The organism is Clostridium saudiense, from assembly GCF_000577815.1.
GTDB lineage: Bacteria > Bacillota > Clostridia > Clostridiales > Clostridiaceae > Clostridium > Clostridium saudiense.
Window position 1 is genome coordinate 115,343 of sequence record NZ_CBYM010000003.1, and the last position, 57,671, is coordinate 173,013.

The 57,671-nt window shown below is 27.4% G+C and carries 59 protein-coding genes and 1 pseudogene (2 of these 60 running past the window's edge); 19 read left to right on the plus strand and 41 right to left on the minus strand.

Features of this window, described 5'->3' with window-relative positions; all coding sequences use genetic code 11:
- From TY07_RS02825 to gltS, 5 genes are all read right to left on the minus strand, one after another.
- Positions 1-47, minus strand: partial view of an ArsR/SmtB family transcription factor gene (locus tag TY07_RS02825; protein WP_042395022.1) — the 5' end (the start) only. Its footprint begins 337 nt before the window's first position; the window shows 47 of its 384 coding nt (coding positions 1-47); its start codon is at positions 45-47; its stop codon lies off the left edge, out of view.
- 269 nt (positions 48-316) lie between these two features.
- Positions 317-814, minus strand: a complete 498-nt coding sequence (locus tag TY07_RS02830) for a DNA topology modulation protein (RefSeq protein ID WP_042395025.1) — start codon at positions 812-814, stop codon at positions 317-319.
- A 166-nt stretch (positions 815-980) separates the two neighbouring features.
- The gene (pepT, locus tag TY07_RS02835) at positions 981-2,195 is read right to left on the minus strand and encodes a peptidase T (protein ID WP_042395028.1); all 1,215 of its coding nucleotides are present in this window, start codon (positions 2,193-2,195) and stop codon (positions 981-983) included.
- A 31-nt stretch (positions 2,196-2,226) separates the two neighbouring features.
- Positions 2,227-3,630, minus strand: coding sequence for a dipeptidase PepV (gene pepV, locus TY07_RS02840; protein ID WP_078061280.1), 1,404 nt, complete (start codon positions 3,628-3,630; stop codon positions 2,227-2,229).
- Positions 3,631-3,708: 78 nt separating this feature from the next.
- Entirely contained in the window at positions 3,709-4,905 is a 1,197-nt protein-coding gene (gltS, locus tag TY07_RS02845; protein WP_042395033.1) for a sodium/glutamate symporter, read from the minus strand.
- A gap of 246 nt (positions 4,906-5,151) precedes the next feature.
- On the opposite strand from gltS, the gene TY07_RS18275 reads away from it, so the two are divergent.
- From TY07_RS18275 to TY07_RS02860, 4 genes are all read left to right on the plus strand, one after another.
- Positions 5,152-5,307 (plus strand): hypothetical protein, encoded by a 156-nt coding sequence (locus TY07_RS18275; protein ID WP_172676182.1) that lies wholly within the window; start codon positions 5,152-5,154, stop codon positions 5,305-5,307.
- Between the two features lie 79 nt (positions 5,308-5,386).
- Positions 5,387-5,665, plus strand: a complete 279-nt coding sequence (locus TY07_RS17780; protein WP_042395037.1) for a spore coat associated protein CotJA — start codon at positions 5,387-5,389, stop codon at positions 5,663-5,665.
- The gene (locus TY07_RS02855) at positions 5,658-5,921 is read left to right on the plus strand and encodes a spore coat protein CotJB (protein ID WP_042395039.1); all 264 of its coding nucleotides are present in this window, start codon (positions 5,658-5,660) and stop codon (positions 5,919-5,921) included. Before TY07_RS17780 ends, TY07_RS02855 begins: the two co-directional genes overlap by 8 nt.
- Before the next feature lie 4 nt (positions 5,922-5,925).
- Positions 5,926-6,504 carry a manganese catalase family protein gene (locus TY07_RS02860; protein ID WP_042395041.1) on the plus strand — a complete coding sequence of 193 codons (579 nt, stop codon included), beginning with the start codon at positions 5,926-5,928 and terminating at the stop codon, positions 6,502-6,504.
- Between the two features lie 63 nt (positions 6,505-6,567).
- Here the strand turns inward: TY07_RS02860 and TY07_RS02865 are convergent, their stop codons facing one another.
- Both TY07_RS02865 and TY07_RS02870 read right to left on the minus strand, forming a co-directional pair.
- Positions 6,568-7,350: an HAD family hydrolase gene (locus tag TY07_RS02865; RefSeq protein ID WP_042395044.1), complete on the minus strand. Its 783-nt coding sequence runs from the start codon at positions 7,348-7,350 to the stop codon at positions 6,568-6,570.
- A gap of 24 nt (positions 7,351-7,374) precedes the next feature.
- Complete coding sequence (locus TY07_RS02870; protein WP_242833223.1) at positions 7,375-8,133, minus strand: DeoR/GlpR family DNA-binding transcription regulator; 759 nt, start codon at positions 8,131-8,133, stop codon at positions 7,375-7,377.
- A gap of 205 nt (positions 8,134-8,338) precedes the next feature.
- Here TY07_RS02870 and TY07_RS02875 point away from each other — a divergent pair, with 205 nt between their 5' ends.
- From TY07_RS02875 to TY07_RS02885, 3 genes are read left to right on the plus strand one after another with little or no spacing between them, the layout of a single operon-like run.
- Positions 8,339-8,683: a PadR family transcriptional regulator gene (locus TY07_RS02875; protein WP_042395048.1), complete on the plus strand. Its 345-nt coding sequence runs from the start codon at positions 8,339-8,341 to the stop codon at positions 8,681-8,683.
- Complete coding sequence (locus TY07_RS02880) at positions 8,671-9,975, plus strand: FtsW/RodA/SpoVE family cell cycle protein (protein ID WP_042395051.1); 1,305 nt, start codon at positions 8,671-8,673, stop codon at positions 9,973-9,975. Before TY07_RS02875 ends, TY07_RS02880 begins: the two co-directional genes overlap by 13 nt.
- Positions 9,976-10,018: 43 nt before the next feature.
- Positions 10,019-11,164: a VanZ family protein gene (locus TY07_RS02885; RefSeq protein ID WP_042395054.1), complete on the plus strand. Its 1,146-nt coding sequence runs from the start codon at positions 10,019-10,021 to the stop codon at positions 11,162-11,164.
- A 202-nt stretch (positions 11,165-11,366) separates the two neighbouring features.
- On the opposite strand, the gene TY07_RS02890 is transcribed toward TY07_RS02885, so the two are convergent.
- Together TY07_RS02890 and TY07_RS02895 are read right to left on the minus strand one after the other, a co-directional pair.
- Entirely contained in the window at positions 11,367-11,843 is a 477-nt protein-coding gene (locus TY07_RS02890) for a DMT family transporter (RefSeq protein WP_042395055.1), read from the minus strand.
- A 15-nt stretch (positions 11,844-11,858) separates the two neighbouring features.
- Positions 11,859-12,281, minus strand: coding sequence for a DMT family transporter (locus tag TY07_RS02895; protein ID WP_042395061.1), 423 nt, complete (start codon positions 12,279-12,281; stop codon positions 11,859-11,861).
- 154 nt (positions 12,282-12,435) lie between these two features.
- Between TY07_RS02895 and TY07_RS02900 the strand changes: the two genes are divergently transcribed.
- The 3 genes from TY07_RS02900 to TY07_RS02910 all read left to right on the plus strand — a co-directional run bounded on the left by TY07_RS02900 (position 12,436) and on the right by TY07_RS02910 (position 14,282).
- Entirely contained in the window at positions 12,436-13,128 is a 693-nt protein-coding gene (locus TY07_RS02900) for a Crp/Fnr family transcriptional regulator (RefSeq protein ID WP_042395063.1), read from the plus strand.
- Between the two features lie 150 nt (positions 13,129-13,278).
- Positions 13,279-14,016, plus strand: coding sequence for a tRNA 2-thiocytidine biosynthesis TtcA family protein (locus TY07_RS02905; protein WP_042395217.1), 738 nt, complete (start codon positions 13,279-13,281; stop codon positions 14,014-14,016).
- Positions 14,017-14,072: 56 nt separating this feature from the next.
- Complete coding sequence (locus TY07_RS02910; RefSeq protein ID WP_042395066.1) at positions 14,073-14,282, plus strand: cold-shock protein; 210 nt, start codon at positions 14,073-14,075, stop codon at positions 14,280-14,282.
- 39 nt (positions 14,283-14,321) lie between these two features.
- On the opposite strand, the gene TY07_RS02915 is transcribed toward TY07_RS02910, so the two are convergent.
- The gene (locus tag TY07_RS02915; protein ID WP_042395069.1) at positions 14,322-15,011 is read right to left on the minus strand and encodes a DUF4956 domain-containing protein; all 690 of its coding nucleotides are present in this window, start codon (positions 15,009-15,011) and stop codon (positions 14,322-14,324) included.
- Complete coding sequence (locus TY07_RS02920; protein WP_042395071.1) at positions 15,005-15,757, minus strand: polyphosphate polymerase domain-containing protein; 753 nt, start codon at positions 15,755-15,757, stop codon at positions 15,005-15,007. Before TY07_RS02920 ends, TY07_RS02915 begins: the two co-directional genes overlap by 7 nt.
- A 365-nt stretch (positions 15,758-16,122) precedes the next feature.
- Here TY07_RS02920 and TY07_RS02925 point away from each other — a divergent pair, with 365 nt between their 5' ends.
- On the plus strand, positions 16,123-18,003 hold the full coding sequence (locus TY07_RS02925; RefSeq protein ID WP_042395073.1) for a carbohydrate-binding domain-containing protein: 1,881 nt from the start codon (positions 16,123-16,125) through the stop codon (positions 18,001-18,003).
- 110 nt (positions 18,004-18,113) lie between these two features.
- Here the strand turns inward: TY07_RS02925 and TY07_RS18280 are convergent, their stop codons facing one another.
- The 8 genes from TY07_RS18280 to TY07_RS02965 all read right to left on the minus strand — a co-directional run bounded on the left by TY07_RS18280 (position 18,114) and on the right by TY07_RS02965 (position 26,253).
- Positions 18,114-18,533, minus strand: coding sequence for a TM2 domain-containing protein (locus TY07_RS18280; protein WP_042395077.1), 420 nt, complete (start codon positions 18,531-18,533; stop codon positions 18,114-18,116).
- A 142-nt stretch (positions 18,534-18,675) separates the two neighbouring features.
- Complete coding sequence (locus TY07_RS17145; RefSeq protein WP_052330588.1) at positions 18,676-19,692, minus strand: D-alanyl-D-alanine carboxypeptidase family protein; 1,017 nt, start codon at positions 19,690-19,692, stop codon at positions 18,676-18,678.
- Positions 19,693-19,827: 135 nt separating this feature from the next.
- Entirely contained in the window at positions 19,828-21,171 is a 1,344-nt protein-coding gene (gene gabT, locus TY07_RS02940; protein WP_042395079.1) for a 4-aminobutyrate--2-oxoglutarate transaminase, read from the minus strand.
- A 68-nt stretch (positions 21,172-21,239) separates the two neighbouring features.
- Entirely contained in the window at positions 21,240-22,670 is a 1,431-nt protein-coding gene (locus TY07_RS02945; RefSeq protein ID WP_042395083.1) for an APC family permease, read from the minus strand.
- Positions 22,671-22,948: 278 nt separating this feature from the next.
- Complete coding sequence (locus TY07_RS02950; RefSeq protein WP_042395086.1) at positions 22,949-24,181, minus strand: PucR family transcriptional regulator; 1,233 nt, start codon at positions 24,179-24,181, stop codon at positions 22,949-22,951.
- A 69-nt stretch (positions 24,182-24,250) separates the two neighbouring features.
- Positions 24,251-24,523: a TIGR04076 family protein gene (locus TY07_RS02955; RefSeq protein WP_042395089.1), complete on the minus strand. Its 273-nt coding sequence runs from the start codon at positions 24,521-24,523 to the stop codon at positions 24,251-24,253.
- Positions 24,524-24,574: 51 nt separating this feature from the next.
- Positions 24,575-25,705, minus strand: a complete 1,131-nt coding sequence (locus tag TY07_RS02960) for an iron-containing alcohol dehydrogenase (protein ID WP_042395092.1) — start codon at positions 25,703-25,705, stop codon at positions 24,575-24,577.
- A 167-nt stretch (positions 25,706-25,872) separates the two neighbouring features.
- Positions 25,873-26,253 carry a zinc-ribbon domain-containing protein gene (locus TY07_RS02965; RefSeq protein WP_042395094.1) on the minus strand — a complete coding sequence of 127 codons (381 nt, stop codon included), beginning with the start codon at positions 26,251-26,253 and terminating at the stop codon, positions 25,873-25,875.
- A gap of 192 nt (positions 26,254-26,445) precedes the next feature.
- Here TY07_RS02965 and TY07_RS02970 point away from each other — a divergent pair, with 192 nt between their 5' ends.
- A complete protein-coding gene (locus tag TY07_RS02970) occupies positions 26,446-27,282 on the plus strand; it encodes a patatin-like phospholipase family protein (RefSeq protein WP_042395099.1) in 837 nt (278 codons plus the stop codon).
- Between the two features lie 58 nt (positions 27,283-27,340).
- Here TY07_RS02970 and TY07_RS02975 read toward each other — a convergent pair whose 3' ends face one another.
- From TY07_RS02975 to TY07_RS03000, 6 genes are all read right to left on the minus strand, one after another.
- On the minus strand, positions 27,341-28,972 hold the full coding sequence (locus TY07_RS02975; protein WP_042395101.1) for a Na/Pi cotransporter family protein: 1,632 nt from the start codon (positions 28,970-28,972) through the stop codon (positions 27,341-27,343).
- Positions 28,973-29,154: 182 nt separating this feature from the next.
- A complete protein-coding gene (locus tag TY07_RS02980; protein WP_042395104.1) occupies positions 29,155-30,237 on the minus strand; it encodes an ABC transporter ATP-binding protein in 1,083 nt (360 codons plus the stop codon).
- A 17-nt stretch (positions 30,238-30,254) separates the two neighbouring features.
- The gene (locus tag TY07_RS02985; RefSeq protein ID WP_198133966.1) at positions 30,255-31,151 is read right to left on the minus strand and encodes a sugar ABC transporter permease; all 897 of its coding nucleotides are present in this window, start codon (positions 31,149-31,151) and stop codon (positions 30,255-30,257) included.
- A 5-nt stretch (positions 31,152-31,156) separates the two neighbouring features.
- Positions 31,157-33,244 carry an ABC transporter permease subunit gene (locus TY07_RS02990; protein ID WP_042395107.1) on the minus strand — a complete coding sequence of 696 codons (2,088 nt, stop codon included), beginning with the start codon at positions 33,242-33,244 and terminating at the stop codon, positions 31,157-31,159.
- Between the two features lie 40 nt (positions 33,245-33,284).
- Positions 33,285-33,746 (minus strand): hypothetical protein, encoded by a 462-nt coding sequence (locus tag TY07_RS02995; protein WP_042395110.1) that lies wholly within the window; start codon positions 33,744-33,746, stop codon positions 33,285-33,287.
- Between the two features lie 208 nt (positions 33,747-33,954).
- Entirely contained in the window at positions 33,955-35,274 is a 1,320-nt protein-coding gene (locus tag TY07_RS03000; protein WP_042395113.1) for a sugar ABC transporter substrate-binding protein, read from the minus strand.
- A gap of 594 nt (positions 35,275-35,868) precedes the next feature.
- Here TY07_RS03000 and TY07_RS03005 point away from each other — a divergent pair.
- Complete coding sequence (locus TY07_RS03005; RefSeq protein WP_042395116.1) at positions 35,869-37,095, plus strand: helix-turn-helix transcriptional regulator; 1,227 nt, start codon at positions 35,869-35,871, stop codon at positions 37,093-37,095.
- 129 nt (positions 37,096-37,224) lie between these two features.
- Complete coding sequence (locus TY07_RS03010) at positions 37,225-37,656, plus strand: hypothetical protein (protein ID WP_042395119.1); 432 nt, start codon at positions 37,225-37,227, stop codon at positions 37,654-37,656.
- Positions 37,657-37,731: 75 nt separating this feature from the next.
- On the opposite strand, the gene TY07_RS03015 is transcribed toward TY07_RS03010, so the two are convergent.
- Positions 37,732-39,012 (minus strand): HAD hydrolase family protein, encoded by a 1,281-nt coding sequence (locus TY07_RS03015; RefSeq protein ID WP_042395122.1) that lies wholly within the window; start codon positions 39,010-39,012, stop codon positions 37,732-37,734.
- Positions 39,013-39,121: 109 nt separating this feature from the next.
- Here TY07_RS03015 and TY07_RS03020 point away from each other — a divergent pair, with 109 nt between their 5' ends.
- Positions 39,122-40,339, plus strand: a complete 1,218-nt coding sequence (locus tag TY07_RS03020) for a glycosyltransferase family 2 protein (protein ID WP_052330589.1) — start codon at positions 39,122-39,124, stop codon at positions 40,337-40,339.
- 199 nt (positions 40,340-40,538) lie between these two features.
- On the opposite strand, the gene TY07_RS03025 is transcribed toward TY07_RS03020, so the two are convergent.
- A complete protein-coding gene (locus TY07_RS03025; RefSeq protein ID WP_042395126.1) occupies positions 40,539-41,495 on the minus strand; it encodes a glycosyltransferase in 957 nt (318 codons plus the stop codon).
- Positions 41,496-41,717: 222 nt separating this feature from the next.
- Here TY07_RS03025 and TY07_RS17150 point away from each other — a divergent pair, with 222 nt between their 5' ends.
- Positions 41,718-43,598 (plus strand): glycosyltransferase, encoded by a 1,881-nt coding sequence (locus tag TY07_RS17150; RefSeq protein ID WP_052330590.1) that lies wholly within the window; start codon positions 41,718-41,720, stop codon positions 43,596-43,598.
- A 90-nt stretch (positions 43,599-43,688) separates the two neighbouring features.
- On the opposite strand, the gene TY07_RS03035 is transcribed toward TY07_RS17150, so the two are convergent.
- The 3 genes from TY07_RS03035 to TY07_RS03045 form a co-directional block, all read right to left on the minus strand.
- Complete coding sequence (locus TY07_RS03035) at positions 43,689-44,525, minus strand: alpha-1,2-fucosyltransferase (RefSeq protein WP_042395129.1); 837 nt, start codon at positions 44,523-44,525, stop codon at positions 43,689-43,691.
- Between the two features lie 179 nt (positions 44,526-44,704).
- The gene (galU, locus tag TY07_RS03040) at positions 44,705-45,568 is read right to left on the minus strand and encodes a UTP--glucose-1-phosphate uridylyltransferase GalU (protein WP_042395132.1); all 864 of its coding nucleotides are present in this window, start codon (positions 45,566-45,568) and stop codon (positions 44,705-44,707) included.
- A gap of 286 nt (positions 45,569-45,854) precedes the next feature.
- Positions 45,855-46,496, minus strand: coding sequence for a zinc-ribbon domain containing protein (locus TY07_RS03045; protein WP_042395137.1), 642 nt, complete (start codon positions 46,494-46,496; stop codon positions 45,855-45,857).
- Positions 46,497-46,752: 256 nt separating this feature from the next.
- Here TY07_RS03045 and TY07_RS03050 point away from each other — a divergent pair, with 256 nt between their 5' ends.
- A complete protein-coding gene (locus tag TY07_RS03050) occupies positions 46,753-47,247 on the plus strand; it encodes an HdeD family acid-resistance protein (protein WP_042395140.1) in 495 nt (164 codons plus the stop codon).
- Between the two features lie 162 nt (positions 47,248-47,409).
- Here TY07_RS03050 and TY07_RS03055 read toward each other — a convergent pair whose 3' ends face one another.
- From TY07_RS03055 to TY07_RS03080, 6 genes and pseudogenes are all read right to left on the minus strand, one after another.
- The gene (locus TY07_RS03055; protein ID WP_042395144.1) at positions 47,410-48,030 is read right to left on the minus strand and encodes a superoxide dismutase; all 621 of its coding nucleotides are present in this window, start codon (positions 48,028-48,030) and stop codon (positions 47,410-47,412) included.
- Between the two features lie 27 nt (positions 48,031-48,057).
- A pseudogene (locus tag TY07_RS03060) lies at positions 48,058-48,363 on the minus strand (alpha/beta fold hydrolase); the annotation flags it as partial.
- A gap of 105 nt (positions 48,364-48,468) precedes the next feature.
- Positions 48,469-50,025 (minus strand): ABC-F family ATP-binding cassette domain-containing protein, encoded by a 1,557-nt coding sequence (locus TY07_RS03065; RefSeq protein ID WP_042395146.1) that lies wholly within the window; start codon positions 50,023-50,025, stop codon positions 48,469-48,471.
- A 243-nt stretch (positions 50,026-50,268) separates the two neighbouring features.
- Complete coding sequence (locus TY07_RS03070; protein ID WP_042395150.1) at positions 50,269-50,826, minus strand: DUF3867 domain-containing protein; 558 nt, start codon at positions 50,824-50,826, stop codon at positions 50,269-50,271.
- A 96-nt stretch (positions 50,827-50,922) separates the two neighbouring features.
- Positions 50,923-51,975, minus strand: a complete 1,053-nt coding sequence (locus TY07_RS03075) for an ABC transporter substrate-binding protein (protein WP_042395153.1) — start codon at positions 51,973-51,975, stop codon at positions 50,923-50,925.
- A gap of 188 nt (positions 51,976-52,163) precedes the next feature.
- Positions 52,164-52,541: a RidA family protein gene (locus TY07_RS03080; protein ID WP_042395155.1), complete on the minus strand. Its 378-nt coding sequence runs from the start codon at positions 52,539-52,541 to the stop codon at positions 52,164-52,166.
- Positions 52,542-52,873: 332 nt separating this feature from the next.
- Between TY07_RS03080 and TY07_RS03085 the strand changes: the two genes are divergently transcribed.
- Together TY07_RS03085 and TY07_RS03090 are read left to right on the plus strand one after the other, a co-directional pair.
- Positions 52,874-53,899, plus strand: coding sequence for a branched-chain amino acid aminotransferase (locus TY07_RS03085; RefSeq protein ID WP_042395157.1), 1,026 nt, complete (start codon positions 52,874-52,876; stop codon positions 53,897-53,899).
- A 116-nt stretch (positions 53,900-54,015) separates the two neighbouring features.
- Positions 54,016-54,951, plus strand: a complete 936-nt coding sequence (locus TY07_RS03090; protein ID WP_042395159.1) for a DMT family transporter — start codon at positions 54,016-54,018, stop codon at positions 54,949-54,951.
- Between the two features lie 123 nt (positions 54,952-55,074).
- On the opposite strand, the gene TY07_RS03095 is transcribed toward TY07_RS03090, so the two are convergent.
- From TY07_RS03095 to hemL, 5 genes are all read right to left on the minus strand, one after another.
- Positions 55,075-55,248 (minus strand): (2Fe-2S)-binding protein, encoded by a 174-nt coding sequence (locus TY07_RS03095; protein WP_042395161.1) that lies wholly within the window; start codon positions 55,246-55,248, stop codon positions 55,075-55,077.
- A gap of 49 nt (positions 55,249-55,297) precedes the next feature.
- Positions 55,298-55,486 (minus strand): ferredoxin, encoded by a 189-nt coding sequence (locus TY07_RS03100; RefSeq protein WP_042395164.1) that lies wholly within the window; start codon positions 55,484-55,486, stop codon positions 55,298-55,300.
- 158 nt (positions 55,487-55,644) lie between these two features.
- Positions 55,645-56,430, minus strand: a complete 786-nt coding sequence (locus TY07_RS03105) for a formate/nitrite transporter family protein (RefSeq protein ID WP_042395167.1) — start codon at positions 56,428-56,430, stop codon at positions 55,645-55,647.
- Between the two features lie 291 nt (positions 56,431-56,721).
- Positions 56,722-57,504: a sirohydrochlorin cobaltochelatase gene (locus TY07_RS03110; RefSeq protein ID WP_042395170.1), complete on the minus strand. Its 783-nt coding sequence runs from the start codon at positions 57,502-57,504 to the stop codon at positions 56,722-56,724.
- Between the two features lie 148 nt (positions 57,505-57,652).
- Positions 57,653-57,671: the 3' portion of a glutamate-1-semialdehyde 2,1-aminomutase gene (gene hemL, locus TY07_RS03115; protein ID WP_042395171.1), read on the minus strand. It continues 1,256 nt past the right edge of the window; the window shows 19 of its 1,275 coding nt (coding positions 1,257-1,275); its start codon lies off the right edge, out of view; it ends in the stop codon at positions 57,653-57,655.

Below are 57,671 nucleotides of genomic sequence, written 5' to 3' on the forward strand. Positions count from 1 at the left end.
CTTGTTTCATCGCCTATAGCTTTAAATATCTTAATCTTCTCGTTCATAAGCACCTCTAATTTAATTAAGTAATTACTTAATTAAATATTAATACTCTTAATTAGTTTTCTCAAACGCTAAATTTACTTGTTTTTCCTTAAAACTTATTAAATTTTATTATTTAGTTTAATTGCCTCTCAAATTCTATCTTTTCCTTCTGCCTTTAAATCCTTTTTTATCCAAATAATTATAGAACATTATTTATTCCCTTCTATTCATAAACTAATTTAATCTCTCTGGTATTAAGTTTTAAAAAAATATATTATAAACAAAGTACTTATCCTTCTAAAAATTTTTTTACTTCTTTTCTCCCATTTAAAACTACAATATTTTTTTCTTTATATAAACTTAATTTTTTAAGTATTTCTGGTCTAATTTTTTTGTTATAACTCAATACCCATTTAAAAAATTCTATATCAATTCCCTCTGGACAACCATCAGCCATATCTGGTCTGCTTTTTCCTCTATACATAAATCGTCTCTTGAAAATTCTATAAAGACAAATATACGTTGGCATATTAATAAATATTATAGTATCTGCATCTTTTGCCCTTATGTCAATTGTTTTAATATAATTACCATCTATTATCCATTTATCTTTGCTTATTACTTCTTTAATTTTTTTATTAAATTCTTTCTGCGGAGTTTCAATCCAGCCTTTATTCCAAAACAACTTATCTAAATTATATACTGGTATATCTAATTTATTAGATAATTTCCTGGAAAATGTTGATTTCCCTGCTCCACCACATCCTATCACAATAATTTTATCCACACTCTCCACCCCTATTTCTCAAAAATAAATTTCCTTCTAATAAAATAAATACTTTTTATATTTTAAAGTTTTAATTCATATTTTTTGAAATATATATGCATAATATTAAAAAATAAGCAGAGTCATGATATTCACTCTGCTTATCTAATGTAAGTTTTATATAAAATTATTGTGCATACTTCTTTAATATTTCAATTATTATATTAGTTGCAATTTCCATACCCTCTACAGTAATATGCTCATATTCACCATGGAATGCATATCCACCAGTTCCTAGATTAGGACAAGGTAATCCCATATAGCTAAGAGTTGCTCCATCAGTTCCTCCTCTTATAGGTTCAATTACAGGAGTAACATTTAAACTCTTCATTGCAGCTATTGCATTATCAATTAAATGCATACAAGGCTTAACATGTTCAGCCATATTCTTATATTGATCAGTAATTGTCAATTTAACAGTGCCTTCTCCATATTTTTCATTTAATAGCTTTTCAACTAACTTTAATGTAGCTTTCTTAGATTCAAGCTTACAAGCATCATGATCTCTTAATATATATCCTAATACAGCATGATCTGTATTTCCTCTAAAGCTTTCTAAATAATAGAATCCTTCATACCCTTCAGTATGTTCTGGCTTTTCACCTTGAGGTAACATTCTATCAAACTCAATACCTACATTTGTTGCGTTAATCATTGTATTCTTTGCTGATCCTGGATGAACTGAAACCCCATGTATTTCTACTGTAGCTGCTGATGCATTAAAGTTTTCATAAGAAATTTCACCTTCAACTCCACCATCCATTGTATAAGCAAATTGCGCTCCAAAATTCTTTACATCAAATTTATTAGCTCCTCTTCCTATTTCTTCATCTGGTGTAAAGCCAATACATATCTTTCCATGTGGAATATTTTCTTTTATTATTCTTTCACAAGCTGTTAATATTTCTGCTATACCCGCCTTATCATCAGCCCCTAGAAGAGTGTTACCATCTGTTGTAATTAAAGTTCTTCCTTTTAAATTCTTCAAATGCGGAAATTTTTCTACTGATAAAACAGTTCCATTTAAAAGAGTTAAATCTTCTCCATTATAATTTTCAACTAATTGTGGATTTACATTTTCTCCTGGTGCTGCTGGTGCAGTATCCATATGAGCTATTAATCCTATACTATATTTATCTTCATAGCCTTTAGTTGCAGGAATAATTCCATAAACATAACAATTTTCATCTACTCTAACTTCTTGAATTCCTATTTCCTTCATTTCTTCAACTAAAATATTAGCTAAATCAAATTGTCTTTTAGTTGATGGTGTAGTTTCTGATTTAGGATCAGACGTTGTATATATTTTTGCGTATTTTATTAATCTTTCATAGGCTTGCATATTTTTATCTCCCTCTATATAAATTATTATATTATTTACATAATTCTATTATTGCTTGTGTAAATATTTTAGCGCTAAGTATAAGCTCATCTATAACTGCAAATTCATCATTTCCATGCATATTATTATCAGTTCCAGGCATTGTGCATCCAAATGCAACACCATTTTTTATGTGATGGACATAAGTCCCCCCACCAATTGCTATACATTCACCTTTTTTCCCACTATACATTTCGTAACATCTTAATAATGTTTGAACAAAATCAGAGTTTTCATCTACATAATGTCCTTCAAATACATTGCATGGTTCCAAAATTACTCCAATATTATTTAAATTTTTAGCAACTACATCTCTTAGATTTTCATCATTTGCACATAGAGGTGCTCTACAATCAAAAGTTCCTTTTAATCCTGTAGTAGTATACTCAAAAATAGTAAATGATAAAGTTAATTCTCCTGAAACTTCATCAGCCATCTTTACTCCAATAGCTTCACCTTTATAGTCACCATGTGGTAATAATTTATTAATTCCACATAATTTTTCAAATCCTTCACTATCAGCAAATGGCATTGAAGATAATAATGTTAAAATTCCAGTTAACGCATTGTTACCACCTTCTGGATAAGCTGCATGGGCCCCTTTTCCTTTTGCTTCAATGATACATTTATTATTTTCTTCATTAACAGTAAATTTTACTCCAATTTTATTTGTTACTGTATCACAATATTTCTCTACTTCATTCTTCTCTATTCCTTCAATTACTGCTATTGCCTTATCTGGAATAACATTTACCTTAACCCCTGAATTTACTGATATAATTCTAGGAAGTGTTCTATCTTCCTTAAAATCAGCGATAAAGTTAGCTTTTAATCCACCTTTTTCAACATTAATAACTGGAAAGTCAGCATCTGGTGAAAAAGTCATAGGTGCTTCTTTTTCTATTTTATAATAATACTCGATATCAGAACTTCCGCATTCTTCATCAGTTCCTAATATAAGTCTAACATTTTTATTTAATGGTATATTTAAATCTTTAACTGCCTTTAATGCATATAATGCTACTATTGCTGGCCCCTTATCATCTGCAGAACCTCTTCCATACAATTTTCCATCTTTTATAATAGGTTCATAAGGCTCTGTAACTGTCCATTCATCTCCAGCTGGAACTACATCAAGATGTGCTAAAATATCTAATGCCTTTTCTTTATCATTAAAATCTACTGTTCCAACATAATTATCATAATTATTAGTTGCAAATCCCATGTTACTTGCAATATCTAATGCTTCCTTTAAAACCTTTACTACACCTTCACCAAAAGGCACTCCTTCTTTCGGCTCTTGTCTATCACTTTTTATTCTTATTATCTTGCATATATCTTCTAGCATTTCGTCTTTATGCAAGTTAAAATATTCTTCTATTTGTTTTTTATACATCATAGTCACCTACTTTTCAATTATGTTATTACTATATTATAACAATACATGCTACAACTGACAAAGACTAATTTATTACTAGCTAAGTATATTTACAAACAACGTTATTACTGCTGAATTAACAAAGTCTACAAACAATGCACCTACTATAGGTACAACGAAATATGGTGTTGGTGCAAATCCAAACTTTGTACTTAATGCATCCATATTAGCCACTGCATTAGGAGTTGCTCCCATTCCAAATCCACAGCTTGCTGATGCAAATACTGCAGCATCATAATCCCTACCCATTATCTTAAATGTAATGAAATATGCAAATACAGCCATAAGTACAGATTGAGCTATTAACATTACTACCAATGGTAATGCTAAATCAAATAATTCCCATAACTTTAATCCCATTAAAGCTATACATAAAAAATATCCTAAACTTATATTTCCTATTACTTCTATTTCTTTTTCTTCTATTTCTATTTTTCTTATATCACAGAAGTTTCTTATTACGGCAGCTGCAATCATAGCTCCTATATAAGAAGGAAATGTTAACCCTGTATCTTGAATAAATCCTGAAATCACAGAACCAATTCCCATTGATAGAAAAAGAAATGCAGATCCCTTCATAAGTCTTTTTTGACAAAGAACTGCCTGATTATCTTCATGAAAATCACTTAATGGAATAGATTTATCATGTGATTCTTTTGGTGTCTTTAATTTGTAGTTATCAATTAACCCTTTAGCTACAAATCCTCCAATAAAACTCCCCATAACTAATCCAAATGTTGCTGAAGCAAATGAAACTGTAGTAGCACCACTTACTCCCATTTCCTCTAACAAAGGTCCAAATGATCCTGCAGTCCCATGCCCACCAATCATAGATATTGAACCTGTACATAATCCTAAAAGTGGATTCAAATCAAATAATTTTGCAAGGCTTGCCCCTACTATATCTTGAGAAATTACTAAAAGTATTGCTAATCCTAAAAACATAGCTACCTTAATTCCACCACTTTTTAAAACTTTAAAGCTTGCTGTAAAACCAACGCTAGCAAAAAAAGCCGTCATAAATAAATTTTGTAATGTTGTATCTAACATTATAGTTGCAATATTAGTTAGCTTTAATATTAGCATTACTATTGCAAAAACAAGTCCTCCAACAACAGGAGCTGGTATACAATACTTTGATAGAAACTTTATTTTAGTTCTTAGAAATTTTCCTAAATAATATACTACTGTTACTAGTGCCATAGTTTCAAAGATATTAAATTTAAGCTCCATTTTATCCCTCATTTCTTATTAAATTTTATCGTTTGTTAATTACTTCCCATTGTATTTTTCTATTTTACACCTTTTTTATTTTTTTGCAAATAAAGTAATGTTTTGTTAAATTATATACTTTTTTATCTACTTTTTATATTTTATTCTTTATTCTTGAATATTATAAATAGTTGTATGATAATTAAAGGAAACTCATCTTCATATGAAATCAGATGAGTACACTACTTTGTATAAGGAGTAAGATTTATGAAAAAAAATATTTCAAATAAAAAATTAACACTTATTTGCCCTGTTTGTGGTGAATCCATGCATGAATATGAATACGCTTATGATAATAAGGTTCATGGAAAGATTTATTTTAAGTGTGATTATTGTGGCCATAAAGAAAGTAAAATAATTTAATTCGACAATTTGTCCTCACATTTTTTTTGTTTATACATAAAGTGTATTGTAGATAATTTTTACGAAGGGATACACTATTATGTACTATCAAAGAATAGATAAATGTATAAACTGCAATGATTGCATAAACAATACATCTGATGTTGCTTGTAACATTGCTTGTGCTGATACCAAAAAAAACTGCTATGAATCATTTAAAGTTTTTTCTCCTATGACTTATGCTAAAGCATGCATTGTTCTACAACCCTATCAAAACTTATTTGATTTAAACTCAGCTTTTGATGCTGGAACAATATTTAAGGATCTTTATAGTCCTTATTGTGCAATTAAGTATTCTAAGGAGGAAGGACATGAATAAACATGAATGTTTAAACGCAATTAGAAAGCTACAATTTTTTGCATTAGATTTAAATCTATATTTAGATAACTTTCCTAATTGTAAAAATGCAACTGATGATTATAAAGTAATTTCCTCTAAGCTAAGAAAATTAATTTGGGATTATGAACAAGATTATGGTCCTTTAACTAACTTTGGCTCCTCTTATATTCAAAACCCTGATGCATGGATTGACAGTCCTTGGCCTTGGGAAAAAGAAAGTAATAAGGAGGAGTAAGTTTATGTGGTACTATGTAAAAACATTAGAATATCCTGTTAATTTAAAATGTTCTGATTTAAATATGGCAAAACTTTTAATAACTCAATATGGTGGTCCTGATGGAGAATTAGGAGCTGCACTTAGATATTTGAACCAAAGATATACAATGCCAACAAACAAATCAAAAGGTCTATTAACTGACATAGGAACAGAAGAAATGGCCCATGTAGAAATACTTGGAACCATGGTATATCAACTAATGAGCAATGCATCAATAGATGAAATTAAAGCTGCTGGTTTAGCAGGTCACTATGCTGACCACGGTAAAGCTCTTTTTTATACTGATGCTACCGGTAACCCTTGGACTGCAACTTATATTCAAGCCAAAGGTGATGTAATTGCTGATTTACATGAAGATATGGCTGCTGAACAAAAAGCTAGAGCAACTTATGAATGGCTATTAAACTTAACAGATGATGCTGAAATTAAAAAGATTTTAGGATTCTTAAGAGAAAGAGAAGTAGTCCATTATCAAAGATTTGGTGAAGCATTAAGAAACGTACAAGATAACGTTAAACCTAGTAATTTGAATTGTAAATAATAAAATAAAGCAGAGTTTTTTTTGAATTATCATTAATCAAAATAACTCTGCTTTTACTATATATTAATTTAATATTTCTTTTATAGCATGTACAACTCCACTTTCATCATTACTTTTTGCTCTAAATCTTGCTACCTTTTTTAAATCATCATGAGCATTTTCCATTGCATAACTATGATAAGCACTACTCATCATTTCTAAATCATTTAAGTAATCACCAAATACCATTGTTTCTTCATGCTTTATATTTAATAAGTCTTGAACTTCTTCTATTGCAACCCCCTTATTAATACCTTTTGCAGTTATATCAAGCCATATTTCCCCTGATACTGCAATTTGAGCTTTATCCCTAAAATCATCATAATACTTATTACTATTATTTTCTGAGCCTGCAAAATCACAAATAGTAACCTTTAATATATCATCTTCAATTTTAGTTAAATCTGATACTATTTCATATCTTTCATAATATTTTTCTGTTTGCTCAATTAATCTTTTATCATCACTTTCAATATAAGCTGATTTTTTACCACAAAGTATTACATATGAATCTTTTATATTTCTCCCTACTTTGATTAGTTCTCTTGCAAGATTTAAATCTAATGCATTAACTACAAGTTCTTTTCCTTTATAAACCACAAATGTACCATTTTCAGCTATAAACATCATTTTATCTTCAATACCTTCAAATCTTTTTAAAAGATTATAGTATTGTCTTCCACTTGCAGCTGCAAATATTATTCCCTTTTCTTCTAATTTATTAAAAACTTCATAAAATCCATCTTGTATTTCATTTTTAGAATTTAACAATGTTCCATCCATATCTGTTGCTATTAATTTAATCATAACTACTCTCCCCATATTACTTATTTAATATATTACTTTTACATCATATTTGTCTAATTCTACTTTTACTGTATCATCTGGAGCTTTATCTGTAATTATATAATCTACATCTTCTAATGTTCCAAATTTGTGAGCTCCATCTTTATAAAATTTTTCATCATCCATAACAATATAATTTTTCTTACTATTTTTTAATATTTCCTTTTTAACAATTGATTCATCAAAATTAAAGTTACTTAAAAAGTTCTCTTCAATATTAACTCCACCAGCACCTACAAAAGCTTTATCTATATTAAAATGTTTTATTTGCTCCACAGTATAAGCTCCTACTGTTCCCCCTAACCTTTTATTAAACGTTCCTCCAACTGAAATAACTTCAATATTAGGTGAATAATCAAACTCCATTAAGATTCTATTCATATTTGTTATTACTGTTATATTTTTAGTTGTATTTCTTATCATTGATGCAATTGTTAAATTAGTACTTGATATATCTAAGAATATTACATCCTCTTCCTCTAAAATATCACAAACTACTTTAGCTATATGTTCTTTCCCTTCAATATTAACAAATACCCTTGATGTAGTATTTTCATTGTAAGCCCTACCTCTTTCTAGTATTGCTCCACCATAAGTTCTCTTTATTTTCCCTTCCTTTTCAAGCCTTTGTAAATCCTTACGTATCATACTTTCTGATACATTAAATTTTTCACTTAAATCTTTTACTAATACCTTTTTTTTATCTTGAATTATTTCTAATATTTTCTCTAACCTTTCTTCCATAAACATATATAAATACCCTCATTTCTTTATATATAATTTTAAATATCATTTATTTTTGTTTATTATCATTTATTCTCATTTATATGATATACCTTTTAATTTAAAATTTCAAGAATTTATTTCTCTCTTTACTTTTCCTCAATATTCCAATAAAATAATACATAGATATACGATGTATCGAATTCCAATGTATGGTGGTGAGAGTATGAAAATTAACAAAGAACTATTAAAAGGAAGTACAACAGTATTGATCTTAAGTATCCTTAATCGTAAAGATATGTACGGTTATGAAATGATTAAAGAAATAGATTTACGTTCTAAAGGTATTTTTTCATTTAAAGAAGGAACTCTTTATCCAATACTTCATAATTTAGAAAATGCAAATTATATTGAATCTTATTGGGATGATTCTAATAGTGGAAGAAAAAGAAAGTATTATAAAATAACTGATAACGGCAAAAAACTTCTTCTAGAAAAAGAATCTGAGTGGAAATTATTTAGTGAAACTGTAAATAGTGTTTTATGGGAGGGAAGTTTATGTCTAAAATAGAAAATAGTAAAATTATTAATTATATCAATGAAGTATGTAGTTTAGTAAAAAACAAAAAAGTTCATGCTGAAATTAGAGCAGAATTATTATGTCATATAAATGATACTATTGAAGATTATTTAGAAATAGGTATTCCTGAAGATAAAGCAATAGATAAGGCTTTAATACAAATGGGTAATGCTGAAATTATTGGCCATGACTTAAATAAAGCTCATAAATCAAATTCTGATTGGCTTCTTTTAATAATTACAACAGGATTAATATTCTTTGGATTTTTAACTACAGCTTTTATTCAATCAAATACTTCTAATGATGCTTATTATATAAATTATTTTAGTAAACTATTGGTCTTTTTAGGGATGTCAATTGTATTATCATTATGTATTTTAAAAGTAGACTATAGAAAACTCAAAAAATACTCTCTTACCTTTTATATATGTAGTATTGTTTTACTTTTGATTACATTAGCTTTTTCTATGCCTGTATATGGTATGAAACGTTACTTAATTATAGGTGCTTTTTCTCTTGACACTTTAGCAGTTACCCCTATTTTATTAATAATTTCTCTTGCTGGAATATTTGATAATTACAATTGGAATAATAAAAAATCATTATTTGAAGGTCTTACTTTATCATTCATTCCAGTAATACTATTTATATATTTACAATCATTATCTACAATAATAATATACTTAATTGCAGTTTTTACAATTATGCATTTATCAGGTTTTAAATTAAAATATTTAATTATTATTTCTGCTTCATTGGTTTCTATATTCTTGTTATGTATCTTTAAAACAGCCTATAGAATTGAAAGATTTTTTATATTTTTAAATCCTGCAAAAGATATAGATGGCCAAGGTTGGATTTATAATCAATTAAACACATTAAGAAATTCTGCTGAATTATTAGGTAATAATTCTAATATTAATATTTCTATCCTTCCTGATGCTAATATGGAGTTTGCACTTACATCAATAATATTTTCTTTTGGATGGATTGTTGGAATACTTGTTATAGCATTAGTTTTATCTTTTATTATAAGAATTGGGCTTATTTCTAGTAATACTAAAAATACCTATGGAAAATTATTAGTAAGTGGACTTTGCTCATTATTTGCAGTTCAATTTATATTAAATATTTTAGCTAATTTTTCTCTTTCTCCTATATTAGGAATAAACATGCCATTTATAAGCTATGGTGGAAGTCAATTAATTATAAATGTACTTGCTATTTCTATAATTAATAATGTTTACAAATTTAGAAATGTTTCTTCAACATTTACAAATTAACTTTAGATAAACTAAAACTTTATGATAAAAAGGGGACAACACTATGATAGGTATTTCATTTATCTTTTCAGTTATTTTATTTACTCTAATTTGGGTAATATTTAGAATTAAATTTTATATAAAAAACAAGCCTATAAATAAAATTAGAGAAGTATTTATAAACTTATTTTTCATTTATTTTTTAATATTAGTTAATTTAACAATGTTTAAATATGGAGAACTAATGCTAGATTTTGATACTAGGTTTTATATCAATTACATTCCATTTATAGAAACAATAAGAATGTTTAATAATGACTTTGCAGATATACACATAGCACTTTACAATGTCATAGGTAATATATTATTATTTATACCACTAGGATTTGGAATACCACTACTTTTCAATAAAAAGAATAAATTAAGTAAAATTATATTATATGGATTTACAGCTTCTTTAACTATAGAAGTTCTTCAACTTTTTACGCCTTATAATTTCACTGATATAGATGATATTATTTTTAATACATTGGGAACTATTTTAGGATTTATAATATTTAATATGGTTTATATATTATTTAAAAATACTAAAATTGGAGATTTTATTAAAAGTCTAAATAGCCACTTTGATGGTAATTTAATCCTAAAAACTATTAACCCCATAGCAACAATGATTTTACTCTTTGCACTTTTATCTTTTGGATTATTATATAATGAAACTATTGCTGATAATTCTTCAGATGATAAATTAGCAATTGAAGTCCTTGGAAATACTAGAGTTGAAGATTATAGAATATCAAGAGATTTTGAAAACTATAAATTTTTCCTATCTGATGATAATGAATTTATAGAGTTAAGAAATATTAAACGCATTTTAAATAATAGATGGTATTATGGAAAATTTAATACTAGCTTTGAAATTAAAAATGGTGATTATTCTATTATGACATTAAATGAAGATAAACTTATTTCAGGAGTTGTATTTGGAAAAAATAAAGATGCTCATATTATTGAGATCAATTTTAAGGGTGTAAAATATCTAGAAAATTTAATAGAAAACTCTTATTTTATAGTACCATTTCCTAACTTTGAAAAAGCAGATAATCTTACTGATTTCTATAACTTTTTTAGTGGTGAAGAATGTACCGACTTAGAAATTAAGTTTTATAATAAAGATGGAAATGAATGCTCAAACATGAAATTTGCTTAAGATAAAGATGATATATTTCCAACAGTTGATTTTTATCTATTGAATATAGTAGACCATTTATTATAAATTTAAAATGATTATATTGGCCGTTTGAATATCTTTAAATACATTTGTACTTTATCTGATAATATCATTAAGTAAAAAAGAGGAAGAAATAATTTTTATACAAATCAAAAAATTATCTCCTCCTCTTTTTTTAATACTAAGCTTCTTTAAGCTTATCTGTTTTTTCCTTAAGCTTGTTTGCCTCTTTTTCATCAACTTTTGAATTATAAAAAATTCCTAACACAACTATTATTGCACCTAAAAGTTTTTGCCATGAAAAGTCTCCCATGACAATTGCATCAATAACAATTGCACATAACATTTGTCCAGAAAACATTAATAATGTACTATACACAACAGGAATTTTTGGTATTACTATATTAGAAGTATAAACAACTATTACTCCCATAATTCCGCCGAAGAAAATATATAATGGCATTTTACTCATATCTAGAATAGATGGTGCTGAGGTACTACCCATACCTATTAAAATAAAAACTCCTCCAATAAGTCCACCTATATAATGAATTATTGTACTTTGAATTAATCCAATCTTCTTTCCAAGTGTAGAACTCACTATCATTGATAGTGTAGTTAATACCCCACCAAATACAGCTAATAAAATCATCAACATACTACTTTTCCTCCCTTATGCCACTGTCATAATAACTAGTCCAACTAAAACTATAAAAAAACCTACAAGTTTTTTAGGATTAAATTCATATTTAGTTAAACCAAATAATCCAAAATGGTCTACTAAGGATGAAAATACTAATTGTCCAAATACCGCAAGTGCTGTAGTTAAAGCAACACCTATACCTCCTATTGTAATTATGTTAACTAATGTAAGCATAACTCCAAAAATTCCACCTAAAAATAAATAAAATGGTATAGCTTCCTTTATTACTATTTTTTCTTTCTTAATTGCAGCAACTATAAGTATTGCAATTAAACCAACTGCATGAATAATTACTACAGAATATGTACTTCCAACATAACCTTCTAATCCACTATTAAAAGAAATCATGACAGAAATAAGTGCTCCAATGACTAACGCTAAAATATTATACATTTAAAATCCTCCAGTTAAATTTCTAGAAACATCTTATCAAATAGATATAAAAACAAAATAGGACATTTGTCCTATTTTGTTTTTAATAGTATACTCTTTTATATAAATTTAATAAATAATATGTATTATTTTGTCTATGCTTAAAGGAGAATCTATGAAAAAAATAACTAACAATGAGCTACTTATTTATTATGTTAATAAATACTCTTTATACTCCTACTTAAATAAAAATTTACTAAACTCTTTAGAAATACATACATTTAATAAAAATGAATTTCTTTGTTTACTAAATGATAAATTATCTTATATGTATTTTTTAGTAAAAGGAAAGTATAAAGTAACTACTTTGCTTTCAAGTGGCAAATCGTTACTCATATGCTTTAACACTCCTCTTTCTGTTATAGGTGATATTGAACTTATTGAAAATCCTTATGCTGACTGTAATGTTCAAGCTTTAGAACCGTGTATTTGCTTAGCGTTACCTATAAATATGATAAAAGAATACGGTTATAATGATCCAATATTTTTAAGATTTATAATCTCTTCCCTACAAAAAAAACTTAGGCAAAATTCAAGTTATATGAGCATTAACATGCTTTCTAAAATTGAAAATCGCTTTGCAAGCTATTTAGTTTCATCTATATACTCGAATAATTCTGGTGAAATATTAGTTGATATAGATGGTATTAATAATTTAGCTGAACTTTTAGGCTCCAGTTATCGCCATTTAAATAGAGTTATTAGAAATTTTTCTGACTTAAAAATCATAGAAAAAAATAAAAATATAATTAAAATTTTAAATTTAGAAAAGTTAACAATGTTAGCTCAAGATATTTATAAATATTAACTAAAAAGTTTTAAATATTAATTTGATAAGGCTAGTTAATCCTAAACCTAAGGAAATCCAGTTTTCCTATTACACCTTTAAATTTATTTGTATAAAAAGTAATGCTTTGTTAAAATATCTAAGTATTAAATTTCGGAGGCAAAAAACATGATGCAAAAATTATTAAGTAAAACTCGTCAAGCTATAAATGATTTTAATATGATAGAAGAAAATGATAAAATTGCAGTAGGATTATCTGGAGGGAAAGATAGTGTAACACTTCTTCATATCTTAAAAAATTATCAAAAATTTTCTCCAGTAAAATTTGAGCTTATTGCAATAACATTAAATCCTGGTGGAGTTGATAATGGACCTCTTCATGAATTATGTAAGAATTTAGAAGTTCCATTTTACGAAGTTCAAACAGATATTGCAAAAATAGTATTCGATATAAGAAATGAAAAGAACCCTTGCTCTTTATGTGCAAAACTAAGACGTGGTGCATTAAATGGTACTGCACAAGATCTTGGTTGTACTAAAGTTGCCTTAGGCCATCACAAAGATGATGCTGTTGAAACATTTGCAATGACAATGTTCTATGAAGGGCGAATTAACTGTTTTTCTCCAAAATCATATATGGAAAAATTTGATGTTACTATTATTAGACCAATGGTATATATAGATGAATATATGATTAAACGTGCTGTTAAAACTTATAATTATCCTATTATAAAAAATCCATGTCCTGCTGATGGACATACAAAAAGACAGGATATGAAAGAATTAATTAAAGATTTAAATAATACATTTCCTAATTTTAAAGAAAAATTATTTTCTGCACTTAACAATTCAGAACAACTTTTTATATGGGATAAAAATGAAATAGCTAAAATCAATTCTAAAGAATAAAGTTTTTACTTTTACATAAACTATCTTCGATTACTTATAGATTAAGGAGCGATTATATGTCAAGTTATACTGGTGTCGTAAAATGGTTTAATTCTGAAAAAGGTTATGGATTTATATCTGCTAATAATGGAAATGATATATTTGTTCATCATTCTCAATTAAAAGAAAATGGCCCTGATAGTGGATTACACGAAGGAGAAAACGTGTCATTTTCAATTGCAGATGGTGAAAAAGGACCTATGGCTATAAATGTTCATAAATTATAAAAAAATGGTAGAGATTTTATAAATCTCTACCATTTTTAATTATAAATAAACTTTTTCTTCTAATCCTGCTGATGTTAATGCAATTGTTAAATTTCCATTCTTACAACGTAATTCATCTATTAAATTCTTTTGGCTTACACCTTCTTTTAAATGAATTTTATAAGATATTTCGAATAATGCACCAAAATCTTTTGTTTTTACACTTTCAGTAGCCCAGTTAGTTGAATAACTATCTAAAATTTTATCAAAAACACCTTCATAGTTTAAATCTTCTGGTACTAATATTTTTAATCTCATATTTTTAGTCTTTGGAACTGCAAATTTTATTTTATCTAAAACAATCATAATTATGCATAAGATAACTGTTACTATAACACCATATCCTATATAACCCATACCACATGCAAGACCTACAGCTAAAGTAAAGAATATATAAGATATATCCTTAGGATCTCCAGGGGCACTTCTAAAACGAATTATTGAAAATGCACCTGCTAAACTAAATGCTCTTGCTACGTTATTACCTACTAAAAGAATTATTATTGAAATTATAACTGGTAACATTATTAATGTTATTGTAAATCCTGGGGTATACCCCTCTTTCTTATGAGTGTACATATAAGCTAAACTTATTAATAACCCTAATATTATTGATGATCCTATAACTAATAATGCATTTGCTAATGTAAATGATTCTCCCGTCGTTGATGATATTATCGTTTCTAACATATTTTTACTCTCCTCATTTCATTTTCTTTATTTTTATTTAAACAATACCTCATATACTCATTTCCATACTTTGAAAACTTTGTACTATATATAGATAAATCAGAAAAGATTTCTACTAACCATAAAGGAATTGCTCCTAATATTTTTACTTCCATTAAATATTGATTTGGTTCTAAAAGTTCATCACCAAAATTTCCTGCTTCTAATAACAAGTTATCTCTTCTTGTAATTATTTTAGAATCAAATGTTAATCTAAAGTCTTTATCAGTCTTACAAAAGAACGCTTTTCTACTATAACTTATATAAACTTTAGGTTTAACCTTATTATTTTCTAAATAATTTTCTATTTCATTTAATACTTGATTACTCATATAATCATCTTTTTCAGGTCTAATTCCTTTATTTAAGAAATCCTGAACTTCTCCTAGTGTTAAAACTACCCTTCTTTTATTTACTACACCATTTATTTTTTTCTTTATTTCTAAAAATACTTTATCCTCTTTACTAACTGGCGTTTTATAACTTCTTAATCTAAGCTTTTCTTTATAATAGGGTTTATTTATTGAATGTCTAATGACTTGATTATCAAAAGTATCATAATAAATATTATAAATACTATAGTTATTACCATTTTTACAATGCTCATCTGCATCCATATATTCACTTATTCTTTTTATAAGTTCATCATATTGACTTTGATTTAACAGATATTTTTTTTCGTATCTCTTAAATGATTTTATTGCCATAAAAGTACCTCCCAAAACGTATTATTTAAAATCCTTAATGTAATTATAAAATCCTAACCTTAAAAAAATCTTAAAATATTTTTATGTTTAAACTATTTTTTACAATTCTACTCTTGAATTTTACATTTTCCTTTATTTATATATAGGAAATAAATTTTTTAAGTAAAAATAAATAATTTCTATAAATAATTTTTTTGTGAAAGTTTAATAAGGAAAATTTAAATTTTTAAAGGCAACTCCTCCTCACTTAAGATTAATTTAAGGTTTTATTGTTAATATAATTTTGTAAGTATGATATTAAATTAAAAGTTAAGTAAATTTCTTGTGAATAGAAAATTGTTACTTAAGAAATTTTGGAGGAAATTATGAAGAAAAAGTTTATTATATTATTAACTGTTGTTACCTTATGTGCTAGTACAATAGCTTGCTCAAAAACATCAAATACAAATAACACTAATACTACTGCTCAAGAAACTACAAATACAGTTATAAATTCTGATTTAAAATTGGATGATGATATTGGTGAAGTTACTTGTAATATTAATTTAGATAGCTCAATTACTGTAAGCGGGACTGGTGCTACAGTATCTGATAATAAAGTAACTATTACCTCCGGCGGAGTTTATGAAATAAGTGGTACATCTTCTAATTGCCAAATAATTGTTAATAGTGAATCTGAAGACAATGTTTATTTAGTTCTTAACAATGTAAACTTAACTTATGAAAATAGTGCACCTATATATGTTCAAGCAGCTAAAAATGCAATATTAGTTTTGCCTGATGGTACAACTAATACTATAACTGATGGTGATTCATATACATTTGAAGATTCTACTACTGATGAACCAAATGCAACAATATTTAGTAAAGATGATTTAACTATTAGGGGAAATGGTACTTTAACAGTTAATGCTAATTATAATAATGGTATTACAAGTAAAGATGATTTAAAAATCACTGGCGGAAATATCACTATTACTTCTGCTGATGATGGGCTTATGGGTAAAGATTCTATTACTATAAAAGGTGGAAATATTACTATTAATGCTTCTGGTGATGGTTTAAAATCTACCAATAGTGAAGAAACTGAGAAAGGTTATATTGATATTCAAGGTGGTACACTAAATATCACTTCAACTAATGATGGAATACAAGCTGAGAGCAATGTAAATATATCTGATGGAACTATAAATATAACTACTGGTGGTGGTAGTGGAAATAGTAGTTCTAAAAATAATAATGATCAAAATCCATGGGGACAATGGGGAAATAGCTCTAGTAGTAGTTCAAGTACTAGTACTGATACTAGTAGCGCAAAAGCAATTAAAGCTGTTAATACAATAACTATAGATGGAGGTACTTTTACAATTGATTCTTCTGATGATTCAATTCACTCTAACAATAGCATTGTAATTAATGGTGGTACTATTGATATTTCTTCTGGTGATGATGGAATTCACTCTGACACAACTTTAGATATTAATGGTGGAGATATAAATATAAGTAAATCTTATGAAGGAATAGAAAGTACAACTATAAATATTAATGGTGGTAACATTCATTTAGTTGCTAGTGATGATGGCATAAATGCATCTGGTGGAAATGATTCATCTTCAACAAGCGGAAGACCTGGCCAAAATAACTTTTCTTCTGGAAATGGTCAAATAAACTTTAATGGTGGATATGTTTATATAGATGCGTCTGGTGATGGTATTGATGCTAATGGTTCAATCGAATTAAATGATGGTACAGTCATAGTAAATGGGCCACAAGATAATGGAAATGGTGCCTTAGATTATGATTCAACATTTAATATAAATGGTGGACTTCTAATTGCAGCCGGAAGTTCTGGAATGGCACAAAATCCAAGTACTTCTTCCACACAAAATTCAATTAATGTATATGTTAATGGAACAGCAAATAGCTTATTAACTATTAAAGCTGAATCTGGAGAAGAGATAATTTCATTTGCACCATCAAAGTCATATCAATCAGTTATTATTTCATCACCTGAATTAGAAACAGGTAAAACTTATAGTGCTTACTATGGAGGTACATCTACTGGTACATCTACTGATGGGTTATACACTGATGGTACTACTAGCGGCGGTACTGAAATTACTTCATTTACTCTTTCTAGTACTGTAAGTAATGTATCTCAAAGTGGTGTAACAACTGGTGGCAGTAATTCTGCCATGCCTGGTGCAGGAGGAAATATGACTAAACCTAATAGTGGAAGACGTTAATCTAATCTTTTTCCTATATAAGATAAAAAGGTGAAGCATTTAAATTTGCTTCACCTTTTAAAATTTCTATCTCCTAAAATTAATTTTATTACTTAGGATAAATTCTATTTTCACTCTAAATCATTACCATTTGAGTCCTTAATCTTATTAATATAGATTAAAATACATTCTATAAATCCCCATATTTCTGTAATAATCCAAGTAATTCCACCTGTAAAGTATCCTAGAATCCATAATGACAATTGTACTATTCCTATTTTTACATATCCTAAATAAAATCTATGAATTCCCATTCCACCTAAGAATAGTGCTAAAAATACTGCTATTAATTTACTTTTTGCATTTTCTCTTGCCACATATCTATTATCATTTAAGTTAGCTCCACAAAATTCACAACGTTCCAAATCATGCTTCTTTATTATCGAACCGCACTTGTAACAATAATTATCCCCTAATCCTTTTTCGGTACCACAATTTGTACACTTAGAACTTTCATTACTTATGAGTTGTCCACATTCTCTACAATACACAAGTTTCCTCCTATAAATTATTGTTATTAAAATATATAATAATTCATAGGATAAATATTCTTATTAATATATTAAAATTTTCATTTAAATACTGTTCTACCTTTTACTCAATACCACACATATAATTTTATTAATAAAACTTCTAATAATCACCATAATACTCTTCTAAAGTAATATTTTTCTCATATAACTCTGTAGCTAAATCAACCCCTAAATATCTAAGATGCCATGGTTCATAATTATATCCTGTTATATCCTCTTTCCCTTGTAAATATCTAATTATAAATCCATACTTATGAGCATTTTCCTTAACCCATTTTCCTTCTTTCGTATTACCAAAATCAACTGATAATGTACCGTTATATTTAGCTAATGTTATATCCATAGCTAATCCTAACTGATGCTCACTAGCACCTGCTGGAGCTGAATATCCACTATAAGGATTATATATACTCTTTTGATAACTATAAGATCTATATCCCGACACAGCATATAAATAATAGTTTTCATCTTCAGCAGCTTTAAATAATTCCTCTAATGCACTTGCTGCTTCTTTTCTCATATATAATCTATTGCTACTGTTAACCGCTCTTACATCTGGTAGCACTAAATCTGTAGGTTTATAATCAGATGACAATGTACTTTTTCTATTTACACAAACAGTTAAACTGCTTGGATCAAAAATTCCCTGTGCTACAACTTTATCTGTAGGCTCGACTATTATCTCCTCACTTGTTATCACTCTGCTAATCTCATTACCATCTTCATATGTTATTGTATAGATGATTTTTTTCTCTCCTTCTACCCCCTCTGAAATAATCCTAGTTTCCCCAACTTTAGTTTTATAGTCATCAACAACTATTTCATTAAAAGCTATTTTCTCAATTACCTCATTCTCTTTTGTTTCAACTCTATTAATTACTATTACTTGATTATTTTTAATTTTATCATCAATATCATAATTTAATTTATCATTAACATCTAATTCAATATTAGCTTCTTCTATTGCTTGTCCAACATTATCTTCCTTTGTTTTGCTTTCTATGACCTTACCATCTACTTGTATAATTATTTTCTTAGGTCTGCTTCCTATCAACAAACCTGTTCCAGCACTTACCAAAACAACTATTATAATACTACTTATTATTTTTTTCTTCATTTTCATCTCCACTAAGTAACGTATATTTTTATTAACCTTCTTCTTGATTATAATATATTTTTCGAGTTTTTATAATATATTGCAAAAAAATAGAGCCATATTCTATATAATATAGCCCCATTTCCCTAAATAATACTATTTTGCTATCTTGCTTATTTCCTTATCTAAAACATCCATTCCATATTCAGCTTGTTCTATTGTCATAACTAATGGTGGTAAAAATCTAATAACATTTCCTAATAACCCTGCATTTATTAATATAATTCCCTCTTCAAAACAACTATTTATTATTTCCTTAACCATTTCTGGTGCTGGTTCCTTTGTCTCTCTATCTTTCACAAACTCTAATCCTATCATTGAACCAAGTCCTCTGACTTCGCCAATCACTTGATATTTTTCTTTCATTTCATTTAATCTTCCCATTATATATTCCCCAAGCTTAAATGATTTTTCACATAAATTTTCTTTCTCTATTTTTTCTATAACCTTTAATGCTGCCACACAAGCAAGCGGACTACCTCCATATGTGCCTCCAATACCACCAACACAAGCTGAATCCATTATTTCTTTTCTACCAACAACTGCACTTAATGGAACCCCTGCTGCTATTGATTTAGACATAGTAACTATATCCGGTGTAATTCCATAATGCTCATAGGCAAACATTTTACCAGTCCTTGCAAATCCAGCTTGTACTTCATCAACAATAAATACTATTCCATTATCATTACATATTTTTTGTAATCCTTGCATATACTTTGCAGATGGTACTACAAATCCACCTTCACCTTGAAGAGGCTCAACTATCAAACATGCAATTTGCTCAGCTGCAATAGTAGTTTTAAGCATTGTTCTTAGCTTTTCTAAACACTCTTCTGCATAATCATCTTCTGATACACCTTTAGGTGCTCTATAGGTATATGGGTAATCAAACTTATACGTATCCGGTACATATGGACCAAATCCATTTTTATATGGTTTATATTTACTTGTTATAGACATTGTCATAAGAGTTCTTCCATGAAATGAACCATTTGCTGATAATATTCCATGTCTCTTTGTATAAGCTTTTGCAACCTTTATTGCATTTTCTAACGCCTCAGCTCCACTATTAGCAAGCATTACTTTTTTCTCATAATCACCTGTTACTATTTCAGTTAACTTCTTAGATAATTCTACATAAGGTGAATAAGTTGCCACATGAAAGCAAGGATGTATATATTTTTCTACTTGCGCTTTTACAGCTGCTATAATTTCATCATCACAATGACCTACATTTTGCACACCTATACCTGCTGCAAAGTCTAATAAAACATTACCATCAACATCTTTTACTAAAGCTCCCTTAGCTTCTTCTATTGCAATGGTTGTTGCCATTGACACACCATTTGCTACATATTTTTTTCTACCTTCAATTATTTCTAATGATTTCGGCCCTGGTATAGCTGTTACTAATTTTACATTTTTCTCATTAATCATAATTACACCTCAAAACTTTTATTTTTTTATATTAATTATTTTTTACTTATTTACCTTTAATTTTTAACTTATATTCTATCAATAATCTCTTCTTCCATTACTTCTTCCTTAAAGAATTTCTCTTCTAGCTGCTTTTCATATTTATTTGCAACCTTTGCCCAAACAAAGAATACTGATCCAAGAACTGTCCAAGCTATTAAAATTCCCCATTCATATGGCCATACTAATGCTGCAGGAGACCCTGGTAAATACATTATTGCTAAAACAACACACATTATTACTGCAATAGTTCCTACAAGCTTTCCATGTTTAACTTTATATGGCCTACTCATTTCTGGCTCTTTTTTCCTTAATACTAAAAATGAAATTGAAACAATTAAGTAAGCAACTACTATTGTTAATCCACCCGCATCTGATAACCATACAAGCATTTTTCTTCCTAAAAATGGTGCCAATGATGAAATTACGCCAACTAAAATAACTGCATTACATGGTGTTTTATATTTGGGATGAAGCCTTGCTAAAAAACTTGGAAGCATTCCAGATTCAGCCATAGAATAAATTGCTCTACTTCCTCCAACATAAAATGAATTCCAACTAGTCAAAATACCTGCAATTCCACCTATAATTAAGACTTTTGATGCTATTGGGCTATTGAAAAATACATTTGCCATTGCATCTGCTGTTACTAACTCTGAAGTTTCTATTTGAGTTGAGGACATTGCTAAAGAAACCCCACCTATTATTGCCACATACCAAACAACAGCCATAACTACTGATAATATAAGTATTTGTCCAATCTTTTTAAAAGGAATATTCATTTCTTCAGCAGCTTGTGGTATAACATCAAATCCAACATACATAAATGGTGTCATTACAGCTACAGCTATAATTCCATTAACTCCATCTTTAAATAATGGTTGTACATTTGATACCTCTCCATTAAATAGTGATCCTGTTATAAGTGATAATCCTATAATTGCTATAACTATTGTTAATATTCCTTGAAACCTAGCTGCTGGTTTAACTCCAAAATAATTTACTGCAGCAATTAAAATTGAACTTATTACTCCAACAAGAAGCCAAGTCAAATATATATCAAATCCTGCTACTGAATACAAATGAACCTTCATATAACTTGGAAATAAATACTGCATTACTGTTGGGAAAGCAACAGCTTCAAATGCTACAACTGATATATATCCAAGTACTATCGCCCAAGTACAAATAAATGATGCATTTCTTCCAAGTGCTCTATAACTAAATACATGCTCACCACCACACTTTGGCATTGCTGCTGTTAATTCAGCATAGGTTAATCCAACAAATAAAACCATCAATCCACCAAGTGCAAAAGCTATCATTGCTCCAACCGTTCCAGCTTTTAATATCCACTCTCCAGATAAAACAACCCACCCCCATCCAATCATTGCACCAAATGCTAATACAAAAACATCCTTCTTATTTAATACTCTTTCAAACTTATCTTCTTTTGGCATATATTAAATCTCCCCCTTAATAAAAATAGTGCCTTTCACTCAAACATTATCCTAAATATCTTTAGAATTGCATTGTGAAAGACACCCTTGTCTTTTTATATTTCTTAAATTTATTATTTACTAAGCAAAAAGCGCCTATAGATTTCATTAATCTATAAACGCCTTTGTTTATTTGCTAATTAATTTATACTTTTATTATAGTTAATATAGTGTATTATTGCTATGTCTAAACTATCTAATATTTTTGTCCATAAACACCAAACTTATTTATTAATCACTTATAAATATAGTTTTATAATTTTGCCAATTTCTATTGCCATTTTCAATTTATTGCAATCATTAAAATTTCTTAAATCACACTCTAATAATTCTTCAACTTTTTTTATTCTGTACTTTAACGTATTTCTATGAAGAAATAACTTTTCTGCTGTACTAGTTACATTACAATCCTCATTAAAATATGTTTCTAATATTTTAATGTTATTAACCTCTTTAATTTTCTTATCATTTTCTAATATTGGTCCTAAAGTTCCATAATAAAAATTTTCTAAAACTGCCTTGTCTTCTATATTAAATAATAACTTATAAACTCCAATTTCATCATACTTTTTAATTTTACTATCATATCCATTACATTTTAAATACTTAATTGATAACTCAGCTTCCTTTAAAGAACTTTTCATCATGTTTAAATTTTCATAACTACTTCCAATTCCTATACTTACTGAAATATTATCCATCTCTTTTCTTAATGCTTCTTGTATTTCTATTAATATCTTTTCTATCCTATTCATATAATTTTTATCATCTTTTAAAAATAGTATAAGCGCATCATCTTTGTCTATAATAGGTACTTTAAATCCATGTTTCTTTAAAACATAATCTACTATTCTCTTAAATATTACTTTAACTTTAATTACTCCAGCTTCATCAAATATATTTCTTTCCTCTAAATACAATTGAAATTTATCTGTATCAATTACACATATTGCACATTTCCCATCTAAATCATATCCAAAATACGTCATCTTCTTTCTAGCATCACCTGTGACGTCTCCATCACTAAATAACATATTACTTAGAAAATTGGTTAATGATCCTTCTTCTACAGTTGATAAAATAATCTTATTTGTAATTTCTTTTGATATATCTATAAGCTTTACATTCCATGGTATAGTCATTACAGGTATTTTTAAATCATTTGCCACATCAATAGCTTCTTTTGGGATGTTATCTATATATGGCCCTATATTAACTAATAATCCTGATGCATTTTTTTCGGAAATACCTTCTACAATTCTTGCTATATATGATAAATTTCCTTTCATTTTAGAACCAGTTATAAAAACTAATTCACCGCCTTGAAGCCATTGTATTCCCTCTAAAGGATCTTCAAAGCATTCTGCAACATATACCCATTCAACTTGTTTTTCTATTCCCTCATCTCCTGCTACTATTTTCATACTAGTAAGAGAATCTAATTTAAAAATATCTTTTATTGTAATAGCCATAACTCCATTCCCCTTTCTAAAAAGTGCACAGCACTCTTTTTTAGTTAAGAAATAACTCAAAACTCTTAACTATTCAACCTGTATTATAGTGAATTCTACCTTTTCTGGGCAATCGGGGCATTGAAATGTTAATTCATCAAATCCCATTTGCTCAGCTGTTACTCTCTTTCTTGCTGCATAAATAAAGGGATAAAATGCATTAATTGCTGTTAAACATACATTAGCGGATTTCTCTTTATCTAGTAACGCTCCATCAATATAGATTTCATCTCCTGTCTTATATAAATCACATTTAGAACTTTTCACTACTAGTTTAATTTTATATTCTTTAAAATCACTCATTTTTATATCTCCCCTTTACTATTCACAATCTATTTATATTAATTTTCCAATCTATATTGATTCATTATACATTTCACTTACTTCTTCTTTAGTAAATATTTTTGAGTGATTTTCCATACTAGGTTTAGATACTTTAAAGCAATTTTCAGTCATCCAACTTATATCTTCTTTTCTAATTCCTAAATCACCTAATTTAACTTTTAAATCTATTTTATCTAAAAAGTTTTCAATAGCTTGTCTACAGTCTTCTGCTGAACTTCCACCTAATATCTTAGAAATCTCCCCATACTTATATACATCACTTCTCCATGATTTTTCTGTTATTATAGGAGTTAATGCTGCTAACCCCTTTCCATGTACAATATCTCTAAGTCCACTAGCGGGATGTTCCATTCCATGTGCTGCAGTTACACCTGCAACTCCAATAACCATTCCACCCAAAGTACTTCCCAAAGTAACAGCTTCCCAAGCATCAAAATCGTTATAATCCACATAAACTTTTGGTAAATTTTCTGCTATTAACTTCATTGCATATAAAGCTTGTATCTCAACTAAAGGATTCGTAATTTTAGAAAGATACGCCTCCATATTATGAGCTAAAGCATCAAATCCAACACTTGCAAGTACTGACTTTGGCATTGTTGTCATAAGCTCAGGATCTATAATAGAAGCCTTTGCAATTATTAAATTATCTCTTAAAGATTTTTTATCTTTTGTATCAACATTAGTTATTACTGAAAAAGCATTTCCTTCACTACCTGTTCCACAAGTAGTAGGTACTAACAATATCGGAAGGGCATTCTCACCTTTTTTAATACCATAAATATAATCTTCAATATTTCCTGGATTTTTAGCACAAAATGCTATACTTTTAGCAGCATCCATTATGCTACCCCCTCCTAAGCCTAAAACAACATTACAATTAGTTTCATGTATTGCTGATACTCCTTCATATATGGTTGTACTTAAAGGATTTTGAGTAACTTTATCAAAAATTTCATATTCAATATTTTCACCATTTAAAACGTCTATAACCTTATAAAGTAATCCACTTTTTTTAGTACTATTTCTACCTGTCACTATAAGTACTTTATTACCATACTTTTTTACTTCTTTTCCTATTTCACTGCTTCTTCCTCTTCCAAACATTAAATTTACAGGCAAATTATAATTAAAATTCATCTTCCCATCCCCTTATATTTATTAAAAATATTAAACTTCTATAAAACAAAAAAAGATGCCTTTATTATGAAATAAAGACATCTTTGTCTAACTTAAATTATATCAATATATAATATTTTATTATATAACTATCTAGAACAATCTTTTTGTCCACGCTGACAAAAAAATTATTTGATTTTTTCTCCACAATATGGACAATATTCAAAATCTTTTTCTAATTCCCTATTACATTTTTGACATCGTTTTTTTAAATAATTATTATTTATATTATTATCTTTTAAATCCCAATATGAAATTTCTATATCTTCCCCTCTTTCAATAGCCTTTCCTTTTTCTTTTGGAATACTAAAAGAAGAGTTACATCCATTACAAATCACATAATACTCTTCATTCCATTTAAATATTGGTATAAAGAAAAAATGAAAGAAAGTATAATATTTTACTAGACTTGCTCCATTAGAAATATTGCAATTTTTACAGCTGAAATTATTTAATACTTTAATCTCCTTAAACTTATTATCTATGCCAAATATGCCTATAAAAAACATAAAATACCCCTTCTTTAATTTTCTACTCCTAACAATTATTAATTGAATTTTATTACTATACTTTTCTTTACATTATAACCTAATTTTAATTTATATTAAATACAAATATTAATTATTATATACTAATATTTGTATTGCAATTTATTTTGTTTTATAATTACTAAATAAGAACTTATTGAAAGGAGCTGCTTTATGCCTAGTTTAATTTTAGAAGGTGGAACTCTTAGACCAATTTTTAGTGCTGGAGTTATGGATGCATTACTTGACAATAATATTACATTTCCTTATTGCATAGGTGTATCTGCTGGAATAACTAACGGAATCTCTTATATCTCTCAACAAAGAGGACGTAACCTTGAAGTAGTTACTAAATATAGAAATGATAAACGTTATTTAGGTTATAGGAATTTCTTGAAATGTAAAAGTTTATTTGGACTTGATTTTGTTTTTGATGAAATACCAAATAAATTAATTCCTTTTGATATGGATACATATAAGAAATATCCAGGTAAGGTTTTAGTGGGAGTTACTAATGCTAAAACAGGTAAAACTGAATACTTAGATGGTAAAAATTTAGATGATAAAGCTACTATGTTAAGAGCAACATGCGCTTTACCTATATTTTTCCCAGTAATTAAGCTTAATGGTAATGAATATTATGATGGAGGAATTTGTGATCCAATTCCGATAAAAAAGGCAATCGAAGATGGTAATGATAAACATTTAATAATTTTAACTCAACCTAAAGGTTATAAAAAAGAATTAAGCAAAAAGAATGTTCTTGTAGCAAAATTGCTTAATAATAAATATCCAAACTTAAAAGATGCTTTATTAAACCGTCATGATAGTTATAATGAAACAGTAAGATTTTGTGAAGAGCTTGAAAAACAAGGAAAGGCACTTATTTTAAGACCTGAATTCTCATTAGAAAGCTTTGAAAAAGATGTTGATAAACTTAAGGCTAACTATAATCATGGTTATGACTTAGCTACTAAAAGAATTAATGACATAAAAAAATTATTTACTTAAAAATAAGGCTATGCTTTATAAAAAATAAAGTATAGCCTTTTATAATTAATACTTTTTACTAACATAATTCTGCATGAATTTTATGATTTGGTTTTTCTTTTACTGTAGCAATATTATTAGCATGATCACCTATTCTTTCTAAATTTGATAAAAGATCAAAAAACATTATTCCTGCATCTGCTAGACATGTTTTAGCACTTAATCTATTTATATTATTTTCTCTAAATTGCTTTTCTAAACTATCTATTTCTTCTTCAACCTTTTCAACTTCATCATCGCTTATTTCATTAGATTTAAAACTTTCAATTGCAATAGTTATAGACCTTAAAGTAACCTCAAATAGTTGTCTTACTTCCTTATAACCATCATAAGATAAAGTAATGTTATTTTCATATTTTTGAATAGCAAGCTCAACTATATTTTCTGCATGATCTCCTATCCTCTCAATATCATTAATTGTATGATATGCCTGACTTACTAATTTTGCATTTTCTTCTGGTAAATTATGTTGAGATAATTCTATTAAATATTCAGTAATATCTCTTTCTAATGTATTAATAATACTTTCATTTGCATATACTTTTTTCATTTTTTCTTCATTCCAATTTAAGAATACCTCCATAGCCAATTCCAAATTATTTTTTGCCTTATTAGCCATTCTTATTGTTTCTTTAATAACTTGTCCACTAGCTACTATTGGGGTTTCTAAAAGTTTTTTATCTAAATAAATTGCACCACAGCTTTCTTTACCTTCATCATCTGGTAATATATGATTAACTAACATTACAAAATATTTTGATATTGGTAATATAAAAATTGTTATTACAACATTAAATATAGTATGAGCATTTGCAACTTGTCTCGCTACATTATCTGGAGTTAAATAATTTACAAATGTAACTACCTTATCTGAAAATGGTAAAAATAAAACAGTTCCAAATATATTAAATAATAGATGTAATAAAGCTGCTTTCTTTGCTGTTCTATTTGCTGTTAAACCCGCTAATATTGCAGTAACACAAGTTCCTATATTACAGCCTAATATTATTGGGAATGCTACATTCATATCTATGTTACCTGAGTTTGCTAAAGCTACTAAAATACCTGTAGTTGCAGATGAACTTTGTAATATTGCAGTCATAGTTAATCCAACTAATACACCTAAAAAATGATTTTTTCCTATTACCGAAATAAAATCATTAAATATCTGTAAATTTGATATTGGTTTAAGGGAAGACGACATTAATCCCATTCCCATAAATAATATTCCAAATCCTAAAGCAATATAAGCTAAATCTTTTATTCTTTTTTTCTTTGCAGACATCATAACTATAGCACCTACTCCTATAAATATTGGTGCTATAACCTCTAAATTAAAACTAACCATTTGAGCAGTAATTGTTGTACCTATATTAGAACCTAATATAACTCCTGTAGCTTGTGTTAATGTCATTAATCCAGCATTAACAAAGCTAACTACCATTACTGTAGTAGCACTAGAACTCTGGATAATAGCCGTTACAATTGTTCCAACAAGTACTCCTATTACTTTATTGCTAGTTATTTTCTCCAATATACCTTTTAACTTTTCCCCAGCAACGTTTTCAAGTCCATCACTCATTAATTTCATACCATATAAAAATAAACCCAACCCACCAAAAATCCCTGTAACAATCTCAAAACTACTCATATACTTTATAATCCCCTCAGTTATATTTATACATATTTCATTTATAAACTATATTCTTTTTATATTTAAATAAGTACTCTATGTTTTCTATAAAAAAATAAATTAATAAAAAAAGTTGGAACTATCGGGTTTAGTTCCAACTTTAGAATATTATGGTTTTATTATAGTTTTACTATTTATTATTAGTTAATTCTTAATTGAGTTTCAGCATCGAAGAAATGTAATGCGCTTAAATCAAATCCAAATTTATGCTTTTCTCCAGTTTCATATTGATGATATCCAGGTACTGTTATTACAAGATCCTTACCGCTATTTAATTTAACATAAAGAGTTTTTTCTTTACCTAAAACTTCAATAACATCTACTGTACACTCAAATGTATCTTTATCAGCATCTCCAACAAATCTTTCAGAACGAATTCCTAAGTATACATCCTTGCCTTCATAATTTGATAAAGCTTTTAAATCAGATTCAGAAGGATTGATAGATATTAATCCATCTTCAGAAACAAATTTCTTTCCTTCCATTTTACCTTTTATCATATTAATTGTAGGTGATCCAATGAATCTAGCAACAAACATATTTTGTGGCTTTTCATAGAATTCATATGGTTTACCAACTTGTTGAATCTTTCCATCATTCATAAGAACGATCTTTGTAGCCATAGTCATAGCTTCTACTTGGTCATGTGTTACATAAATAGATGTTGTTCCAAGCGCTTTGTGAATTCTAACTAATTCAACTCTCATATGCTCTCTTAACTTAGCATCTAAGTTAGAAAGAGGTTCATCCATTAAGAAAACACTTGGTTTTCTTACAATTGCTCTTCCTAATGCAACTCTTTGTCTTTGTCCTCCAGATATATCTGATGGCTTAGAATATAAATACTTTTCAATTTGAAGTAATTTTGCAGCTTCATTAACACGCTCATTAATAATGTTCTTTCTTTCTTTTCTCATTGATAATGAAAATGCCATATTATCATATACAGTCATATGTGGGTATAGAGCATAGCTTTGGAAAACCATAGCTATATCTCTATCTTTTGATGCAAGTTTGTTAACTCTCTTCTCACCAAATATTAAGTCTCCTTCTGTTATAGAGTTAAGACCTGCAATCATACGTAATAATGTGGTTTTACCACATCCTGATGGTCCTAAAATTACACAGAAATCCTTATCTTCTATTTCTAAATTTATATGTCTTAAAGTAAAATCTTCTCTACTTTCATATTTCTTTCCAATATTATTTAATGTTACCTTCATATCTACTATCTCCTATCCTATCCTTTTGTAGCCCCATTTGAAAGACCTGATACTAATTGTTTTTGTAGTACAACGAATAATATTACTATCGGTATTGCAGTTAAAAGTGCTCCGGCTGTGAACGCTGGTTGGTTTATAGTACGTTCATCTGTTATAAGTGTTTGTAAACCTGCTGCTAACGTATAATCAGATGATGAATTTAATAATACTTTTGGTAATAAGTAATCACCAAATGGTCCTATGAATGACCATAAACCTATTATTGCAAGCATTGGTCTTGCAATTGGCATTATAATAAGTCTGTATATTTTCATACTAGAACATCCATCTATCTTAGCTGCATCATCTAGTTCTGTAGATATTGAATCTAAATATCCCTTTAGAATTATAGTATTACCAGCTATACCTCCACCAGCATATATTAATATAAGCATCATTTGTCTTGTAAGACCTGGCATTATATCTGATGCAATAGAATACATTGTAAAATAAGCTGTAATTCCTGCAAATGTTGGTATTGTTTGAATAAGCATAACTGTCATAAGAGATGCTTTTTTACCTTTAAATCTGTATCTTGAATAAGCATATCCAGTAAATGATACTATTAATATTACTAATATTGCTGTAGTAATACTTACAAATAAGGTATTAGCCATCCATTTTAAATAAAGTGTATCTTCAAATAATGTTTTAAAGTGCTTTAATGAGAAACTAAATTCTCCACCAATTATAAGTCTATTTACTTGTGCTCCATTGAATGATGATATTACAATTTGTGCTATTGGTACTATTACCATTATTGCCCACAATATTAAAAATGCATATGATACACCAAGTGCAATTTTTCCTCCAACAGTAAGAGGTTGCTTATCAGAAAGATATAAATCATTTTTTTTCTTTTTAAATATACTCATCATCCCTACCCCCTCTTAAATGCGTCTGTGTTTTTATATCCTATATATGCAATTATTATTAATGCTATTGAAATAATAACAGTAATTGTTGCTCCAACAGCTTGATATTGGCTATTCATTGTTAACTTGTATATATAAGATATTAAAAGGTCTGATGAACCTGCTAAGTTTCCATATTTACTTGGATCAAATGGTCCTCCATTATTAAATAAAGCTATAATACTGAAGTTATTAAAGTTAAATGTATATTGTCCAACTAAAAGTGGCGCTGTTTGGAATAAAACTAGCGGTACAGTTATTTTAGTTAATTTTTTAAAGCTTGTTGCTCCATCAATATCAGCAGCTTCATATAACTCAGCATTTATAGATTGTAAAACCCCTGTAGATAATAAGAAAATATATGCACTACCAAGCCAAGCTTGAATACAAATTAATGTAAGTCTTATAGTGAATGTATCATTCTTTATTGAGAAGTTTGGTCCAAAAACATTTCTCAATGAGTTAACTACAGTTCCACCATCAGCAAATAAAATACTAAAGAATAGTATAGAAATAAATGCAGGTACTGCCCATGGTAAAAGATATATTGATCTAAATAATACTTTTCCTTTAATTCTGTCATTATTAAGAACTATTGCTAAAATAAATCCTAAAGCAATTGCTAAAGTTGTAGCTCCAATAGTCCAAATTACTGTCCATCCTAATATTCTCCAGAATATAGCACCAACCATACCTTGACCTAAGAAAATCATTTTATAGTTCTCTAATGCTTCCCATCCAAACTTAGCTTGGGTATCTGGTCCCATTCCTGTGAATGATAAAAGAATTGTAGTAACAACTGGAATACATACTATAAATATAGTAATTATAGCTGCTGGTGATAAAACTAAATATGGGAATCCATCTTCAAATAAAGTTTGTTTAGTTTCAATCCAGCTTCTAAATCTTGTTCCTTTAATTGTATCTTTTTCAACTGTATTGGCATCCTTAAAACATATATACATTAAGAAAATACCAATTAATACTAAGAATATTGCAAGTATACCTTCAATCATGAAAATGATTGATCTATCAAGTCTACCTCCATCAGCAGCCAAAGTTATAAGACCTGCAATACCGTCTCCTTTATAGTTTCCATATCCCAAAGCATATGGAATAGCTATAGCATATATATATATTGTTGCAAAGAACATTATAATCGCTTTTACATATTGTTTATTCACTACTTGAGCAAGCCCAGGAATTAAAAAAGTAATCCAAGATACCCAAGGTAATGTTTTTTCAGTTTCAACTGGATAAACTCTTCTTAAATCTGCAACATTAATGTTAACAGTATTTATTTTTTGCTTAACAGTTTTTGAAAGCTCATACTTTTTATTTTTAATAATTTCCTCATTATATGTTTTTTCAGATTCAAATGATTTAACTAATAGAGCTTCTTTATATTTTCTCTTTAATTCTTTTATTGTATTTTCTTTAGCCTGTCCAGAAATTAAACCTTCCTTACACTTTGATTTAACTTCACTAATTCTATCATGTAATTTCTTATTTTCATTTTCTTTGAATTTTTTAAATTCAGCTTCAAATTTTTCATTGTCATTTGAACTTATTTTTGTTAACTTATTTTGAGCTTCTTTCAACTCTTTTGTTGCTTCTCTAGCAAATTCAATTACTGGTGGTATTTGAGCAATTTCTATCTTAGATTGCTCATATATTAATTCCGCATCATAAGTAAGTTTAGTATACTTTTTATAGAAATTAACAAACTCTTTAGCCTTAAATAATCTTAATTCTAATTTTTGTACTTTTGAAGGTAATGTTGTATCAACCTTTGATTTATAATCTGACACCTTTTTATTAACTTCTTCTAAAAAATCTTTTTCCTTTTTCTTATATTCATCCAATTGTTTATTATACGGATGATCTTTTTTATTTTTTACTAATTCATTTAATTTCTTTTCTAAATTTTCTTTTTCTTTACCAGTTGCAGCCTCAATTTTTTCCTGTAAAACTGAAACTTCATATAGGTATAAATTTTTTCTATCATACTCTCGATTAATATTATCATATAAATGCTTATTGAATTTTTTCAACCCTTTTACCTCCTTTTATACCTTCTGAATAACTTCATAATTAAATACTTCTAACATTTCTAATACACTTCCCTAAGTAAATCATTGCAAAAATTAAAGCTAAATAACCAATTGCACTTCCGATAAAGAATATTGAATAAAATTGCTCTCCTAAAAATGTTAATGCAAATGCACCTATTATAATTACAACCCATATTGCTACAAATAGCTTAGTAACTCTAAGTTTTGTAAAAGTAAAGTAACTGTGAATAGCTACAGCCATTGGTGTTATTATTCTAATAAAGAATGTTGATATACATACATTTAAATATGTAGAGAATAATTCTTTTGTTGTTTGACTTAGCGCATCTTCTCCTAAATTACTAGTGGATAACCACATATTAAATAAATCTGTATCTTTAGCTTTAATTAACATCTCCATAGATGTCATCATTATAATTGCTGCACATATTGCTACAATTGTATAAAATGTACCTTTGGGCATTTCTATACTTTCTCTCATGTGGATCCTCCTACTAAATAATAAACAAATTTAAGCTAGTAGCATTTTTCTTCTATTTTAAAGCTTTAACTACTGATTGATTGAAAGGGAAAATAAGTGATTTCTAATCTTTAAGAAACTCCCGAAGGAGTTTCTATTTAAGCTTCAACTAAGAACTACTAACTTAAATTAGTTATCTTAAATACTATTAAATTTATATTTAGCTTTATTAGTTAAAGTTAGACATCATACCATCAAATGAAGCTTTAACTTCTTTATATGCTTCTTCTGCATTTGCAGGGTTCTTAGCTGACCATGATAATAAAGAGTTTTGCCATGTTTCCCAAACTTGTCCATATTCACTGAATAGAGGTCTGTTTTCAGCTACTTCATAACTCTCATAAGTTGCTTCTATAACTTTTAATTGTAATTCATCAATTCCTTCATAATCTGCAATTGTAGCATTTTCTAATACTTTACCAGTAGCATCAAATAATTCTTTAGCGTTATCTGGATTAACTATTTCTTTTATAAATGCTTGTGCAACTTCCATTTTAGCTTCATCATCTTCACATCTTGCATTTATTCCAAGACCCCATCCACCTTTCCAGTGTTTTAATGATTGTCCATTGAATGTGATTTGACTTAATGGAATGATTTCCATATTTTCAGCGCTTCCTACTAATTCACTAACTGAAGATGTTGCCCAAGGTCCATCGATCTTAATAACATCGCTTCCACCAGTTTTGAATTGTTCTTCTATATATCCACTAGCTGCATCTTTATCCCATAAAGATGTATTATTTTCTTTGTGACCTTTCCAGTAGTTATATAATCCTTCAAATAATTTTTGTTGTTCTTCAGTTAAATCTGCCCATTCTTTAGTTGCATCACTTGTTAATTCTTTTGATAATAATTCAAAATCAGCTGAATTAGTAAATGCAACTCCATACCAAGCATCGTGAACTGTAGTTAAAATTTGATTATATTCTAACTCTGTGAATTCTATATTTTGAGTTGTATCGATGTTTGCAGCTTTTGCATTTTCTACATTAACATAACCAATTAATGTTTCTATGTTATAAGGGAACGCTAAGTATTCACCATCAATATTGAAGTTTCCACCTAATCCATTATCAAAATCAGCAAATCCACCAACTTCTTCTGCCATTTCATCAGCAGGCATTGCAGCTAAAACTTGGTTTTTAGCTAGACCATATAATCTATCTGCAGGTAAAGCAAATACGTCTGCAACATCAGAGTTTGTTGCATCTGTTTGATCTAATACATCTAAGTGATCAAATGATCCTGTTTCAATTAATTCAATTGTTGCATTTGGATACTTTTCTACTATAGTATCTCTAACTTTTTCATAGTAAGGCATCCAGTCTTTTTCAGCTTGTACCTTTAAAGTAACTTTTTCATCACTATTTGATGTAGCTGTATTATTTTGTTCTCCTTTATTGCTATCCCCGCTATTACTTGATCCACAAGCTACAAAATTTAATGAAGTAGCTGCAACAAGTAATGTTACTAATAATTTTTTCATAATAATTCTCCTCCACTTTTCCAAAAATCAATTTATTTAAAGTTAATATAACTTAAATACATATTTATACTTAGGTAATTTCAGAAACGATTCCAACTCTTTGAAAATGTTTTCATTAATAATATAAAGATACATCTATTAGCTTGTCTACCCTATAAGCTACTATCAATATAAGTATTATTAGAATCTAAAACAATCTTTTAGGTATCGTTTCCAATGAAATTGAAAATTAAATCCCTCAACGGGAATTGTTAATATTTTTCATTTTTAAATATTATTTCTTTGTTTATGTTTACATTATATCTAATTCCTAAATAATCGTCAACAATTAAAAAAAAATATGTTATGTTAAATTTCATATTATTTATATATATTTAAGCACCTTTTTTTACAATAATTTCACACATTGCTCTATTTCTACCTGTTTAAGCCATTTCTAAGCTATTAGAAGTAATTATAAAGTAGTAATTATTTATTAATACCTTTGCAAATAATACCATAATTATAGTAAACTATAGTAAACCCAAATAAAAATACATTATATTATTGATTACTATAAAAATTAATTTTAACTATGGTTGAAAGGATTAATAAATGATTGATAAATATGTAAATAGTAAAAAAATAATTGGATCTATAATTAAATTAAATCGAATAAATAAAAACATTAGTCAAAAGCAATTATCAAAAGGAATTTGTGTTCCCTCATATTTAAGTCGAATAGAAAATGGTGAATTATTACCAAGTGAAGACGTAATTTCAGTTATTTTTGATAGGCTCGGTTTAAAATTTTATGATTCTGATGAATTTTTACTAAAAGGAAAAAAATACTTAAATGATTTTTTTACTAACCTAAATTATAATGAATTTGATTATACTAACAAATTATTTGATAATCTAGAAAAAGATGAAGATAAATATATAGCTTCGCCTTTGATACTTGATTACTTTTTAGCAAAATTAGCTAGGTACTCATCCACTCCAAACAGAGATAAGTTTGAGTATTCTAAAAATATGATTTTATCATCTTTTGATTTGCTAACTGCCAAACAAAAGTATATATATAATTTCTATGCAGGAATTGATATATTAATACTTTCTAATAATAAAATCCACGGTAAACAACTTATTCAAGAAGCTTTATCGCTTAAAGAAACTGGCCATTGTTATTTTTGGTTATCATATGCATATAGAATTGAAAATAATCCTATTAAGGCTTACGACTCAATCAATAAAGCTTTAGATTTATATGTTGCGGAAGGTAATATTATAAGCATTATGTCATCATATGAAAAGATTGCAGAGGTTTATTTTATGCTAGATAATTATAGTGATGCTATTAACTATCTAGAAATTTCTTTAAATATGGCTAAAAAATTTAAAAACATTTACTTTCTTGAACATCTTAACTCAATTCTTGCTTGGGCTTATTATCGCTTAAATGACTTCAATAAAGCTCTTGAATATTTATCTTACAATAAAGGCTTAATTGATCATAGATTGATAATTCCTGATAGCGTCATTGAGTCTTTAATTTATTTTTCATTAGAAAATAAAGAATTATTAAATAAAGCTATACTTAATTTAAATAATCCAAAAACTATTCAACATATTGGTGAGCACAATTCTAAATTAATTTATGATTTATTTAAATTATTTATTGAAGATAATAATTACAATAAAAATCCATTGTGGGGAAATTTATTAAGTGAGATAAATACTAATATAACAAAACTAGTTGAGTTGAAAAAGGTATTTAACGAGTTACTAAAAAACTATTATATTATTAATAGACGTTACAAAGATGCTTTATTCTTGTAATAATGTGAAAAAGGAGGACAAACCTCCTTTTTCTTTTTTATAAAGTTGTATTGTACAAAACAACTTTATAAATCATATATTGATATAATATGATATCTTCATAAAAACTGCCCTATGGAGGATATTAAATTGAAAGATAAAAAAAATGAAAATAGAAATGAGGAATTAGATGAATATTTTAAACAATTAGATATTAAATTTGCAACACTCGAAAAATTTGGATCTTCATTATTAGTAATTGGATATTTTTTATTCATTCATGGAGCTAACATAGATATTTTAGATAGTTTGGATATGAATAATACTGGGGAAACAGCTTCCTCTGTTACCTTACTGGGTGCTGAATTAATACTAGTTGGATATGCACTACTCTTCATTGTTGCTTCTGACAGATTAGAAGAAAAGAAACTGCAAAATGATTTATTATCACAAAATACTAATTTAACCCCTCATGAAAACTTATATTATGCTTACTTTTTTTCAATTATAATTAACATGCTTAGAGTACATGCCTTATCTGAAATTGATAAAGCCAATAAATCAGGTGAAACTTTTGTATAAACTGTTAAAAAGGATGTATAAATAACTCTGATTTAATTTAATCAAATTTATACACCCTTTATAAAAATAACTTTTTTATTGTTTCTCCCAAAAATAAGGTTCATATATCTTCTTTAAATTTTTAACCATCTCATTTGAATCATTTTTACCTATTATTACTCCTGTTGATTCTTGAGTAGTTTCAAATCTAATTATTTTATCAACATTAATCATCTTCCTTATTTCATCTATCATATTTTCTTTATTAGCTTTTTTATTATATATTTTTATATATGAATATCCTTTAAAATCTTCCGATGGATACTTTAAAACCTTAAATCTATTTACATATCCTTTTAATTCTAATTCTTTATGTATTTCATCTATCTTTTCACTTTTATCTATGGTCATTAAATAAGCAGCACCATACCTTTCTGGTAGCTCTTCTTTTATATAATTACGATATGGCGAATATCTCAATTCTTTATATATAGTCTCCTCTGCTTCATTTTTGAAATCTCCATAATATATTAATACTGAATCCTCTACTACTACGTTAACAAAGCAGTGCAACCCTCCATCATTAAATAAATTAATCAACTCTTTGCTTTCTAAATAACTCATTTTATATAGTTTCAAACATCTATTATTCTTTATATCAAATAGCATAGCTCCATCCATAGCTACAACTGGTAATTTTATTCTTATATCTTTTAACGCCTCCAATAAGGCTGCTGGTGTTCTCATTGTTACTATTGTAAACTCTGCTCCATCATCAAGCATTTTATTTAACTCAACCTTACTATATGGTGTTAAGGTTGATTGCATATTTAATAATACCTTGTCTAACTCAGATACAAATAAAACATTTTTATTTTTCTTTCGTGGAATTCTTGCTGTATTTATTATTAATGCTAAAATTATCCCTATCATTGTATCTAAGATTCTGTTTATAACAAATAAATATGGATTAGTATCAGTAAGATGATTTACTACTATGCTCAAATATACAACACATGAAAAATATGAAGCATTTTTTTTATTAATAATAACCGTTGTATATATTACTGGTATTATTAGTATTGATATTAAAATATATCTTATTAACTCATTGTCTAATGGCAATAAATAAAATTCTACTAATATCATTATTAGTCCAAAAAACGCGCCTATAAATGTTCCTATTGTTCTTTGAATAGCATTAGCTTTTGCATTACTTGTATATGGCTGCATACACCATAATACCGATAACGCGGTGTAAAAAGGAGCCCCTTGTCTTCCCCTAATTAAATAAATAATAAATCCTAACAGTACTCCAATTGATGATTTAATAATACGCATTCCTATAGGTGGAAGTGCTGTTAACTTTGTCTTCATTATTTCCCTCCATCTTTTTTTATTTAAACTATAACATTTACTTTTAGTTTAGACAATAAATGAGCAGTATTTTCATATCATATTTATTATTAATATTTTAGGAGAACTTATGATTGATAATATAAATGATTATCCTGGTACAAGCATTATTATTTTAAGCTATAATAACCTAAACTATACTAAACAATGTATTGAAAGTATTAGGAAATATACCTCTAATGAAAACTATGAAATTATTGTTATTGATAATAATTCAAATGAAGAAACAACAAATTGGCTAAAGCTTCAATATGATATAAAACTTCAATTAAATACTACTAATAATGGATTTCCTGGTGGTTGCAACGATGGAATAAAGTTTGCTAATCCTATGAATGATATTTTACTTTTAAATAATGATATTGTAGTAACTAAAAACTGGCTTACTAATTTAAAAATTGCCTTATATAGTAATGATAATATAGGAGCTGTTAGCCCTGTTACTAACTCTTCTTCCTATTGGCAAAGCATTCCTGTTAACTATAATACACTTGATGAAATGCAAAACTTTGCATCTCAAATTAATATAAGTAATAAAACACGCTGGGAAGAAAGGGTTATGGTTGTTGGATATTGTATGCTTATTAAAAGATCGGTTTTAAATAAAGTTGGATTGCTTGATGAAGATTATTTTCCCGGAAACTTTGAAGATGATGATTATTGTTTCAGAATAATACTCTCTGGATATAAAGTTTTATTATGTCGAGATACTTTTGTTCATCATTATGGAAGTGCTTCATTTAATAAAAATAGTTCATATGCAAATATAATGGAAACTAATAAAGTGAAATTTGAAAGTAAATGGGATATCAATATTACTGATGTACATTTTAATTTATCTTACTTATCATTAGTTCCTGAAAAAGAAAACTTAAAAGTATTAGATGTATATGGAAATTGTGGAGTTAATGGATTAATGCTTAAGTTTTATAGAAAAAATCTTGATTTTTATATTGGAAATTCCTCCAGTGGTTCCTATAAAGTAGCATCAAAACTTCATAAAACTTTTAGTTTAGAAGATAATTTAGGAGATGGTTTTGATTACATTTTAATAAATAATGGTGATAAGTTTTTGACAGATATTAATGCTAAAAATTTAGTTTTAAAAGCTTTAAAAGCTTCTAGGAATCTTGCTTTATTTATTTCTTCAACCTTATATACTGATCCTAATGCAGAAAATGCAAAGAATTTATCTTTATTCCATGATTACATGACCATGAATAACTTCATAATAACTAGGAAATTTTCTCATGGTGATAGTGTAGTTAACTTTTATATGAAGTGCTAATTTTAAATATAATAAAAAAATAATTTAAGGATATAATAAATTCCTAGTTTAAAAAATTAGATAAATATATAATTTTTCAATATAATGTATTTATTAATCCTTATAAAAATATTAAGGTACTTTTCAATATATTTAATAACATTGATATACACTATAGAGGAACCTTTCTCTTCATTACTCTATAGTGTATATCCTATTACTAAAGTCTTGTTAAAATATCTGTCCAAGTTTCCACTACTGATTTTTCTTGCTGTTCTTTTGAATAATTAGCCAAAATAAATTCTCTTGCCTTTTTAACTTTACTCAAATATTCTTCATTTCTATTTTCTATTAATTCAATAACTTCTTCAACTTTTTTACATATATCTATAACGTCTCCCTGCTCAACCCTATAAGAAAACTCCTCTTTAAAATATTCCTTTGCTCCCTGGCCATGATAACCAATTACAACGCACCCCATAGCCATTGCTTCTGCTGCTGATAATCCAAACCCTTCTTCATCAGATAAACTTATATAAATTTTACTTTTTTCTAATCTTTGTAATACATTTTGGTGTGTTTCGTTTTTAATTATATCAAAGGTATACCCCTTTAAATTATCTCTTATTTTTAAAATATTTATTATTTGTATAAAATCTTGTATATTATTTTTTTCAATAATGCTAATCACCTTATTTTTAGATTCATAATTAGGATTAATACCATAATACTCTATACAATTTATAATTCTATTAATTATTCTACCTTTAAATGTATATTCTAAGTATTCTTTATTATCTTGTGAAATTGATATTATACCAATAATTTCATCACTTAAATATGGACTTTTCTCATTATAATTAGCACCAAATCTACTAAATGTAAGATATGCCCCTTGATTAAAAATCACCTTTTTAACTCCTGGAACTATATTTAATATATTTGGGCCATATATCTCTGGTATTACTAAAATATCATTCTCAAAATTTATTAATACATCCTTAAAATAAAGTATTTTAGTATTATTTGCAAACCATGTGCACCTAAAATTATCGACTTCATGTAAAACATATGCATTAAAATTATTTTTGTTTAATATATCTACATTTTCATAAATTACATGTATTCCTCCATATGGCGTATTATCACATGGGCATAAAAAAAGTATACGATTCATAGCTATCTCCTATATTTATTCTATATTATTTTATAACCATACTATTTAATAATTAACCCTAATGTTACACACCGCACTTTTAACCATTAATTAGATTTTTGAATATATTATAAAAAGCTATATATAAAAAAACTTATTATATCTCTAATTTATTAATTTAAAATAATATGATTAATATAATATTTTTTCTATATTTAATTACCAAATTTCAGGAGGTTAACTATGTTAAATTTTACATTCTATTGGCCTAATTTAGATAGTTCTGCTTTAACTAAAGACATTTGTCTTATTCCTTTTATTTTAAGAAAATATTTCAAATATAATTCTAAAATTATTACCTTTGAAAAAAATGATTTTTCTGATGCTAAAAAATATCTAGACAATCTACCAATTGAAATAGTTTCTAGCGATGAAGAAGTTAATGATTATTTAATAAATACTGATGTATTAATGCTTGTGGGATATTATAATTTTAATATTTCAATAATAAAGAAGTATAAAAAACTAAATCCTAATGGATTGGTATATTTAAAAACGGATTTCAATCCATATTGGTTATCTACAATTAATGTTGATGAAAATTTGAAAAACAATTTATCATTAATTGATATTTTTACTGTAGAATCCTATCATTTATTAAATATTATAAATAGTACTTGGCCCTATAAGGCTAGCTATTTAACTCAAGGTTATTATGATTTTACTGGAAATAATAATATAGTGAAATATGAAGATAAAAAAAATACTATACTCACTGTTGGAAGATTAGGTGACTATTCTAAAGCTACTGAAATATTGATACAAGCCTTTATTTCTATAACTGATAAAATTCCAGATTGGAAATTACAATTAGTAGGACCTTGTGAAGATTGGTTAATAAATTATACTGAAAATTTATTAGCAACATGCCCCCAAGCGCGAGATCGAATAGAATTTGTTGGCCCTATCTCTGATAAATATGAATTAAAAAAACTATATGAAAATGCTAAAGTCTTTTGTTTACCATCACGATTTGAAGGATTTCCAAATGTTTTTCCTGAGGCTGCCTCTAACGGCTGTTATATAGTTTCTAGTAATGTTCATTGCTTTAATGATATAACAAACTTTGGCCTATTCGGAAGTAATTTTCAAATTGATAATATTGAAAATTTATCAAATGTATTAGTTAAAGTTTGTAATGATGAAAATAGACTAAAAAGTGTTTGCTACGGAATACAGGAATATAGTAATATTCATTTTAACTGGATTAAACAATGCAAAAAATTAGATTCTCTTATAAAATCAAAACTCAATGCCAATACTACAAAAAAAACAGATGTAAAATTAGTAAGTATATTACTGCTTTCCTATAATAGACTTCAATATATAAAACAATGCTTAGATTCTATTTTAAATCAATCTTACCCTAATATTGAAATAATAATATCTGATGATCATTCAGATAATTTTTCTAAAACTGATTTAGAAAATTATATTAATCAAAATAATACCGGTAATATATCTAACTATGTAATTCATTATAACGAAAAAAATTTAAAAACAGTAAAAAATATAAATAATGCAATTAAATTGAGTCATGGAGATTATCTAGTATATTTATCTGATGATGATTTATTTTATTCAGAAAATACCATAAGTGATATTGTAAAATTCCATGAAAATAACCCTGAATATGGGGTAACTGTTGGTAGAATAGCTTGTTTTAAAGATGAGGATCCTAATAAGTTCTATTGGACTAGTCCAAATCCACTGCATACTTCTTTTATTAATGGATTGGCAATTGATTGTTTTAAATCAATTCTTAGATTTAGAGGCTCTTTCTTCCCTGCTCCAGGTCTTTCCTATAAACGTTCAACCATAGATACTTATGGATTATATGATGAAAGTTATGTTTTACTCGAAGATTTACCTAGATTTTTACAGCTTACTAGAAATGGCTGTAGAATAGGATTTATAGATTCTATTTTAGTTAGGTATAGATATGTTGGAAATTCAACTAATCCGGAAGGCAATAGTAATACAACTAATACTATATTGCAAGATGATATGAATTTAACTTTATCAAAAGAAATGGATCCATATATGTTTCTATTAAACGATTAAACTTTTAATATATGTATTAAATAGAAAAACTATAGAGTATTTTAACTAATTTTTTTTTACTCTATAGCTTTTTATTTTGATTAGTATTTACTAAATATGACTTATTCTAATCCAATCATGAGGAACTATATCATCCATATTAGCTTCTTTTTGATTAAGCCATATATCAGGAGTTATAATAATTTTATTTTTATTATTATTTAACCATGCTGCCCACCAACTTGCTGTGCTATTTGCTAATATGTTATGCTTACAACTACTCATAATCTGTATATTAGTATAATTAGTCTTATCTATAGCTACATCAATAACTTTTACACTTGTATTTTTAAATGTTTCTTTAGCCCATTCTCTATCATCAGTAAAAACATAAAATTGAGGATTACTTACCTTTTCTTTAATATACTTCAATGAATTATCATAATATTTTTTTGTAGTTATTCCTGTAAATATATTTGCAGCATTACCTTGAAGATAATCACCTCTCCTTACATGTATTCCAACTGAATTTGTGTTTTTTAACTCATTAACTAATTCACTTTTTTCTTTATCTAATGTATTTTTAAATATAAACTCTTTTCTTAGTATTTTTTCTATATCTTTAAAATATTTCTCACTCATCCAATATCCATTTAAATAAACATTATCATAATTTAATATATCAGCATTATAATAAGGTTGATTTTCACAATCAATAATTTTTATATTTCTACAATTCTTTATAATAAATTCATTTGGATCTTCTGTAATATAAATATCTTTATTAATATCAAAAATTCTATTTAAACAAAAATCATATCTAAATTCCCATGTTTTATATGCACTTATATCTAAAACTACATACTTATTCATTTCTTTAAGCTTTCTAGCTAATGCATATTGAAACATTTGATTCCCCGTTCCACCCATTACCCTAACAATTATCATTTTATTTCTCCTAACACTATTTTTAATATCTAATTAATTATCCTTTTAGTTATGCTTTTTAGAGAAAAAATATAAAGTCCTCCCATAGTAATTTATATTTTATTTTTTTAGATTTAAATGAGAATAATAAATTTCGATACAGAACTTTTCCTACTCTAATCTAAAATCTAAATTATTTTTTATAACTTACACATCTTAATATATTTCACAAGTTTTTCTCTAAGATCTCCTCTCTTTAAAGCAAATTCAATATTAGCTTGTAAAAGCCCTAAATTGTCTCCTACATCATATCTATTACCAACAAACTCACATGCATACATTGCTTCAATAGATATTAATTGTTGTAATGCATCTGTTAATTGTATCTCTCCATTTTTTCCTGGCTTAACATTATTTAAAACTTCAAATATTTGAGGTGTTATTATATACCTTCCTAAAATCGCAATATTACTAAGAGCTTCATCTATAGTAGGCTTTTCAATAAGCACTTTAACTTTATATACGTTTTCCTTTATATATAATCCCTTTATTATTCCATACTTCATCACGTCATTTTCATTTACCTTTTGAACTCCTAATATGGATGTTTTATACTCATTAAAACAATTCATCAATTGTTTCAAGCATGGAACTTCACTATCTATAACATCATCACCAAGCATTACTGCAAAAGGTTCATTACCAACAAAGGATTTTGCACAAGAAACTGCATCACCCAATCCTTTTGGCTCTTTTTGTCTTATATAATGTATATCTGCCATACTAGATATCTTTCTTACTATATCTAACTCTTTAAGTTTTCCTGACCTCTCAAGCTGCATTTCTAATTCTATAGATTTATCAAAATGATTTTCTATATATTCTTTATTTCTTCCTGTTATTATTAATATTTCTTCTATTCCAGAATCAACTGCTTCTTCTATAATATATTGAATCGTTGGCTTATCAACTATTGGCAACATTTCTTTAGGTTGTGCCTTAGTTGCTGGTAGAAATCTAGTACCAAGACCAGCAGCTGGTATTACAGCTTTTCTAACTTTCATATTCTCAATTCCCCCATCTAATAAAATATTTTATTATCCTAATTTTTCATATATTTAAATTTATAAATATTAACTTAAACTTCTCCTTTCTATTCTATGAAAATAAATTATTTCTGTTTACTTTTTCTTATAGCAATTTAATTAACTAAAAATAAAAATTAAGGAGCTATACCAAATTCATGATATAACTCCTCAATTTCAATATTCTATTATTTTTAATTGCCAAAATATTAATTTAAATAAAATAATTTATACCTCTCAAGATATATAAATTTACTTATTTCTTCTATTGTCTATTATAATAATTAATTCCTTCACTAGGTCTAAAATAAGTTCTTATATATCCATCAGATGATACAAAAACAATTTCATTCTTACTTTCATCATAGTAAATTTCATCATTATCTTCAGCCTCAAACTTATGTAAAGATGTTGCAGAATTAATAACTTCATTTGCCCCTTTTAAATACTCTTCTTTAGTAGAATATCCAAACTCACTTCTATGCTTTAAAAAGTGATCTTCCCATAAAGCTTCATTTCTAAATTCAAGGGATACGTTACTACTTTGCTCACTTTGAGCTGTATTAAATATTTCTCCCCAATTAGGTGTTATATTAAATACCTTACCAACAAGTAAAAGTATAACAACTAATCCTGCAGCTATAACACTTCCAAATGTATATTTCTTTTTATTATTATTATTGTTGTTGTAACTTCTATTATTACTATAGTTATTATTTTCTTGTTTATTGCTTATATCAAAATTATTTATATTATCCTTATTTACATTATTGTTATTATCTTTATTCTTCTTTCTACACTCACTACATCTTTTTGGAATATCTAAATCCTTACTTTTATAAAAATTAACTTCTGAATCAGTAAGAGTAAAATCTTTTCCACACTGCTTACATGTTCTCTTTATCACACTGTACCTCCATTTAACATTTTACTTTCTTATTCCTACAATATAGAACTTTATCATATTATAAGTGTGCTTTCTTAACATAATATATATATTCTATTAAACTAATATTATCATAAAATTAAATAATTGCAAAAAGAAGTTATTTCTCTTAATAATTTTGTAATTATATTTAAACAAAAAATTTATATATAATATTACAAATTTATCACAAACTAAAGATATATTTCATAATCAAAAATTTAAGGGAGTGATATTTGTGAAAAAACTTTTAGAATATCTATTTATTATTGAAGGAATTCTATTTGGAATAATAGGTGTTTTATTTTTCATTAATCCATTTAGTACATTTTCAAGCTTTATTAATATTTGTGGAGTATTAATAATTGTAGCTGGAATATTTGCAATTATTAGGTCCTTTACTTCTATGAACAATGTTTTTTTGATTGTAAATGGAACAATTTCAATTTTATTTGGATTGCTTCTTTGCTTCTCTCCTGCAGAAACAATTGACACAATTGCGTTATTTTTTGGTTTATGGGCACTTATTAGAGGAATTTACTTATTCATTATGGCAATTAAATATAAAAATTTAGGATTTAACTTTCATACAGTATATATAATTCTTTTATTCATTTTAGGATTATTGATATTATTTAATCCTTTTATAGCAATATTAGCTACACCTTATATTATAGGTATTTTCTTTATAGTTACAGCTATTTGCGAAATTTATTTAGGATTTAAAATTTAATTATGACTTTTAAAAAACTTTTTTAATAATAAAAGAAGTTAGGTAATTTCTAACTTCTTTTATTATTTATATTAGTTAAAATTAAATTTTTATTTAATCTTATTATACAATATTAATCCTGCTAATAAATCTAAGTGTTTTCATACAATAATATTATTCCCATTACTTAGAACACTCTTTTAAATATATTTCCTCTACCTTATTCCAATCTATCACATTCCATATATTTTTTACATATTGAGCTCTTAAGTTTTTATATTTTAAATAATATGCATGCTCCCAAATATCAATTGTTAGTATAGGTCTCATTTTAAACATTAATGGTGAATCTTGATTTGATGTTGATATTACATCAAGTTCTCCTTTTTTATCTATAACAAGCCATCCATAACCAGCTCCAAATTGATTTATTGATTTATTTGATAATTCCTCTTTCAATGCACTAAAATCTCCAAACCTTCTATTTATCTCATTTAATAATTGCCCAGTTGGATATTTTTTAGGTTTACTATCTAAGATAGAAAAATAAAGATTGTGATTGGCTACTCTACCACCTTGCCTTATTATATCTTTTCTTATTTCTATAGGAGTTTTTTCAATATTAAAAAGTATCTCCTCTAATGTTTTACCATTAGTAAATTGTTCATATCCTTCAAGTGCCTTATTTAATTTATCAACATATCCCTGTAAATGCTTTGTATAATGTATACATACTGTTTCTGAATCAATATATGGTTCTAATTGGTCAAATTTATATTGTAGTGGTAGCTTATCATATTTCACTTTATACCTTCCTCCCTACTTAATAATCTATCCCTCAATAAACCTAACTAACTCTTCATTAAATTTCTCTCTCTCATCATAAAATGTGGCATGTCCACTGTTCATGAATTTTACTAATTTACTATTCTTTATTAACTTTTTTTGCTCTAAAGCCAAAGGAAATAAACAAACTTTATCATGTATACCATGTAAAATTAATGTTTCAATCTCTATGTTTTTCATATCATCAAATAAAGCTTCTTCATCTAACCAAGTATTAGCAACTTTTGCTGTTGACCAACCAGCAGCTTGTAAACCTAATTGAAAAAACCATTCCATAAAAGGTTTGCTAACCTTTTTATAAGACGAATTGTCAAGCTAAGTGCAACACTTAGCTTGACAATTCGTCTTATAAATAAAAAAGAGCTAGCTTTTACACTAACTCTTAATATAACTCTACTATACAACTTTAGTAGTCCACTCCTCGCAATTCCAGATATCTGTTACAACATCCTTATAGAACTCAGGCTCATGGCACACAAGTAAAATACTTCCCTTATATTCCTTTAAAGCTCTCTTTAATTCCTCTTTAGCTTCAACATCTAAATGGTTAGTAGGCTCATCTAGGATTAAGATATTTGTTTCTTCATTAATAAGCTTACATAATCTTACCTTTGCTTGCTCTCCACCACTTAATACACATACCTTACTTTCAATGTGCTTAGTTGTTAAACCACATTTAGCAAGAGCTGATCTTACTTCATATTGAGTCTTAGAAGGGAACTTTTCCCATACTTCTTCAATACAAGTATTATAATTAGCTTCTTTTATTTCTTGTTCGAAATAACCAATTTGTTGATATTCACCTAAACTAACTTCTCCACCTAATGAAGGAATTACTCCCATTAAACTCTTTAAAAGTGTAGTCTTACCAAGCCCATTTGCTCCAACTAAAGCTATCTTTTGTCCTCTTTCCATATAAAGATTTAGAGGTTTAGTTAAAGGCTCATTATATCCAATAACTAAATCTTTAGTTTCAAATATAACCTTACCTGAAGTTCTTCCCTTTAAGAAATTGAATTCTGGCTTTGGTTTTTCAGCTGCAAGTTCAATCATTTCCATCTTATCAAGCTTCTTTTGTCTAGCCTTTGCCATACCACTTGTTGCAACTCTTGCTTTATTTCTAGCAACGAAATCTTTAAGTTGTGCAACCTCTGCTTGTTGTCTTTCATATGCAGCTTCTAATTGTGCTTTATTAGCTTCGTAAATTCTTTGGAATTCATAATAATCCCCAACATATCTAGTAAGCTTTCTATTTTCCACATGATAAATTAAGTTAATAACTGAATTTAAGAATGGAATATCATGTGATATTAAAATAAATGCATTTTCATATGATTGTAAGAATCTCTTTAACCATTCAATATGCGCTTCATCTAAATAGTTAGTAGGCTCGTCTAGTAAAAGAATATCAGGATTTTCAAGTAAAAGCTTTCCTAATAATACTTTAGTTCTTTGTCCACCACTAAGTTCAGTAACATCTCTGTCAAGACCTACATCTAAAAGTCCTAACCCCTTAGCAACTTCTTCTGCCTTAGCATCTATAACGTAAAATCCATTATTATCTAACATGTCTTGAATAACAGCTGTTCTTTCTAAAGCCTTATTCATTTCATCTTCGTCCATTTCGCCCATTCTACCATAAAGTTCATTCATTTCAGTTTCCATGTCAAATAAGTATTGGAATGCACTTCTAAGGACATCTCTTATAGTTAATCCTTTTGCAAGTTCAGCATGTTGATCCATATAACCAACTCTAACTCTATTACTCCAAATTACTTTTCCCTCATCAGGCATTAATTTGCTAGTAATTATATTCATAAATGTAGACTTACCCTCACCATTTGCTCCAATAAGACCTACATGTTCTCCCTTTAGTAATCTAAATGATACATCTTCAAAAATTGCTCTATCACCAAATCCATGGCTGATATTCTTAACTGTTAAAACGCTCATCCTCATCCTCCAGCAACGTAAAATTTATAATAACTTTATTTATATCAATTTATTTTTTTACATTAAAATAAGGGTGTATCCAATCTCTTAGTTGCAATTAGGCAATTTCAAATTATATATTAAACTTACAGCATAAGCTTAATTAATAACACTTCACCTATAATTTGCCACTTTAAATTGGCTACCTCCCTTATTCATTATACATAAAATTTAGTTAAAATAAATAGAAATTTGTTTCTATTTTTAGTAATCATATTCTCTTGTATCTTCACAAAGTGAAATCTTAAGCACGTCATTCTCAACTGTCTTTTTATATGAACATAAAAATTCATTTAATTCATTGTCCGCTAAATCTATTTTTCCTGGGCTTTTTAAAATAACGTTATGTTCATCTAAAAGAATAGTAAGATTATTTTTATCGTTATTTATTGTATATTCAGTTGCACCTTTTACTTTTAGTCTATCTTTATATTTTTCTTGAAAACCTAAAGTTCTTCTAACTTTTTCATAATCTTTAGGATCAGTTGAAATATTATTTAAGCCTAAACTTTTAAGTTGCTCTTCAAATCCTGTAGTATCTATTCCATATCTCTCCATAAGTTTAGTTTGCATTTTTAAAAACTTATCTTGAGAAATGTTATTTTGTACCATATACTCAGTTAATTGGTTTGAAAAATCCGCCATAGATAGCTTACCTTCAGCAACCTTATAATATAAACTATAAATATATGATTCAAATTGATCTACATCTTTATCATTAACTCTATTTTTAAGCTCATTAAAGTCAATTATTTTATCCATATTCTCTCCTCCTAAGCTCATGTCCTTTTACAAATATTATATACTATACACTCTAGTTTTTCCACAAAGTATTATTGTGAATATTATCTAATTATCTTAACTTTTAACTTTAATCCAAACCTCTTGATATAATTCTAAATTCTCCTTATCTAAAAACTTATATCCTTCACACTTATCTAATATTTCTTGTGGCATATATGCATTTTCATTATTCTTAATTTCATCAGCTTGTTCCTCCATAGCTTGCTTTTGTGGTGTAGTATATCCTATTTCATCAGCTGTTCTTAACGCTATGTCTTTACTACTCATAAAATCTATAAATTTTTCTGCTCCGCTGACATTTTTTGCAGACTTAGGAATTGCCCAAGAGTCTAACCAGAAATCAGCACCTTCTTCTGGAATTACATATTTAAATCTATCGTCTTCAGCTTCTAAGTTTAATCCCTCTCCTGACCAAATCATAGCAATAGATTTTTCCCCTGATCTCATTAAATCTAAAACTTCATCTGCTCCATATGTTGGATTTAATTCTTTCTTTTGCTTTATTAATAATTCTCCAGCTTCTTTTAATTCTTCTTCATTAGTTGAATTTAATGAATATCCTAATGTTTTTAAAGCTACTCCAATTGTATCTCTCATATTATCAAACATAAATACTTCATCTTTATATTTAGAATCAAATAAGCTCTTCCAACTTGTTATGTCTTCATCAATAACTTCAGTATTATATATTAATCCAATTGTACCGTTCATATATGGTACAGTATAATCATTATTAAGATCATATGGTTTACCCATATCCCCTTCATTCATATTTACTATATTAGGTATATTATCTTTATTTATCTTTTGAAGCAATTCTTCTTTTATCATCTTTTCAGCCATATCATCCGAAACTAAAATAACATCATAATCTACCTTTCCGCTAGCAACCTCTTGATACATATACTGCATATCATCAAAAGTTTTTTCATTTACTTTTATTCCCGTTGCTTTTTGGAATTCTTTATAAACTCCTTCTGCTGCATTAGCACCATAATTTAATACATTTATTTCTTCACTAGCTTTACTTTCACAACCAGCGAATATTCCAATTGTAATTAGTATACTTATTAATATAGCACCTAATTTCATCTTATTTCTTTTCATAGAATAAACTCCCTTCATATGTAAATATCAATCTACTTAGTATTATAGTATTATTTCACCTAATAATTCTATTCATCAATTATATAATTTACTATATTTAAGCAAAATAAAAAAGACCTAAAGGTCTTTTATTAATAATTATTATTTTTTAATACTACTTATTATTAATTTAATAATATATTTTATCTTTATTTTATAGCTATTGCTTCTATTTCTATAACTGCATCTTTAGGCAATTTTGCAACTTGAACACAACTTCTAGCTGGTTTATTTTCAGTAAAATAAGTTCCATAAACTTCATTTACTGCTTCAAAATCATTTAAATCTTTTAAAAATATACTTGTTTTTATTACATTATCTAATGATGTTCCAGCTGATTCTAATATAGCTTTTACATTCTCCATTGATTGCTTAGTAGCAAGCTTAATATCTGTTACTAATTCTCCTGTTGAAGGATTTAGTGGAATTTGTCCTGATGTATAAACAAAATCTCCAACTGCTATTCCTTGTGAATATGGACCTATTGCTCCTGGTGCATTATTAGTCTGTATTACTTCTCTCTTCATTATTTTTCCTCCTACCTTCTTATTCAATAAAATAACTTAATTTTTACCATTTAAATAATATTATATTATACATTTGAACATTTTCATATATATTAATAAAATTTACCATAAATTTATCATTTAACTATTTAAGATTTTTTACATTAGTGGTAAAATAAATAATTAAGATAATACTATAAACATAAGTGAAATTCTAAATTTCAACTTATATTAAATTCTAGCTTTATTTAATATAAGTTACATAATTAAGAACAGGAATTTTCTTTTTAACTTATCTTAAAAATTAAATAAACTAATCACAAAAATTACGTATAAATAAAGGGGCGATTTAAATGACTAAAAAAGTAAACATCGATTGGAATAACTTGGGGTTCGAATACATCAAAACTGATTTCCGTTACATTTCTAATTGGAAAGATGGTAAATGGGATGCTGGCCATTTAACAGAAGATAATATGCTTACAATAAGTGAAGCATCTTGCGCACTTCATTATGGACAATCCTGTTTTGAGGGATTAAAGGCTTATAGAACTAAAGAAGGAAAAATTCAACTTTTCAGACCTAATAAAAATGCTGAAAGACTTAATTCAAGTCTTAGAAAACTTCTTATGCCTGAAATTCCGGAAGAAAAGTTTATAGATGCTTGTATGCAAGTTGTTAAAGCTAACGAAGCTTATATTCCACCATATGGAACTGGTGGTACATTATATTTAAGACCATTTGTAATAGGTGTTGGAGATAATATTGGAGTTAAACCTGCTCCTGAATATATATTCTGTGTATTCTGTTTACCTGTTGGTGCATACTTTAAAAGCGGACTTACTCCTTGTAACTTTATGATTGCTGATTATGATAGAGCTGCTCCTCATGGTACTGGTGGACAAAAAGTTGGTGGTAACTATGCTGCTTCAATGCATCCTCATAAAATAGCTGCTGATAGAGGTTTTGCAGATTGTATTTACCTTGACCCTGCAACTAGAACTAATATTGAAGAAGTTGGTGCTGCTAATTTCTTTGGTATAACTAAAAATAATGAATTTGTTACTCCATTATCACCTTCTGTCTTACCAAGTATTACAAAATATTCTCTAATGGAAATTGCAGAAAAATATTTGCATATGCCTGTATATGAAAGACAAGTTCCTATAGATTCTCTTGATGATTTTAAGGAAGCTGGTGCTTGTGGAACAGCTGCAGTTATAACTCCAATTGGAGGAATAGAGTATAAAGATAAACTTCATGTATTCTACAGCGAAACTGAAGTTGGGCCTATAACTAAAGAACTTTATAGAATTCTTTGCGGAATTCAATTTGGTGATATCGAAGCACCTGAAGGCTGGATTTATACAGTAGAATAATTGTATTATTAATGGACATTTTCTAATAGAATTTGTCCATTTTTTAATTTATTTATATATAGTTATAACTATTTAGTAACTTATATTAACATATGAAAACTTTAGGAGGATTTACTATGAAGAAAGCTTTTTCACTTGGATTATTAGCTGCTTTTTTCCTTTCATTCACATTTATACTTAATAGTCAAATGAATATTTCTGGGGGAAGCTGGGTATGGAGCGCCTCTCTTAGATATCTATTTATGTTACCTATTTTATTTATAATACTTTTATTAAAGAAAGAAATTAAACCTGTTTTTAAATCAATAAAAAGTGATCCAAAATCTTGGTTCATTTGGAGCACTGTAGGTTTTGGATTATTTTATGCACCTCTTAGCTTCGCCTCAAAATACGGCGCTTCTTGGATGGTTGCAAGCACATGGCAAATTACTATTATAGCTGGGGCTCTCTTATCTCCATTATTTTTCACTATAACTATAGGACCTAATTATATAGCTCATAAAAGAAATTCTATACCAAAAAAGGCATTATATTTCTCAGTAATAATATTAATAGGAGTATTTTTAATTCAAGTTCAGCAAGCAAATAATATTTCATTTTCTCAAATTTTATTTGGGGTAATTCCAGTAATAATTGCTGCATTTGCTTATCCATTAGGCAATAGAAAAATGATGGATGTTTGTAATAATGAATTAAATACCTTCCAAAGAGTCTTTGGTATGACTTTATGTAGCCTTCCTTTTTGGCTTATTTTATCTATTTTTGGAATAGTAACAGTTGGTTTACCTTCAGATAGCCAAGTGCTTCAATCTTTTTTAGTAGCTTTATTTTCTGGAGTAATTGCTACGACTTTATTTTTTAAAGCTACAGAACTTGTTAAAGGCAATCATCATCAGCTTGCTGTAATTGAAGCAACACAAGCCGGTGAAGTTATTTTCACACTTCTTGGAGAAATTTTAATATTAAAAACAACCTTACCAACAACTATTGGCTATATAGGAATTGTCTTAGTTATTGTAGGTATGATATTAAATAGCTTATTTTCTGATTAATGAAAAAGGTAGCAGTATAAATTAGTATACTGCTACCTTAAATAAAATTATAAATTTTATTTAATTAATCAAAATTACAACTACAAATTATAATACGTAGTGTATTTATTCATTAATTAAAAATTATTTATTTTTTTCTATTAATAATTCGATGTTACATTTACATCTTCCGCCACGGCATCCACCAGCACCTGCACCAGTTTCTTCCTTAACTTCTTCGAAAGAAGTTGCCCCATTCTTTACAGCTTCAACTATTTGTTCTTCTGTTATTCCTCTGCATAAACATACTTTTGACATAATTCCATCTCCTTTGTGTCTATTTTTAACCTATAATTTTTCCAAGTAATTATTCTTCTATAGAAATAGCTTGTACAGGACATCCATCACAAGCTTCTCTTACTGAATCTTCTAGATCACTTGAAATTTCACCTTCAATTGCAACTGCAACCCCTGTGTCTAATGAAAATACGTCTGAACAGACACCTTCACATAATCCACAGCTAATACATACATTTTCATCTACAAATGCTTTCATTTTGCTTATTCCTCCGTCTAAATGTATTTATAGGTTTCCCTAAATAATATTATCAACTAATAATAATTATTTGTCAATATTATTTCTTACTATTTTAGTCAACTTTAATTTTTACAAAAAATGACAGCTAAGATTAATAGCTGCCATCAATAATATTATTAAGAATTTTTCTTTTCTTTTGTTATAAAGTAATATGGTAAACCTACAAATAATACTCCACCAACAAAGTTACCTAATGAAACCCAAAGTAAGTTATGAACCATGCCCATAATAGTAACATCTGCTCCGTGAGGTAATAATAATCCCATAGTTAAGAATCCCATATTTGCAACACTATGTTCAAATCCAGCAGTTATAAATGTGAATAAACACCACCATATCATTAGTATTTTTGCTGTTTCTTCTTTTAATTTATATGCACACCAAGTTGCTAAACAAACTAATACATTACATAATAAACCTCTTAGGAATAATTCCATTCCTGGTGTATTCATCTTTGTTGCAACATTGTTTACAATAAATTCTCCAATATATTCACTTTTACCGCTAGCAAGTCCAGCTTGTACATATAGTAATGCCCCTACAACACCACCTATTAAGTTACCAAACCAAACTGCAATCCAAATCTTTAATGCATCTAACCAAGTTACTTTCTTTTCTAAAGCTCCAATAGTCATTATCATTGCATTACTAGTAAATAAATCTCCACCACACATAAATACTAAAGTTAAAGCAACACCAAAGCATGCTCCCATTAATATTTTGTAAGTTTCAACGCCTGCATGATGCATTGTTCCGCCAATTGTATAAATTAACATAATTCCTAAGCTTACAAAAAAGCTTCCTAAGAATGCAGATGTTAAATATTTAGCTATACTCTTATTAAATAAGCCAATTTTTACTTCTGCAGAGTGAGTTAAATTATCAATTTCTCTCTTATACATTTCTACACCTCTACCTAATTTATAATCTTTGTATTTTTTTATCACAATTATATATGATACAACTTTTTTCTACTTTTTTCAAACGAAAAATCCCATACTTTTAAAATTCCTCAAACTATTAATATAAAGGTTTACTTTTTAAACAAATAAAAATAATGATTAAAAAAACTTATATTTTATTAATTGTATAGTCAAAATTAATATCTATATTCTACTTCAATAATCAATTAATTTTATAAATAAGAAACCCTAGTTAAATCTTATTAATCTAACTAGAGTTCTAAACTTTTATTAACTTTCAATTATTTTATTTATTCTTTTAATATACATTTCTCTTATTTTTTCATACTGTAATAATGACTTTTTACCAATAGTTATCTCTATACCTTTGGATTTTAATTTTTCACTCCATGAATCATTACTATTTAATATATCATCAATTACATGCTTTCCTGGAATTATAAATAAAGACTTCAATACTATTTTTTTAGTATCATCTTTTAGTATTTCTTCAATTGCTAAATCTAAAGTTTTTTCACCTTCTAAAGTTGCTAAATAAACTCTTTTATTACACTTCTCTCTCACTGATTCTGCAATAATATCATATATTTTATTTGAGTTTTTCTTAGATCCATGCCCAACTAATAATATGTCACTTTTCTCTGAATCATCACAAATTATATTTGCTATTTCCTTACTTTCTTTTATTAGTACTTCTTCTTCATTAGAAAATAAAGTTTTACAAACCACTATTCTTTTCATAGAGTATTTATATTCATCAACAACTTCTTCTATACGTTTTATATCACTAGTACTCATTATGTGTAATGGCTGTATTATAACTTCTTCATACCCTTGGTTAACTAAGTTAAATAATGCCTTACTTAAATGTGGAATAATATAATCATGTCTTTCTTTTAAAAGTTCAATTATTTTATTTGATGTAAAAGCCTTAAGTACTGTATACTCTCCATCAAAATATTCATTTAAATCCTGCTCTAATAAACCTATACTTTGTTTAATCCCCTCTAAATTTGCACTTCCAAACGCTACTAAAACTATTGCTTTACTCATAAAATCCCCCCTTTTTTTAGTTAAGAGTTAAGAGTTAATTAATAAATTCTACTTAGGCTGAATTTATAATATTTTTTGAAACTCCCCAACTATTAACTCAAAACTATTAACCCTTAACTATCTAAAGACTATTAACTATTTAATTCCCTTATGGTTGAAATCTTTTA

Bases quoted from the DNA above. Each gene is read 5' to 3' on its own strand.
- TY07_RS02925 (WP_042395073.1), top strand. From the start codon at position 16,123: ATGAAGAAAAAGTTTATTATATTATTAACTGTTGTTACCTTATGTGCT.
- TY07_RS03065 (WP_042395146.1), bottom strand. From the start codon at position 50,025: ATGAGCGTTTTAACAGTTAAGAATATCAGCCATGGATTTGGTGATAGA.
- TY07_RS03035 (WP_042395129.1), bottom strand. From the start codon at position 44,525: ATGATAATTGTTAGGGTAATGGGTGGAACGGGGAATCAAATGTTTCAA.
- TY07_RS02915 (WP_042395069.1), bottom strand. From the start codon at position 15,011: ATGTTAGAAACGATAATATCATCAACGACGGGAGAATCATTTACATTA.
- TY07_RS02895 (WP_042395061.1), bottom strand. From the start codon at position 12,281: ATGTATAATATTTTAGCGTTAGTCATTGGAGCACTTATTTCTGTCATG.
- TY07_RS03000 (WP_042395113.1), bottom strand. From the start codon at position 35,274: ATGAAAAAATTATTAGTAACATTACTTGTTGCAGCTACTTCATTAAAT.
- TY07_RS03005 (WP_042395116.1), top strand. From the start codon at position 35,869: ATGATTGATAAATATGTAAATAGTAAAAAAATAATTGGATCTATAATT.
- TY07_RS17145 (WP_052330588.1), bottom strand. From the start codon at position 19,692: ATGAAGAAAAAAATAATAAGTAGTATTATAATAGTTGTTTTGGTAAGT.
- TY07_RS02970 (WP_042395099.1), top strand. From the start codon at position 26,446: ATGCCTAGTTTAATTTTAGAAGGTGGAACTCTTAGACCAATTTTTAGT.
- TY07_RS03085 (WP_042395157.1), top strand. From the start codon at position 52,874: ATGACTAAAAAAGTAAACATCGATTGGAATAACTTGGGGTTCGAATAC.
- TY07_RS02965 (WP_042395094.1), bottom strand. From the start codon at position 26,253: ATGTTTTTTATAGGCATATTTGGCATAGATAATAAGTTTAAGGAGATT.
- TY07_RS02865 (WP_042395044.1), bottom strand. From the start codon at position 7,350: ATGATTAAATTAATAGCAACAGATATGGATGGAACATTGTTAAATTCT.
- TY07_RS03070 (WP_042395150.1), bottom strand. From the start codon at position 50,826: ATGGATAAAATAATTGACTTTAATGAGCTTAAAAATAGAGTTAATGAT.
- TY07_RS02885 (WP_042395054.1), top strand. From the start codon at position 10,019: ATGATAGGTATTTCATTTATCTTTTCAGTTATTTTATTTACTCTAATT.
- TY07_RS02945 (WP_042395083.1), bottom strand. From the start codon at position 22,670: ATGCCAAAAGAAGATAAGTTTGAAAGAGTATTAAATAAGAAGGATGTT.
- TY07_RS02870 (WP_242833223.1), bottom strand. From the start codon at position 8,133: ATGGAAGAAAGGTTAGAGAAAATATTAGAAATAATTCAAGATAAAAAA.
- TY07_RS02920 (WP_042395071.1), bottom strand. From the start codon at position 15,757: ATGGCAATAAAATCATTTAAGAGATACGAAAAAAAATATCTGTTAAAT.
- TY07_RS03100 (WP_042395164.1), bottom strand. From the start codon at position 55,486: ATGAAAGCATTTGTAGATGAAAATGTATGTATTAGCTGTGGATTATGT.
- TY07_RS03080 (WP_042395155.1), bottom strand. From the start codon at position 52,541: ATGAAGAGAGAAGTAATACAGACTAATAATGCACCAGGAGCAATAGGT.
- TY07_RS02880 (WP_042395051.1), top strand. From the start codon at position 8,671: ATGTCTAAAATAGAAAATAGTAAAATTATTAATTATATCAATGAAGTA.
- TY07_RS02875 (WP_042395048.1), top strand. From the start codon at position 8,339: ATGAAAATTAACAAAGAACTATTAAAAGGAAGTACAACAGTATTGATC.
- TY07_RS17780 (WP_042395037.1), top strand. From the start codon at position 5,387: ATGTACTATCAAAGAATAGATAAATGTATAAACTGCAATGATTGCATA.
- pepV (WP_078061280.1), bottom strand. From the start codon at position 3,630: ATGTATAAAAAACAAATAGAAGAATATTTTAACTTGCATAAAGACGAA.
- pepT (WP_042395028.1), bottom strand. From the start codon at position 2,195: ATGCAAGCCTATGAAAGATTAATAAAATACGCAAAAATATATACAACG.
- TY07_RS17150 (WP_052330590.1), top strand. From the start codon at position 41,718: ATGTTAAATTTTACATTCTATTGGCCTAATTTAGATAGTTCTGCTTTA.
- galU (WP_042395132.1), bottom strand. From the start codon at position 45,568: ATGAAAGTTAGAAAAGCTGTAATACCAGCTGCTGGTCTTGGTACTAGA.
- TY07_RS03075 (WP_042395153.1), bottom strand. From the start codon at position 51,975: ATGAAAAGAAATAAGATGAAATTAGGTGCTATATTAATAAGTATACTA.
- TY07_RS02900 (WP_042395063.1), top strand. From the start codon at position 12,436: ATGAAAAAAATAACTAACAATGAGCTACTTATTTATTATGTTAATAAA.
- TY07_RS03025 (WP_042395126.1), bottom strand. From the start codon at position 41,495: ATGAATCGTATACTTTTTTTATGCCCATGTGATAATACGCCATATGGA.
- gltS (WP_042395033.1), bottom strand. From the start codon at position 4,905: ATGGAGCTTAAATTTAATATCTTTGAAACTATGGCACTAGTAACAGTA.
- TY07_RS18275 (WP_172676182.1), top strand. From the start codon at position 5,152: ATGAAAAAAAATATTTCAAATAAAAAATTAACACTTATTTGCCCTGTT.
- TY07_RS02950 (WP_042395086.1), bottom strand. From the start codon at position 24,181: ATGGCTATTACAATAAAAGATATTTTTAAATTAGATTCTCTTACTAGT.
- TY07_RS02860 (WP_042395041.1), top strand. From the start codon at position 5,926: ATGTGGTACTATGTAAAAACATTAGAATATCCTGTTAATTTAAAATGT.
- TY07_RS02995 (WP_042395110.1), bottom strand. From the start codon at position 33,746: ATGAGAGAAAGTATAGAAATGCCCAAAGGTACATTTTATACAATTGTA.
- TY07_RS02955 (WP_042395089.1), bottom strand. From the start codon at position 24,523: ATGAGTGATTTTAAAGAATATAAAATTAAACTAGTAGTGAAAAGTTCT.
- gabT (WP_042395079.1), bottom strand. From the start codon at position 21,171: ATGATTAATGAGAAAAATGTAAAATTAGTAACAGCTATACCAGGGCCG.
- TY07_RS03015 (WP_042395122.1), bottom strand. From the start codon at position 39,012: ATGAAGACAAAGTTAACAGCACTTCCACCTATAGGAATGCGTATTATT.
- TY07_RS02960 (WP_042395092.1), bottom strand. From the start codon at position 25,705: ATGAATTTTAATTATAATTTGCCTGTAAATTTAATGTTTGGAAGAGGA.
- TY07_RS03110 (WP_042395170.1), bottom strand. From the start codon at position 57,504: ATGAGTAAAGCAATAGTTTTAGTAGCGTTTGGAAGTGCAAATTTAGAG.
- TY07_RS02855 (WP_042395039.1), top strand. From the start codon at position 5,658: ATGAATAAACATGAATGTTTAAACGCAATTAGAAAGCTACAATTTTTT.
- TY07_RS02905 (WP_042395217.1), top strand. From the start codon at position 13,279: ATGCAAAAATTATTAAGTAAAACTCGTCAAGCTATAAATGATTTTAAT.
- TY07_RS03090 (WP_042395159.1), top strand. From the start codon at position 54,016: ATGAAGAAAGCTTTTTCACTTGGATTATTAGCTGCTTTTTTCCTTTCA.
- TY07_RS02980 (WP_042395104.1), bottom strand. From the start codon at position 30,237: ATGAAGGTAACATTAAATAATATTGGAAAGAAATATGAAAGTAGAGAA.
- TY07_RS02890 (WP_042395055.1), bottom strand. From the start codon at position 11,843: ATGTTGATGATTTTATTAGCTGTATTTGGTGGGGTATTAACTACACTA.
- TY07_RS03095 (WP_042395161.1), bottom strand. From the start codon at position 55,248: ATGTCAAAAGTATGTTTATGCAGAGGAATAACAGAAGAACAAATAGTT.
- TY07_RS02975 (WP_042395101.1), bottom strand. From the start codon at position 28,972: ATGAGTAGTTTTGAGATTGTTACAGGGATTTTTGGTGGGTTGGGTTTA.
- TY07_RS03020 (WP_052330589.1), top strand. From the start codon at position 39,122: ATGATTGATAATATAAATGATTATCCTGGTACAAGCATTATTATTTTA.
- TY07_RS02985 (WP_198133966.1), bottom strand. From the start codon at position 31,151: ATGAGTATATTTAAAAAGAAAAAAAATGATTTATATCTTTCTGATAAG.
- TY07_RS03105 (WP_042395167.1), bottom strand. From the start codon at position 56,430: ATGTATAAGAGAGAAATTGATAATTTAACTCACTCTGCAGAAGTAAAA.
- TY07_RS02910 (WP_042395066.1), top strand. From the start codon at position 14,073: ATGTCAAGTTATACTGGTGTCGTAAAATGGTTTAATTCTGAAAAAGGT.